The sequence below is a fragment of the Chryseobacterium sp. OSA05B genome, assembly GCF_019970065.1.
Classification (GTDB): domain Bacteria; phylum Bacteroidota; class Bacteroidia; order Flavobacteriales; family Weeksellaceae; genus Chryseobacterium.
The window spans coordinates 1,555,907-1,613,577 of the sequence record NZ_JAHXYH010000001.1; the positions used below are offsets into that span (position 1 = coordinate 1,555,907).

Annotated in this window: 49 protein-coding genes (2 of these 49 running past the window's edge); 28 read left to right on the plus strand and 21 right to left on the minus strand. The window is 38.6% G+C overall.

What is annotated here, in order from left to right; genetic code table 11:
- The 9 genes from LC419_RS07025 to LC419_RS07065 all read left to right on the plus strand — a co-directional run.
- Positions 1-1,442, plus strand: partial view of a T9SS type B sorting domain-containing protein gene (locus tag LC419_RS07025; protein WP_223606675.1) — the 3' end only. 1,909 nt of this gene lie to the left of the window's left edge; the window shows 1,442 of its 3,351 coding nt (coding positions 1,910-3,351); the start codon falls outside the window, past its left edge; the stop codon is at positions 1,440-1,442.
- Positions 1,443-1,519: 77 nt separating this feature from the next.
- Positions 1,520-4,381 carry a T9SS type B sorting domain-containing protein gene (locus LC419_RS07030; protein WP_223606676.1) on the plus strand — a complete coding sequence of 954 codons (2,862 nt, stop codon included), beginning with the start codon at positions 1,520-1,522 and terminating at the stop codon, positions 4,379-4,381.
- A 138-nt stretch (positions 4,382-4,519) separates the two neighbouring features.
- A complete protein-coding gene (locus LC419_RS07035) occupies positions 4,520-7,360 on the plus strand; it encodes a T9SS type B sorting domain-containing protein (RefSeq protein ID WP_223606677.1) in 2,841 nt (946 codons plus the stop codon).
- A 113-nt stretch (positions 7,361-7,473) separates the two neighbouring features.
- Positions 7,474-10,872 (plus strand): T9SS type B sorting domain-containing protein, encoded by a 3,399-nt coding sequence (locus LC419_RS07040; RefSeq protein ID WP_223606678.1) that lies wholly within the window; start codon positions 7,474-7,476, stop codon positions 10,870-10,872.
- A 320-nt stretch (positions 10,873-11,192) separates the two neighbouring features.
- Positions 11,193-11,981, plus strand: a complete 789-nt coding sequence (locus LC419_RS07045; protein ID WP_223606679.1) for a hypothetical protein — start codon at positions 11,193-11,195, stop codon at positions 11,979-11,981.
- Positions 11,982-12,183: 202 nt separating this feature from the next.
- On the plus strand, positions 12,184-12,957 hold the full coding sequence (locus LC419_RS07050) for a DUF6759 domain-containing protein (protein WP_223606680.1): 774 nt from the start codon (positions 12,184-12,186) through the stop codon (positions 12,955-12,957).
- 97 nt (positions 12,958-13,054) lie between these two features.
- Positions 13,055-13,732, plus strand: a complete 678-nt coding sequence (gene trmB, locus LC419_RS07055; protein WP_223606681.1) for a tRNA (guanosine(46)-N7)-methyltransferase TrmB — start codon at positions 13,055-13,057, stop codon at positions 13,730-13,732.
- Between the two features lie 20 nt (positions 13,733-13,752).
- On the plus strand, positions 13,753-14,445 hold the full coding sequence (locus LC419_RS07060; RefSeq protein WP_223606682.1) for a DUF6759 domain-containing protein: 693 nt from the start codon (positions 13,753-13,755) through the stop codon (positions 14,443-14,445).
- Between the two features lie 4 nt (positions 14,446-14,449).
- Positions 14,450-14,887, plus strand: coding sequence for a DUF6759 domain-containing protein (locus tag LC419_RS07065; protein WP_223606683.1), 438 nt, complete (start codon positions 14,450-14,452; stop codon positions 14,885-14,887).
- 169 nt (positions 14,888-15,056) lie between these two features.
- Here the strand turns inward: LC419_RS07065 and rpsB are convergent, their stop codons facing one another.
- From rpsB to rplM, 3 genes are all read right to left on the minus strand, one after another.
- Positions 15,057-15,818 (minus strand): 30S ribosomal protein S2, encoded by a 762-nt coding sequence (rpsB, locus tag LC419_RS07070; RefSeq protein WP_034723189.1) that lies wholly within the window; start codon positions 15,816-15,818, stop codon positions 15,057-15,059.
- Positions 15,819-16,025: 207 nt separating this feature from the next.
- Entirely contained in the window at positions 16,026-16,412 is a 387-nt protein-coding gene (rpsI, locus tag LC419_RS07075) for a 30S ribosomal protein S9 (protein WP_034706090.1), read from the minus strand.
- A gap of 6 nt (positions 16,413-16,418) precedes the next feature.
- Positions 16,419-16,874 carry a 50S ribosomal protein L13 gene (rplM, locus tag LC419_RS07080; RefSeq protein WP_034706094.1) on the minus strand — a complete coding sequence of 152 codons (456 nt, stop codon included), beginning with the start codon at positions 16,872-16,874 and terminating at the stop codon, positions 16,419-16,421.
- A 354-nt stretch (positions 16,875-17,228) separates the two neighbouring features.
- Between rplM and LC419_RS07085 the strand changes: the two genes are divergently transcribed.
- Positions 17,229-18,335 carry a DUF3667 domain-containing protein gene (locus tag LC419_RS07085; protein WP_223606684.1) on the plus strand — a complete coding sequence of 369 codons (1,107 nt, stop codon included), beginning with the start codon at positions 17,229-17,231 and terminating at the stop codon, positions 18,333-18,335.
- A gap of 62 nt (positions 18,336-18,397) precedes the next feature.
- Here the strand turns inward: LC419_RS07085 and LC419_RS07090 are convergent, their stop codons facing one another.
- Positions 18,398-18,730 (minus strand): hypothetical protein, encoded by a 333-nt coding sequence (locus LC419_RS07090; RefSeq protein ID WP_223606685.1) that lies wholly within the window; start codon positions 18,728-18,730, stop codon positions 18,398-18,400.
- A gap of 185 nt (positions 18,731-18,915) precedes the next feature.
- On the opposite strand from LC419_RS07090, the gene LC419_RS07095 reads away from it, so the two are divergent.
- The 3 genes from LC419_RS07095 to LC419_RS07105 all read left to right on the plus strand — a co-directional run bounded on the left by LC419_RS07095 (position 18,916) and on the right by LC419_RS07105 (position 24,025).
- Complete coding sequence (locus tag LC419_RS07095) at positions 18,916-22,263, plus strand: methylmalonyl-CoA mutase family protein (RefSeq protein ID WP_223606686.1); 3,348 nt, start codon at positions 18,916-18,918, stop codon at positions 22,261-22,263.
- Between the two features lie 85 nt (positions 22,264-22,348).
- Positions 22,349-23,227, plus strand: coding sequence for a hypothetical protein (locus LC419_RS07100; RefSeq protein WP_223606687.1), 879 nt, complete (start codon positions 22,349-22,351; stop codon positions 23,225-23,227).
- Between the two features lie 87 nt (positions 23,228-23,314).
- A complete protein-coding gene (locus LC419_RS07105; protein ID WP_223606688.1) occupies positions 23,315-24,025 on the plus strand; it encodes a diphthine--ammonia ligase in 711 nt (236 codons plus the stop codon).
- 29 nt (positions 24,026-24,054) lie between these two features.
- Here the strand turns inward: LC419_RS07105 and LC419_RS07110 are convergent, their stop codons facing one another.
- Positions 24,055-25,464 (minus strand): pyridoxal-dependent decarboxylase, encoded by a 1,410-nt coding sequence (locus LC419_RS07110; RefSeq protein ID WP_223606689.1) that lies wholly within the window; start codon positions 25,462-25,464, stop codon positions 24,055-24,057.
- A 164-nt stretch (positions 25,465-25,628) separates the two neighbouring features.
- On the opposite strand from LC419_RS07110, the gene LC419_RS07115 reads away from it, so the two are divergent.
- Positions 25,629-26,738, plus strand: coding sequence for a serine hydrolase domain-containing protein (locus tag LC419_RS07115; protein ID WP_223606690.1), 1,110 nt, complete (start codon positions 25,629-25,631; stop codon positions 26,736-26,738).
- On the opposite strand, the gene LC419_RS07120 is transcribed toward LC419_RS07115, so the two are convergent.
- From LC419_RS07120 to LC419_RS07130, 3 genes are read right to left on the minus strand one after another with little or no spacing between them, the layout of a single operon-like run.
- Positions 26,722-27,336, minus strand: a complete 615-nt coding sequence (locus LC419_RS07120; RefSeq protein WP_223606691.1) for a hypothetical protein — start codon at positions 27,334-27,336, stop codon at positions 26,722-26,724. The genes LC419_RS07115 and LC419_RS07120 overlap by 17 nt on opposite strands.
- 46 nt (positions 27,337-27,382) lie before the next feature.
- A complete protein-coding gene (locus LC419_RS07125; RefSeq protein ID WP_223606692.1) occupies positions 27,383-28,105 on the minus strand; it encodes a hypothetical protein in 723 nt (240 codons plus the stop codon).
- On the minus strand, positions 28,102-28,425 hold the full coding sequence (locus LC419_RS07130) for a PadR family transcriptional regulator (protein WP_223606693.1): 324 nt from the start codon (positions 28,423-28,425) through the stop codon (positions 28,102-28,104). The genes LC419_RS07125 and LC419_RS07130 overlap by 4 nt, the downstream gene beginning before the upstream one ends.
- An 82-nt stretch (positions 28,426-28,507) precedes the next feature.
- Here LC419_RS07130 and LC419_RS07135 point away from each other — a divergent pair, with 82 nt between their 5' ends.
- Entirely contained in the window at positions 28,508-29,047 is a 540-nt protein-coding gene (locus tag LC419_RS07135; RefSeq protein WP_223606694.1) for a 2'-5' RNA ligase family protein, read from the plus strand.
- A 199-nt stretch (positions 29,048-29,246) separates the two neighbouring features.
- Here the strand turns inward: LC419_RS07135 and LC419_RS07140 are convergent, their stop codons facing one another.
- Both LC419_RS07140 and LC419_RS07145 read right to left on the minus strand, forming a co-directional pair.
- The gene (locus tag LC419_RS07140; RefSeq protein ID WP_223606695.1) at positions 29,247-30,611 is read right to left on the minus strand and encodes a M64 family metallopeptidase; all 1,365 of its coding nucleotides are present in this window, start codon (positions 30,609-30,611) and stop codon (positions 29,247-29,249) included.
- A gap of 2 nt (positions 30,612-30,613) precedes the next feature.
- Positions 30,614-31,105 (minus strand): hypothetical protein, encoded by a 492-nt coding sequence (locus LC419_RS07145; protein WP_223606696.1) that lies wholly within the window; start codon positions 31,103-31,105, stop codon positions 30,614-30,616.
- Positions 31,106-31,417: 312 nt separating this feature from the next.
- Here LC419_RS07145 and ruvC point away from each other — a divergent pair, with 312 nt between their 5' ends.
- Positions 31,418-31,972, plus strand: a complete 555-nt coding sequence (gene ruvC / locus LC419_RS07150; RefSeq protein WP_047453055.1) for a crossover junction endodeoxyribonuclease RuvC — start codon at positions 31,418-31,420, stop codon at positions 31,970-31,972.
- Positions 31,973-32,026: 54 nt separating this feature from the next.
- Here ruvC and LC419_RS07155 read toward each other — a convergent pair whose 3' ends face one another.
- Positions 32,027-33,922, minus strand: coding sequence for a zinc-dependent metalloprotease (locus LC419_RS07155; RefSeq protein WP_223606697.1), 1,896 nt, complete (start codon positions 33,920-33,922; stop codon positions 32,027-32,029).
- Positions 33,923-34,145: 223 nt separating this feature from the next.
- Here LC419_RS07155 and LC419_RS07160 point away from each other — a divergent pair, with 223 nt between their 5' ends.
- The 5 genes from LC419_RS07160 (at position 34,146) to LC419_RS07180 (ending at position 38,809) form a co-directional block, all read left to right on the plus strand.
- Positions 34,146-35,216: a DUF4407 domain-containing protein gene (locus tag LC419_RS07160; protein ID WP_223606698.1), complete on the plus strand. Its 1,071-nt coding sequence runs from the start codon at positions 34,146-34,148 to the stop codon at positions 35,214-35,216.
- A 14-nt stretch (positions 35,217-35,230) separates the two neighbouring features.
- Positions 35,231-37,093 (plus strand): AAA family ATPase, encoded by a 1,863-nt coding sequence (locus LC419_RS07165; protein WP_223606699.1) that lies wholly within the window; start codon positions 35,231-35,233, stop codon positions 37,091-37,093.
- 132 nt (positions 37,094-37,225) lie between these two features.
- Positions 37,226-37,816, plus strand: a complete 591-nt coding sequence (locus LC419_RS07170) for a phage tail protein (RefSeq protein WP_223606700.1) — start codon at positions 37,226-37,228, stop codon at positions 37,814-37,816.
- A 6-nt stretch (positions 37,817-37,822) separates the two neighbouring features.
- Positions 37,823-38,512 (plus strand): T9SS type A sorting domain-containing protein, encoded by a 690-nt coding sequence (locus LC419_RS07175; RefSeq protein WP_223606701.1) that lies wholly within the window; start codon positions 37,823-37,825, stop codon positions 38,510-38,512.
- A 99-nt stretch (positions 38,513-38,611) separates the two neighbouring features.
- Positions 38,612-38,809 (plus strand): KTSC domain-containing protein, encoded by a 198-nt coding sequence (locus LC419_RS07180; protein WP_223606738.1) that lies wholly within the window; start codon positions 38,612-38,614, stop codon positions 38,807-38,809.
- A gap of 62 nt (positions 38,810-38,871) precedes the next feature.
- On the opposite strand, the gene LC419_RS07185 is transcribed toward LC419_RS07180, so the two are convergent.
- From LC419_RS07185 to LC419_RS07225, 9 genes are all read right to left on the minus strand, one after another.
- Positions 38,872-40,740, minus strand: a complete 1,869-nt coding sequence (locus LC419_RS07185) for a GEVED domain-containing protein (RefSeq protein WP_223606702.1) — start codon at positions 40,738-40,740, stop codon at positions 38,872-38,874.
- A gap of 357 nt (positions 40,741-41,097) precedes the next feature.
- Positions 41,098-42,558, minus strand: a complete 1,461-nt coding sequence (guaB, locus tag LC419_RS07190; RefSeq protein ID WP_223606703.1) for an IMP dehydrogenase — start codon at positions 42,556-42,558, stop codon at positions 41,098-41,100.
- Between the two features lie 187 nt (positions 42,559-42,745).
- Positions 42,746-43,450 (minus strand): hypothetical protein, encoded by a 705-nt coding sequence (locus tag LC419_RS07195; protein ID WP_223606704.1) that lies wholly within the window; start codon positions 43,448-43,450, stop codon positions 42,746-42,748.
- Positions 43,451-43,464: 14 nt separating this feature from the next.
- Entirely contained in the window at positions 43,465-43,965 is a 501-nt protein-coding gene (locus LC419_RS07200; RefSeq protein ID WP_223606705.1) for a DUF4252 domain-containing protein, read from the minus strand.
- A 12-nt stretch (positions 43,966-43,977) separates the two neighbouring features.
- Positions 43,978-45,264: a DUF4252 domain-containing protein gene (locus LC419_RS07205; RefSeq protein WP_223606706.1), complete on the minus strand. Its 1,287-nt coding sequence runs from the start codon at positions 45,262-45,264 to the stop codon at positions 43,978-43,980.
- 66 nt (positions 45,265-45,330) lie between these two features.
- The gene (locus tag LC419_RS07210; RefSeq protein WP_223606707.1) at positions 45,331-46,005 is read right to left on the minus strand and encodes a hypothetical protein; all 675 of its coding nucleotides are present in this window, start codon (positions 46,003-46,005) and stop codon (positions 45,331-45,333) included.
- Positions 45,980-46,489: an RNA polymerase sigma factor gene (locus LC419_RS07215; RefSeq protein WP_223606708.1), complete on the minus strand. Its 510-nt coding sequence runs from the start codon at positions 46,487-46,489 to the stop codon at positions 45,980-45,982. Before LC419_RS07215 ends, LC419_RS07210 begins: the two co-directional genes overlap by 26 nt.
- A gap of 623 nt (positions 46,490-47,112) precedes the next feature.
- On the minus strand, positions 47,113-48,273 hold the full coding sequence (locus tag LC419_RS07220) for a GlmU family protein (protein ID WP_223606709.1): 1,161 nt from the start codon (positions 48,271-48,273) through the stop codon (positions 47,113-47,115).
- Between the two features lie 342 nt (positions 48,274-48,615).
- Complete coding sequence (locus LC419_RS07225; RefSeq protein WP_034746430.1) at positions 48,616-48,867, minus strand: type B 50S ribosomal protein L31; 252 nt, start codon at positions 48,865-48,867, stop codon at positions 48,616-48,618.
- A gap of 180 nt (positions 48,868-49,047) precedes the next feature.
- Here LC419_RS07225 and LC419_RS07230 point away from each other — a divergent pair, with 180 nt between their 5' ends.
- From LC419_RS07230 to LC419_RS07250, 5 genes are all read left to right on the plus strand, one after another.
- Positions 49,048-50,457 (plus strand): hypothetical protein, encoded by a 1,410-nt coding sequence (locus tag LC419_RS07230; RefSeq protein WP_223606710.1) that lies wholly within the window; start codon positions 49,048-49,050, stop codon positions 50,455-50,457.
- On the plus strand, positions 50,457-50,783 hold the full coding sequence (locus LC419_RS07235) for a nucleotide pyrophosphohydrolase (RefSeq protein WP_040997695.1): 327 nt from the start codon (positions 50,457-50,459) through the stop codon (positions 50,781-50,783). The genes LC419_RS07230 and LC419_RS07235 overlap by 1 nt, the downstream gene beginning before the upstream one ends.
- An 88-nt stretch (positions 50,784-50,871) precedes the next feature.
- Entirely contained in the window at positions 50,872-52,095 is a 1,224-nt protein-coding gene (locus tag LC419_RS07240) for a 3-phosphoshikimate 1-carboxyvinyltransferase (protein ID WP_223606711.1), read from the plus strand.
- A 69-nt stretch (positions 52,096-52,164) separates the two neighbouring features.
- Positions 52,165-52,650 carry a hypothetical protein gene (locus tag LC419_RS07245; RefSeq protein WP_223606712.1) on the plus strand — a complete coding sequence of 162 codons (486 nt, stop codon included), beginning with the start codon at positions 52,165-52,167 and terminating at the stop codon, positions 52,648-52,650.
- 16 nt (positions 52,651-52,666) lie between these two features.
- Entirely contained in the window at positions 52,667-53,341 is a 675-nt protein-coding gene (locus LC419_RS07250) for a hypothetical protein (protein ID WP_223606713.1), read from the plus strand.
- Positions 53,342-53,443: 102 nt separating this feature from the next.
- On the opposite strand, the gene LC419_RS07255 is transcribed toward LC419_RS07250, so the two are convergent.
- Positions 53,444-55,273: an alkaline phosphatase gene (locus LC419_RS07255; RefSeq protein ID WP_223606714.1), complete on the minus strand. Its 1,830-nt coding sequence runs from the start codon at positions 55,271-55,273 to the stop codon at positions 53,444-53,446.
- 375 nt (positions 55,274-55,648) lie between these two features.
- Here LC419_RS07255 and LC419_RS07260 point away from each other — a divergent pair, with 375 nt between their 5' ends.
- Together LC419_RS07260 and LC419_RS07265 are read left to right on the plus strand one after the other, a co-directional pair.
- Entirely contained in the window at positions 55,649-56,437 is a 789-nt protein-coding gene (locus LC419_RS07260) for an SDR family oxidoreductase (RefSeq protein WP_223606715.1), read from the plus strand.
- 120 nt (positions 56,438-56,557) lie between these two features.
- A protein-coding gene (locus LC419_RS07265) for a hypothetical protein (protein ID WP_223606716.1) crosses the window boundary here: on the plus strand, positions 56,558-57,671 show its 5' portion. Its footprint extends 491 nt past the window's final position; only the first 1,114 of its 1,605 coding nucleotides appear in the window; its start codon is at positions 56,558-56,560; the stop codon falls past the right edge of the window.

A 57,671-nucleotide genomic window follows, 5' to 3' on the forward strand; every position in this document is an offset into this window, starting at 1 on the left:
GAAACGGAACTTTTGATCTCACGACTGCTGTTTTAAGTCCGGATACAGGTACAACGGCAACGTTTTATACCAATGCTAATTTAACGGGACAAATTGCCAGCCCTGCTACTTACTCAGGACCTGCCGGAACAATCTATGCTAACGTGACTTCTTCATTCGGATGTTCCAAACCTGCACAGGTCACCTTATCGCTGAATCCTTCACCAAATGTGAACACCGGCAATTTTAATGCAAGCTTCTGTGATGATGATTTCGACGGAATTATAAACGTGAATTTTGCTACGGTAACCCCACAAATCGTTACCAATTCTGCTAATTTCACTGTGAAATACTATCTTGTTCAGGCGGATGCTACAGCAGGAAACAACAATAATCTTCTGACTAACTGGACTTATACCGCCAATACAACGGTTTATGTAAGGGTCGCAGCCAATACCGGTGACTGTCCTCCCGTTTTTGGACAGATCAATTTTAAGATCGGAGCTAAAATCACACTGATTACGAATTCAGTTTCTGCGGATGTCTGCGATAATGATCTGGGTGGTTCCGAATCAGCCAATCTTAACGATTATAAAAATTTATTTACCACGGATCCAATGGTAATCCTTTCATTCTATACTTCACAGGCTGATGCTCAGGCGGGAATCAATACCATTTCACCAACTCAGAATATAACTTCGGTTCATACGTATTATGTAAGATTCCAGAGCAGTACAGGATGTCCCAATACAGGAATCCTGAAACTGACTTTAAAAACGCCTAAAAAATCTACCAGACTTCAAAACCAGGTTGTCTGTTCAGATGAAAAAGTAGTATTGGATGCAGGACCGGGATTCTCTTCCTATCTGTGGAGCAACGGAGCTACAACGCAAAGTATCACAGTGGGTGCAGGAAACTATTATGTAGATTTAGGCTTTAACGGATGTGTATACCGTCAGAGTGTAAGCGTAACAACCGCACAGGCACCTACGATTACGAGAGTGGATGTATCCGGTTCCAATGCCACGGTTTATGCAACAGGCGGAACTCCTCCTTATCAATATTCTCTTGATGGATTGAATTATCAGACCTCGAATGTTTTCATGGGTCTTTCAAGAGGAATACACAAAGTATTTGTTTTGGGATCAGACGGATGCCTTCCTGTGACTAAAGAATTCCTGGTATTGAATCTTGTGAATGCCATTACACCAAACGGCGACGGGCTTAATGACGTTCTTAATTATTCAGATTTAAGAATCAAGCAGAATGTAAGTATTGAAGTGGCTGACCGCTATGGAGCGCCGATTTACAAATCATCCGACAAGAATTATATCTGGGATGGAAAGGTCAACGGAAGAAATCTCCCTACAGGAACTTACTGGTATGTGATCACCTGGACAGAGCCTGATACAAAATTGCCAGTTTCGTATTCCGGATGGCTTTTAATTAAAAATCGTGATTAATTTTTAACTTTTGTCATATTTATTTAATACTATTTCAAATATTATTTTAAATTTGTAGAAATCCTAATTCCACACACATGAAAAGATTTCTACTCAGTTTAGTATTACTTCTTTTATCAGTTAATACTCTCTTTGCACAAAGGGATACGGAACACTGGTTTGCTCCTATGGCAGCAAAACCGGCTGCGTTATCAAGTCCCAAACAGGCCTTATATTTTTCTACAGATTCAGTGACACCGTTTCCTGTAGAGATATACAGTAATGGCGTACTGCTTGGAACAGTGACGATCATGAAGGGAGACCCTAAAACGTATGACATTACAACAGCTACGATGATCACATCGACACCAGCTGACATGTTTACCCCTATTGGTAAAGGAATTTACACTAAAGGAACAAAACCATACTACGTAAATTTCAGATTTAGTGTTAGCAGTCACGGGGAAATATTAACCTCCAAAGGAAAAGCGGGAATTGGAAAAAAATTCTATGCCGCTTCTACCCCAATGACCGGTCAGTCTATCACCTATACGAATTTTACGGCCGGAGTTTTAGCTACTGAAGACAATACAACAGTTACCGTTTCAGGATACAGCCCGGGACTGCAGTTTACAAACGGCAGTACGGGAACTACGACTCCAACTATGACATTTACCCTTAATAAAGGGCAAGCTTATATCATTGAGGGCAGGGACAATACCGGAACCAATGCCACAGGTTTTATTGGCGCTAAAATAGAAGCCAATAAACCGGTATCAGTTACAAACGGTAACTTTAACGGACAGTTTGCCCTTCCTCCTTCTGCAGGGTCTGCAGGGTCTGATATTGTAATGGACCAGTCCGTTCCTACAGACAGATTAGGAAATGAATTCGTTCTTGTAAAAGGTAATGGAGACAACAATGACGGAGACGAAGATGCATTGATTATCGCAACTGAAAATAATACAGAAGTGTATCTTAACGGATCTACCACTCCTATCCAAACCCTGAATGAAGGGCAATGGATGAGAGTAGGTGAAGGACCGAACAGCACGTACGTATTCCCATATATTGATCAGGGAAGTTCTCACTTTAATATGCACATCAAAACGTCTAAAAATGCATATGTGTATCAGCTTCTGGCTGGTCTTCCCAACAGTACGGCGACAGAAGGATTCAACTATATCCCGCCTTTGAACTGTTTCCTTCCAAGAAAGATCGACGAAATAGGATTGATCAGCGAGCTTCCTGAAACTTTTTCCAGTGGCACAAAAACCATCAAACTAAATATTCTTACTGAAACCGGAGCAGTGGTTAACGTTACCGTAAATGGAGCACCTCCAGCAACGGTACAGGGACCTTTCCCCGTACAAGGAACTGCAGCATGGGTATCCTATTCTGTTCCCAATGTGACAGGAAACGTTACAGTTGTTTCCTCAAAAGCTGTTACGGCAGGTATTTCTGCAGGAAGTGGAGCTGTAGGATACGGTGGATATTTTGCAGGTTTCTCTTCCATTCCGGTAATTGCAAAGAAAACAGGTGAATGTGCTCCGGGTATTGTGCTGGAAGTTGATGACGGTTATGAAACCTATCAGTGGTTCGTTAATGGAACCGCTATTCCGGGAGCGACTGCCAATACATTTTCACCAACAACTTCAGGAAACTATACGGTAAAAGTAACCATGGGTACATGTCCGCCGGTTACAACACCAATTTATAAAGTATTTACTTGTCTGAAACTTACAACTCAGACACTCAATGCATGTTCTACTAAAGTAATTACGGCTGCATTTACTTCTTCAACACAAACGGTAGTACCGGGAACACTGGTGATCATTACACCACCGGCACACGGTACAGCGGTAGTGAATCCTAACGGAACGATTACTTATACTCCTACAACCAACTATTATGGTGCAGATCAGATTGTTTATAAATTCTGTGGTAATGCTGCTGAGTTTATCGATTGTGAGCAGATCACATTAAATCTTACTGTAGTACCTTTCGTAGTGAGAGATGCATCTATCAAGGCATGTCAGTATGATGTGGATCCATATGCTTATTTTGATCTTACTAAAGCTAGCGTTACAGATTTTACTTTAGTGGTAAAAAAATATTACCCTACACTGGCAGATCTTAATGCAGGGACCAACGAAATCACTACTCCGGATAATTATCCGTCTGCAGGAGGATTCGTCTATGTAAAAGTAACAACAAGCGAAGGATGTACAGCGAATGCAAAAATTGAACTGATTGCTCTTCCAATTAAAAAATCACCAATTCTTGTGGATCAGTTTATCTGTGTAGACAGCAAAACGAATCTGGATGCAGGACCTGGATATGATTCTTATCTGTGGAGCACGGGAGCTACTACATCTTCTATTCAGAATGTAGGGGTAGGAGAATATTCTGTAATCCTTGGTAAGAACGGATGTTTACTGAAGCAGGTAGTAAGAGTAAGAAAAGCTGAAGATCCGGTAATCACTAAGATTGAAATTTCAAATACAACAGCAACAGTCATTGTAAACGGAGGAAAAGCCCCTTACAAATACGCTGTCGATACTCCGACAAACTGGCAGGATTCTAACGTATTTACAGGACTTACAAGAGGTCAGCATACATTCTATGTAAAAGACACTTACAATTGTGATCCTACAGCAGTGGAAGTAACTATTCCTAATCTTATCAATGCAATTACTCCTAACGGCGATACTAAAAATGACTTTATCGACTATAGCGAGCTGGCTTACAAAGAAAATCTGACTTTTGTAATTTATGACAGATACGGAAACATGATATTCACCGGAAACAAATTCAATAATTACAAGTGGGACGGGAAACATTATGACAAAAAACTTTTAACCGGAACCTACTGGTATCATATCAACTGGAATGAATCTAATAAAGACAAAACTCCGATTCATTACACAGGATGGATTTTAGTTAAAAACATTGAATAAGTCTTCATTTTAGTAAAATAGATAACCGCGATTTAGTATCGCGGTTTTTTTTTGACCCAAAATCAATATTTTTTAAATATTTTATAATTCCACATTAAATATTCTCCTATTTTTGCGACAATCCTAATTTCCAAATAAATGAAAATATTTTTACTCACTTTTATTTTGCTTTTTACAGCATTCAATCCGCTTTATGGCCAAAGAGACACCGAACACTGGTTTGCTCCTATGGCCGCACGAAGTGCCCAGATTTCTTCCCCACAGCAGGCATTGTATTTCTCAACAGATTCTACCACTCCTTTTCCTGTGGAAATCTATAGCAACAATACCCTGCTTGGAACAGTGACGGTTGCAAAGGGTGCGCCCCAGACATTCCAGATTCCTTTGGGATCCATTATTACCAGCAACACTTCTGAGATGTTTGCTCCGGTAAATAAAGGAATTTACACAAAGGGAACTAAACCTTATTTCGCTACCCTCAGATTTTCCGTGAGCAGTCATGGTGAGATCCTGACTTCTAAAGGTAAAGCCGGAATCGGTAAGAAGTTTTATGCCGTAGTTTCACCACTGGAAAACCCTCTGGTTTCCCTGAACTTTACGGCTGGCATTATGGCTACGGAAGATAATACCGTGGTCACCGTTTCAAATTATTCTGCCAACGTTATATTTACCAACGGCTGGACCGCTGTAACCAATCCTACCCTCACCTTTACCCTTAATAAGGGACAATCTTACATCATTGAGGGAACAGGTGATATGGCAGGAAACAAAGAAGGCTTCATTGGAGCCAAAATAGAAGCTGACAAACCGATTTCCGTCACCAATGGGAATTTCAACGGTCAGTTTGCCATCATTCCTCCGGGTTCCATCCACGATGGGTCTGATATCGTAATGGATCAATCTGTACCTACGGACCGATTGGGAAATGAATTCGTTCTTGTAAAAGGAAACGGAGACATCAGTGAAAGAATGGAAGATGCCCTGATCGTAGCCACCGAAGGTGGTACTCAGGTATACATTAATAATGCGACAACCCCTGCCGTGACCTTAAGTGAAGGAGAAAGCTACAGAGTCAACAAACTGAGCAATACGAATTACATCAACCAGGGGAACAACCATTATAATATGTACATTAAAACGACCAAAAATGTTTATGTGTATCAGCTACTGGCAGGGGTGGCAACAAGTAATGCGACGATCGGATTTAATTATATTCCACCGTTGAACTGTTATCTTCCAAGAAAAATTGACGAAATAGGAAATATTAATATTCTCCCTCCTACTACCAACAGTGTAAAATTAAATATCCTTACAGAAACTGGAGCCGGAGTTACAGTAAACGGAGCAACACCTCCTGCTACACAGGGACCTTTTCCGGTTTCAGGAACTACATCGTGGGTATCTTATTCTGTCCCGAATGTGACAGGAAACGTTACTATTACATCCACAAAAGCTGTAACGGCAGGGATTTCCGGAGGAAGTGGTGTGGTAGGTTACGGCGGATATTTCGCTGGATTCTCATCTATTCCGGTCATTGCCAAGCAGACCGGAGACTGTATTCCGGGACTTGTCCTTGAATTGGATGACAGCTTTGATTCTTATCAATGGTACAGAGACGGCAACCCTATTCCGGGTGCTGTAAGCAATTCTTTTACCCCTACACAATCCGGTGAATATACCGTAAAGATAACCGTAGGATCTTGTCCTCCGATTGTTACTCCTGTCTACAAAGTTTTCACCTGTCTTGCAGAAACTACATCAAACCAAACAGTGTGCGACGGGGTAAAACTGATTGTTCCTACATTTACCAATTCCACACAGTCTGTGGTACCCGGCTCTGTGACTATCATTACTCCTCCTACAAATGGTAATGCGGTGATTGACCCTGCTACAGGTGTGATCAGCTATGCACCTGCCTTTAATTACGTAGGACCTGATTCTTTTGTTTATAAATTCTGCGGAAACAATCCGAACTTTACAGATTGTGAGCAGGTTACCTTAAATTTAACTGTTTCAGAAAGCCCTACTGTTAACAATGCTGCTTTAAGGGCATGTTTCCTGGAAGCGAATCCTGCTACAGGCTTATTTAATCTTACCAATGCCCCTGTCACCGTACAGCCGGGAGTTACTAAAAAATATTACCCATCTCCTACGGATGCTGACAACAGTACGAACGAGATCCTGAATCCTACCACCTATATTGCCCCTACCGGAGTTGCTTATGTAAAAGTAATCAATGCGAATGGCTGTTACAGAATTGCACAGGTAACACTTACCGTTCTTGCTCCTGTAAAATCTGCCGTGCTTGTTGACAAAATTATTTGTGTTGAAGATAAAACAACACTGGATGCCGGTCCTGGTTTCGCAGGCTACGAATGGAGCACGGGTGCCACTACACAGGCAATCACCAATGCTGGAGTGGGGACTTATTGGGTAAAACTGAAAACAGGAGACTGTGTGACCCTTCAGACCGTAAAAGTATACGCTTCGGAGCAGCCAGTCGTTTCCAATGTTGAAGTTTCCAATACCACTGTTACTGTATCTGTCATAGGCGGAAACCCTCCTTATCAATATTCAATTGACAATATCCTGTGGCAGGATTCCAATATATTTACGGATGTGGCAAGAGGCATATCCACGGTATATGTGAAGGACAGCTACAACTGCGATCCTATCAAGGTAGAAATCACAATTCCTAATCTGATCAATGCCATTACACCAAACGGTGACGGCGTAAATGATGTTCTGGACTATTCATTGCTGTCAGGTAAAAAGAACCTTGAGTTTAGTATTTTCGACCGATACGGAAGCAAAATATTCCAGGGTGATAAAACCAACGGTTATAAATGGGACGGTACCATTGGAGGCAAAAGAGTTTCTACCGGGAATTACTGGTTTGAAATTCATTGGAATGAGCCTGCAGGCAAGCAAACTCCAGTAAAATATACAGGCTGGATTCTTGTGAAAGGCAGAGAATAATCTCCAAAAAATATAAGTTTCAAAACCGCGATATTACAATCGCGGTTTTTTTATTACTTTTTCAGGCGATGAATACATTTTATTATTAAATTTGTGTTAAACTCCCGCACTGAATGAAGAAAACTTTATCTTTTTTATTTATATTTTGTTTTTTCACCTTTACCTTTGCCCAACTGGACAGGGAACATTGGTTTGCTCCCATGATGGACAGAAGCGGAAGTCCTAATCCGTATCAGAAATTATACCTATCTACCAACAGAACAACATCTTTCCCGGTCAATATTTATAATAACAATGTGCTTATCGGCACAGTCAATATCAGTAAAAACAATCCCCAGAAATTTGATGTACTCAGAAACTATATTATCACCACCAATCAGGCGGATCTGTTTACGCCTACTTCGAAAGGATTATATCTAAAGGCCGAATTTCCTTTTTATGCCAATTTAAGATTCTCCGTATATAATCACGCTGAAATCATTACTTCGAAAGGAATACCTTCCACAGGAAAAAATTTTTACGCTGCGAACGCACCCATTACGGTCAGCAATTCTATCTTAAATTTTATGGCCAGCGTTCTTGCTACGGAAGACAATACAACAGTTACTGTAAGCGGATATAAACCTACTGCAGAATTTTCAAACGGAACTACAGGAGCCACGAATCCTACCATGACCTTTACCCTTAATAAAGGTCAGTCTTATATTATAGACGGTATAGGTTCTGCCCCCGGAAACACCGATCCGTTTATCGGAGCAAAGATCACTGCCAATAAACCGGTAAACGTCACCAACGGAAATTTCAACGGTCAGTATGCGGGAAACAACCCTACAAGCTCAGATATCTTAATGGATCAGGCCGTTCCGGTGGAAAGACTGGGCACCGAGTTTGCTCTCGTGAAAGGAAATGGCAGCATAGGCTCCAATATGGAGGGTGCTATCGTTATTGCGACTGAAGACAATACTCAGATCTTTGTTAACGATGAAATTCCTCCTCTGACTACTATAAATGCAGGTCAATATTTTATCATTCCTGATTTAAAATATATGAACCAGGGAGGAAACCATTATAATCTTTATTTAAGAACCACAAAAAACGCCTACGTCTATCAGGTTCTCGCAGGAGATTCCGCTTCAGGAAGTGAGGTAGCAACCGGAGGATTCAATTTTATTCCGGCTCTGAACTGCTATCTTCCGAAACAAATCAATGAACTGGGCTTTATTAACGAGAATTTTGTTCACTCCAATGCTAATCCGTCCGGAATTCTTAATATTCCGACAAAGCTGAACCTCATTACCCAACGGGGGGCCAATGTTTCCGTAAACGGAGCCACTCCCCTGGCATCAACCGGTCCGTTCAATATGACAGGAACCAACAACTGGGTAACTTATGGCATTCCCAATGTAACAGGGACCATTACGGTAGTTTCAGATAAAGCGATCACTGCAGGAATTAATGCAGGAAGTGATGCTGTAGGATACGGAGGTTTTTTTGCAGGCTTTCCTACTCAGCCTGTTATTTTAAGATCAGGCGGAACCTGTGTCCCGGGCATCGTCCTTACCGTAGACCCGATCATTTATGACACCTATCAGTGGTATGTGAACGGAAACCTTATTCCGGGAGCTACAGCAGCATCTATTACCCCTACACAATCCGGAAATTATATCTGCTCCGTAACCATGGGAAGCTGTGCACCGCTGGTTACAGAACAGTTCAAGGTACTTAACTGTACAAAGCTGAGCACATCGACGTATAACGTCTGTAATTCGCAGGTGATTACTCCGGCATTTACCAGCTCCACACAAACACCTATACCTTCCACAGTGGCTATTGTCACTGCTCCTACTTTGGGTACAGTAGTTATAAATCCTGTAACCGGTGCCATTACTTACAACGTTACTACGCCGGGAACTACAGGAACAGATACTTTTACCTATACATTTTGCGGAAATGATCCTGTTTTCACCGATTGTGAAACGGTAACCGTCACGGTCAATATCCTTGCTCTTACGGTGATGAATGTTACTTTGAATGCCTGTAACATTAACGGGCAGGGAACCTTTAATCTGACCAACGCGAATGTCACGAATAATTCACCCGTGACCATTACCTATTACCCTACCCTTCTGGATGCCCAAGCAGAAAATGCGGCAGCCCTTATCACTACAGCAAATGCTTATACGGCACCGGACGGCACCATTGTGTACGCCGTGGTAAAAAACAGTATGGGATGTAAAAGTATTGCCCAGATCACACTCTCCTTATACAATCTTGCGATTATACTGAATAATTACAACGGTATTTTCTGTGATGATAATCTGGATGGAACCGTGACCGTTATATTACCCAATGTCACAGGTATTGTCCTGAATAATCCGGCCTATTTTACCAACGTAAGATATTATGCTTCCCTGGCTGATGCCAATGCCGGAAATGCCAATACACTTCCTAACAACTGGAGCTATACAGCCACAACGATTATTTACATCAGAGTGGAATCTCCGGATGGCTGTGCTGCAGTGGTAAAACCTCTGCAATTCAGCATTGGTGCAAGAATTACCTTAATAACAACATCAGCGGCTACCAATATCTGTGACGATGATCTGGATGGAACAAAATCCGTCAATCTTGCGCAGTTTATTCCTCAGTTTACCCTGGACCCTAATGTCACGTATACCTTCCATGTAACGTTAGCTGATGCGCAGAATGACACCAGTCCGATATCAGGTCCTGTAAATATTACAGGTACCCAAACTTATTATATTCGATTCGAGAAAAACGGAGTATGTCCTGAGGTTGCATCCATCAGAATTACAGTTAAGACACCTAAGAAATCTGATATCCTAACAGACAAGATCATTTGCCCTAAAGCTACGACTACATTGGATGCCGGTCCGGGATTTGAAAAATATTTGTGGAGCACCGGAGCTACTTCTCCTTCCATTTCGAATGTAGCTGCTGGAACCTACTGGGTAGAACTTACCTTTAACGGCTGTGTTTACAGGCAAACCGTTACAGTGAGTGAATCTCCTTCACCAATGATCACTTCTCTTGAAATCAACGGCACGACGGTAACAGTTGGAGCAAGCGGCGGTACTCCTCCTTACGAATATTCTCTTGACGGAGTAAGCTGGCAGAGTTCAAATGTTTTCAACAATGTACCGAGAGGTCCCCACAAGGTCTTTGTACGCGACTCTAAACTATGTGAAGAAGTCACAAGACCATTTGCTATCATCAATCTGATCAATACCATCACTCCAAACGGCGACGGACACAATGAACAGATAGACTATTCTGCCCTGATGAGCCATACGAATCTGGAATTCAGAATATTCGACCGCTATGGAGCTGAAATCTTCAGAGGAACCCCGGACAACAGATTTACATGGGACGGAAGAATGGGCGGAAGACCTGTACCTACCGCTACCTACTGGTATTTCATCAGCTGGAGTGAGTTTGGAACTTCCACTACGGTAAAGTATTCGAGCTGGCTGCTGGTGAAACATAAATAGGAGGTTGAGGTCGAGACTAAGACTAAGGCTGAGGCTGAGGGTAAAGGATGGAAGCAGAATTATCATTGCTGTTCCTGATCTGAATAATTTCTTCTTTTGGCTTATATATCCATATTATGTTGGAAAACAGAGATTTTTTTCTGAATTCAGGGTAAATAATTTCGTGATATTGGTTAAAATTTCACCCTATCATTTTTATTTACACAACTTTATAACATTCATTAACAGTTTAGTCTTAAAGTTTAATATAACTTTAACCTGAGATCACTATCTTAATAGGTATAAATTGCTGTATTTCTACGTAATTTTGCCCTAATTATATGAAGAAGCTAATTACCCTTTTGATGCTGGTTTTTCTGGCAAAATTCAGTGCACAGATTTATTCCGGAGAGGTATTTTTAAGAGACAATTCTATCTTATATCTTAATCAGGTTTATGTCACCAATCTGAACACTCAGAAAACCGTACTTACCGATTATAACGGAACTTATAACTTACCCGCTGCTCCTGGCGATGTGGTTCGTTTTACATCTATCGTTACCGAACGTAAAGATGTGAAACTTACTCCCCAAATGATGCAACAGAAAAATTTAATCGAGTTAAAAATCGCCTATTACGAAATTCAGGAAATTGTGCTGACCCGTTTCAAGCCTACCGGAAACCTCAGGTATGATGTAAATTCTATCCGTAAAGTGGATAAAGGCCTGGCGCTTAAAAAAGTGATCGGCCTGCCTGAACCGAAAGGGGACGGTACTTCGCCTGAACTTCCTGTCGCCGGATTAAGGGACGGCGGACTTACTTTCAGCTTAGAGAGTATCTATGACATCCTATCGGGAGACAGAAAGAAAAAACAGCGTTATATGGCGTATGAAAGAATGAATAATTCTGTATCTCAGATCAAAAATTATCTGGGGAAAGATTATTTTGCCAAGTTCAAGATTCCGGAAAACCTTGTGGATAACTTCCTGCAGTTCGTTTATACCTCAGAAAATATAGAAGCCTATGTACTCGCCGGCAATTTTGAGGCGATCAAAATCCCGATCGAAAAATATCTTCCGATCTATCAGAAAAGGCTTAAAACATCGAATCTTCAGGAAGTCATTAAATAGCTTTTTGATATCAATAATGAAAAAGGAATGTATACTATTCAAAATTTATGGTATACATTCCTTTTTTGTTTAAAATTATGCTTAATTTCATATCACAATTAAGTGTTTAAAATAAAAACAAAAGAACATCGTTATTATTGAGAAAACTAATTGACCAAAACAAATTAAGAGAGCACACCAAACTTTTACTTAATATTTGTCAATGAAAAAATTACTTTTACTTTTTGTTTCTGTTCTATGCTTTAGTGTGTCTGCCCAGAAAAAGGGAAAAGACTACAGCAATGTTATAAAAAGCAAGAATATCTACGAGATCAATGCTTTCCTGAGAGATGCACACCCAGATGATCCGCGAAGGTCTGTACTGAAGCCCCGTGTCATGGAACTGATGACAGCCTACATTAAAGACGCACACCCCGCTGATCAGAAAGTAAAAGATATGCAGGAAATGCTTGCCCTTTTGAAGAGAAGACCGTCTACAAAGATCAGCTTCGATGAAATGAATGCCATCATCAAACAGAAACAGATCGCAAAATATAAAGCAGAACTTGCCGCTAAGAAATCTAACGTAGTGTATACTCCAAGCACTGTTCAGAATACATTTGTCGTTAATGCCGCTGCCAATACAGCCATTCCTAATGCGGAAGCTGAAGAATTTAATATGCTGATGGCTGTCAATCCGGTAGAACATCAAAACAAAACGGTAAAAATATTAAACTCACTATTCGACAACGATCCAAACAGCAAGGAAAGCATTGTTCTTATCCAAAATAAATCCGATTGTAATATCATTGTAAGAATGGAGGGTGTAGGAACCACCAAATACAGGCTCGCGGTTCCGGCTCATGACGAGAGCTCCATTGTCATAGATAAAGGTCAGTACCTCTTTACCAGCCTTGTCTGCGGCGCACAATATGCTTCTCAAAAAACAATCCAGAAAGCAATCATGGTAGCATTGGGGAGCTCGACAGCACCTTAGCCGCACTATGAATATACTCAGTATATGTCTTTTATAGGTAAAAGGCAAGGTAGTCTATTCAAAATTTGCTATTTTTGCGGGATTTTAAAATGACTCGATGGGCAAAAATAAACTAGCAAGATTCGCAGAAAACAAGATATTACCGAACGTTATCCAACCAACCAGAGAAGATGCGCTGAAAGGTTCTCCACTTAAAGGAACATGGAGAAAAGAATTCTTCAAGAACGACAATCCAATCGTATTGGAGCTGGGCTGCGGAAAAGGAGAATATTCTGTAGGACTTGCGAAAACATTTCCTGAAAAAAACTTCATCGGGATCGATATCAAAGGGGCAAGATTCTGGTTTGGAGCTAAAGAAGCAGTGGAAAGCGGCATGAACAATGTGGCGTTTCTCAGAACACAGATCGAGCTTGTAGATCATTTTTTTGCTGAAAATGAAGTTGACGAAATCTGGATCACGTTCCCGGATCCTCAGATCAAATACAGACGGACCAAGCACAGACTTACCCATCCTGACTTTTTAGAACGATACAAAAAATTCCTGAAACCGGGTGGAATCGTTCACTTAAAAACAGATTCAGAGTTTCTGCATGGCTATACTTTAGGATATCTGCAAGGTGCAGGACATGAAATCATCAGTGCTCACCATGACATCTATGGCGCTCCTGAATATGATCCTGATACAGAACATTTAAGAGATATAAAAACCTATTATGAAGAACTTTTCTCAGCAAAAGGAAAAACGATAACGTATATTAAATTCCGGATAAGCTGATGAAGTAATTACACCCATTGATGAAAAAAAATTTAACGACTCTCCTCCTCATTTTCCTGACCACGGGTTTTGTTTTTGCGCAGAAAAACAGCAAAGACATCCTTAAAAGCACAAATATCCGGGACATTGAAGAGTATTTAAAAAACGCACATCCCGAAGATCCTAAACGGAGTGTGCTGAAACCGAAACTTATTGCTCTGAAGAATGCTGAATGGACAAAAGGTGCAGCAAAGGCCAAACCTATGGAAGCCAGACCTGTTATGACGGATATTCCCAACAGATTCATGAGAAATTCCAATTCTGAAGATGCGGAGGAATTTAAAAAACTAATTACAGAAACCTCTGACCAGCATAAAGAAAAGACGGTGCAACTTCTGAACGCTATGTTTGATGAAGATATTACTCGTAAAGAGGCTGTGCTTCTGTTCAGAAATAATTCGGATTGCAATATTATTCTGAGAATTGAAGGAAAAAATTTCTATAACCTGGCTGTTCCTGCACACGGAGAAAATTTTATTGTTCTCAATAAGGGTTCTTATACCCTGAACAGCAATGTTTGTGACATCAGGTATACCTCTGCAAAAGACATAAAAAAAAGTATATTTGTAGTCATTGAAAATCCCGGCACCCTGAAATCTGAACCTGCTAAAAATCTGGCAGAAGATGAGAAAAAAGTAAAACCTGAAAAAGCTATAAAAAAGAAAAGATCATAATTGTATGAAAAAGCTGTTTTTTTTCTCCGGCATTTCGCTTATTATCCTCATCAGCTGTAGTGCAAACTATGGAAGCTACCCTACGAGAACTACCTATCCTACGGGTTCAGGAAGCACTACAGCCAGTACAGAGAGGGAATATTCAGAACTTATTAAAACGTACAAGCCTGAAACGGCAGATGTTTTAAATGATCTTTTGAATGCAGATTCTCCCTCTAATCTCAAAACATCGATTTCTGTAGAAAACCAGTCGCGATGCAATATGGTCCTTACCGTAAGCGGAAACGGTTTTTTTAAAAAGATTCCGATAGCTGCCGGCAAAGTGGGTTATACGATGGTTCCTAAAAACCAAAACTACAGACTGTCCGGTATGCTTTGTAATGCCTCTTACCAGTCTACGAAATTCATTTCAACATCATACGCTATAAAGATTAGCAATTAAAATAAAAACCCGCTGTATGAATCGGGTTTTCTTTTTATTAAATATAAATTTTATAGCTTGTTCATTACTATACCGTTTTAAAGCACAGTACAATACATTAGATGATAAACAACAAAAAAAACGCTGGATCTAGATCCAGCGTTTTTCCTATATTAAAGAAAATCTTTAATTATTCAGCATCGAAATCAGCATCTGTTTCAGCAGATACCTTTTCTCCTTCTTCTTTAGATTTTTCTTTATCAGCTTTTCTTTGAGACTGACCTTCTTTGATAGAATCAGAAACAATGTTTAAGATCATATCAATAGACTTAGAAGCATCATCGTTTCCTGGGATAACGAAGTCTACTTTTCTAGGATCAGAGTTTGTATCAACAATACCGAAAACTGGAATACCTAATTTCTTAGCTTCAGTTACAGCGATGTGTTCTCTCATGATATCTACAACGAAGATTGCAGAAGGAAGACGAACCATGTCAGAGATAGAACCTAAGTTTTTCTCTAAGTTAGCTCTCTGTCTGTCTACCTGTAATCTTTCTTTCTTAGATAAAGTTTCGAACGTACCGTCTTTTTTCATTTTGTCGATATGGTTCATTTTCTTTACCGCCTTTCTGATTGTAACGAAGTTCGTTAACATACCTCCAGGCCATCTTTCTGTAATATAAGGCATATTAAGTTCAGCAGCATGCTTTGCAACTACTTCTTTCGCTTGCTTCTTAGTAGCTACGAAAAGAACTTTTTTACCTGCAGAAGTTAATTTTTCTAAAGCGCTACAAGCTTCATCCAATTTAACTGCTGTTTTATGTAAGTCTACAATGTGAATACCGTTTTTCTCCATAAAAATGTATGGAGCCATATTTGGATTCCACTTTCTGGTCATGTGACCGAAGTGTACGCCAGCCTCTAGAAGGTCTTTTACATTTGCTTTTGCCATGTTTTCTGTTTTTGTTAGTTTACTTTCCGTTTCTTAAACAATCAACAACTTCTTTAGATGGGAGAAGTGTTTGGATGCTAAACGTAACGGGCAATTGGCGGTTTGCTATTTGCTTGTGGCAATTGGCTTTTCGCCGAGATTAAGTTTAAAAAAAATTTAATACATTTCTGTAGCCAACAGCCATAAGCCATTCGCCCACAAGAAATCTTAACGTTTTGAGAATTGGAATCTCTTTCTTGCTTTTTTCTGACCTGGCTTCTTTCTTTCCACCATTCTTGCGTCTCTTGTAAGTAAACCAGCAGGCTTCAATGCTAATCTGAACTCAGCGTTGATCTCGCATAAAGCTCTTGAAATACCTAATCTGATAGCCTCTGCCTGACCTGTATTACCACCACCGAAAACATTTACGGTAACGTCATACTGACCAACAGTCTCAGAAAGGATGAACGGTTGGTTTAATTTGTAAACCATCACGTCTGTAGAGAAATAAGTTGCAGCATCTTTACCGTTTACTGTAATCACACCAGAACCTGGCTTTACATAAACTCTAGCTACAGAAGTTTTTCTTCTTCCGATTTTGTGAACTATAGACATAATTAATTATTTAAATTCGTTAACATTAATTGTTTTAGGCTGTTGAGCTTCATGTTTGTGCTCAGTTCCTTCATATAGATAAAGGTTCTTTAATAAAGCAGATCCTAATCTGTTTTTAGGCAACATACCTTTTACAGACTTTTCTAATACTTTTAAAGAATCTTTCTTCTGAAGTTCAGCCGCAGTCATAGACTTCTGTCCACCAGGGTAACCTGTATGCCAGATGTAAGTCTTATCAGCCCACTTATTTCCGGAAAGCGTAATTTTCCCAGCATTCAAAACGATTACGTTATCACCACAATCTACGTGAGGTGTAAAGTTCGTTTTGTGCTTACCTCTCAAAATCTTTGCAACCGTAGAAGCTAGTCTTCCTAACGGCTGTCCTTCAGCGTCTACCACAACCCATTCTTTATTAGCAGTAGCTTTGTTCGCTGAAACAGTTTTGTAACTTAATGTATTCACACGTTTTAGTTAAAGATTAAACATAATTTTCCCCTAAAAGGGTGTGCAAAGGTACAAATAATTTTCGTAACCTGAAAACATATTTTATTTAATCTATCTCACCTCCGGATCTTCACCTTCCTTTAATAGATTTTAACAACTGTTTTGTTTTTGGCACAGAACTTGTAAAATGAATGACCGTTGAAAAAAAAAATTCGAAGATTCTAAAAACACACCTGATAAAGTAAAGAGTTTTGTCCCTCAACTCTTTCTTTATTAACTTTACTTTAAACATTTCCGTAAAAGCTTACCAATGTGATTATTTTATATCGCGAATTATTTATATTTGCGATCAAACCATATTCCTAATCATCCATGAGCCACGGAAAAATCAGAGAAGATAAAACATGCCAGAACTGCGGGCATCAGGTCGAAGAAAGATTCTGCCCAAACTGCGGACAGGAGAATATCGAAAGCCGCCATCCTTTTTACTTTCTCTTCACCCATTTTGTTGAAGACTTCACCCATTATGACGGCCAGTTTTGGGGGACCCTAAAAAATTTGCTCTTTAATCCAGGTAAACTTACCAACATTTATCTCGAAGGTAAAAGGCAAAAATTCGTTCCACCTGTAAAACTATACATTTTTGTCAGTTTTATAACTTTCTTCGTGTTTGCTCTTTTCCCATTGATCAATATCAACTTTGGCGACCAACCAGATAAAGGAGATAGCGCTAAAGCAGGCTTCTTTTATGGCATGAAATCTTCTGAGGTAAAAAAAGTCATCGACAGCATCAAAACCAAACCTATTCTGGATAAAGAAGATTCTCTATCCATCAAAGCTCTGACTGTACTTGCAGATTCTTCCAAAACAGATGCGATCAAAAACTCTCTGCAAATGGATAATAAAATAGATGCTGACTTTAGTTTTAATGGATATAATACCAGAAAATCCTACGACTCGGCGGCAGCGAAAAACCCATCATTTCTAGATTTTATTGAAATACCGGTGGCACATAAATTCTTTGAGCTCAGGGAAAAAGGAGCTACAAAAGAAGAGATTTTTAAAAACATTATGGAAAAGTCTTTCCACAATCTACCGAAAGCTCTTTTCATCTACCTTCCTATTTTTGCATTCTTCTTATGGATTTTCCACAAAAAGAAAAAATGGTGGTATTTTGATCATGGCATTTTCACTCTGCATTATTTTTCATTCCTTTTATTGAATATTCTGTTTGTATTTCTACTTGCCAAATTGGCAAGTCTCTCAGAATTTTGGCTGGTGAATTTTATTTTATACATAATCCTGTCAGTACTGACGATCTACATTATTGCATATTTCTTCATCGCCCACCGCAGGGTGTATCATTCACACGGTTTTGTGAGCTTTATTATCGGGGTCTTGTTATTCACCATTAACTATATTGCGTTCTTGTTTTTGGTTGTAGGTCTTGCTTTGGTAAGTTTCCTGATGATCCACTAAATAATAAGATGTAGCAATTCAATATAAAATGAGGCTGTTTTGTTTAACAGCCTCATTTCTTTTTATTTTCTTAATGACTTGCTGGCCCTGAAACTCGCTATCATATAATATGCTACAAAAACCGTTGAAAATTTAAGGATTGAAGGAATGGCCAGCTCCAGGCTGAACAAACCTGTTCCGATAAGCACCAAAACTCCCATCACCGCAAAAGAAATACCTAATTTCTGAGACAGTGTGAAATTGGGTGTATCCAGATAATAAGCAATTCCCCATGCAATCCCAAAGGCTAATGCATAATAGATATCAAGACCCATGTTTTCAGAACTGTAAAAAAAATAATTGATCAGGAAACTGACTGCCGTTCCCAACACAAAATACATCAAAGCCTTTTTCATATTCTATAGATAATGATGCAAAAATAGAGATTTTAATGATGATTTTTAAACGAATGATTGGTAAGCAGGTAAAAAATCAATCCACAACCAACAATCAACCTTCTTAAAATCAAATCATTAAACAAAACCAAAAGGTTCTTATTTTATTATTATATTTGAAAATTCAGAAATTTTCTAGTTTTTATATGGAAACCCAAAAATATACTCCAACCAATAAAGTGAGAATCGTAACCGCGGCGTCATTATTTGACGGACACGATGCTGCGATTAATATCATGCGACGTGTGATCCAGGGAACAGGATGTGAAGTGATCCACCTTGGCCACGATAAATCAGCAGAGGAAGTGGTGAACACAGCGATCCAGGAAGATGCCAACGCTATTGCCTTAACCTCATATCAGGGAGGTCACAACGAATATTTTAAATATATCTACGACCTTTTAAGAGAGAAAAACTCTCCACAGATCAAGATCTTCGGTGGCGGAGGCGGTGTTATTCTGCCTGAAGAAATTGAAGATATCATGTCTTACGGAATCGACAGGATTTATTCTCCGGATGACGGCCGTGAACTTGGTTTACAGGGAATGATTGATGATCTCGTTAAAAGATCAGATTTCGCAACAGGAAAAGATATCACAGCTGCTGATTTGGATTTAATTGATTTTGAAAACTCCACAAGCATTGCTAAAATTATTTCAGCCGTTGAAAACTTTTCAGACGAAAAGCCTGAATTGGTCAAGGCTATCGATGAAAAATCAAAAGACTTAAATATCCCGATTATCGGGATTACAGGTACAGGTGGAGCCGGAAAATCTTCTCTTACCGACGAATTGGTAAGACGTTTTATCCGTTCCAATCCTGATAAAAAAATTGCTATCATTTCTATTGACCCTTCCAAAAAGAAAACGGGAGGAGCCCTTTTAGGAGACAGAATCCGTATGAACGCGATCAATGATCCGAGAGTTTATATGCGTTCTATGGCAACAAGAGAAAATAACGTTTCCGTTTCGCCTTTCATCCATTCTGCATTGAATGTACTGAAGCTGGCTGCTCCTGATGTTATTATTCTTGAAACATCCGGTATCGGGCAGTCCGGTTCGGAAGTTTCAGACTTTGCTGATGTTTCAATGTATGTAATGACGCCTGAATATGGTGCTTCTACGCAGCTTGAAAAGATCGACATGCTAGACTATGCAGATCTTGTAGCATTGAATAAATCTGATAAACGAGGTGCTCTTGATGCGCTTCAGGCCGTAAGAAAACAGTTCCAGAGAAACCATTTACTGTGGGAAAGTCCATTGGACGATATGCCGGTTTATGCTACAAAGGCATCACAGTTTAATGATCACGGAACGACTGAACTTTACAACAGACTTGTTGAAAAAGTAAATGATAAATTTTCAGGATTAAATTTACAGGGCTTCGTGGAGCAGGAAATTACAGACGAAGTAACGATCATTCCGCCAAAAAGAGTACGTTATCTGTCTGAAATTGTTGAAAACAACAGAATTTATGATGCGAATGTTGAAAAACAGGCTGAGCTAGCCAGAAAAATGTATCATATCGAAGGCGTAAGAAGTTTCTTATCCAATGAAACATTAGACGCCGAATATCAGAAAGCAGAAAAGGACCTTCAGCAGGAAAACATCGACTTCCTGAGAACGTGGGACGATACGAAAAAAGCTTTCCATGAAGAGTTCTATTCTTATTTTGTACGTGGAAAAGAAATCAAGGTGGAAACGTCTACCGAATCTTTATCCCACTTAAGAATTCCAAAAATTTCATTACCGAAATATACAGATTGGGGTGACCTGATCAAATGGAAAGGCCAGGAAAATTTACCCGGCGGATTCCCTTATACAGCCGGAATTTATCCATTTAAAAGAACCGGTGAAGATCCGACAAGGATGTTTGCGGGAGAAGGAGGTCCGGAAAGAACCAACAGAAGATTCCATTATGTTTCTGCAGAAATGGATGCCAAACGTTTGTCTACAGCTTTTGACTCTGTAACGTTATACGGTCAGGATCCTGCATTACCACCGGATATTTACGGTAAGATAGGAAATGCGGGAGTTTCTATCGCGACACTGGATGATGCTAAAAAACTGTATTCAGGATTCGATCTGGTTAATGCAATGACTTCAGTTTCGATGACGATCAACGGTCCGGCTCCGATGTTGCTGGCTTTCTTTATGAATGCTGCGATTGATCAGAATGTTGAAAAATATATCGCTGAACATAAGCTTGAAGCCAAAGTTGAAGCTGTTTTAAAAGCAAAATTTGACGACAGAGGTCTAGAAAGACCTAAATATAACGGTGAACTTCCTCCTTCCAATAATGGTTTAGGTTTAAAACTATTGGGAATCACAGGAGATGAAGTAATCCCGGCTGAGGCTTATGCTGAAATTAAAGCTAAAACCATTGCAACGGTTCGTGGTACGGTTCAGGCCGATATCTTAAAAGAAGATCAGGCTCAGAATACTTGTATTTTCTCTACTGAATTTGCTTTAAGATTAATGGGTGACGTTCAGGAGTTCTTCATTACTGAAAAAGTAAGAAACTTCTATTCCGTATCCATCTCAGGATATCACATTGCTGAAGCTGGTGCGAATCCTGTTTCTCAGCTGGCATTTACACTGGCCAACGGTTTCACGTATGTGGAATATTACTTAAGCCGTGGAATGGATATCAATGATTTTGCGCCGAATTTATCTTTCTTCTTCTCCAACGGTATCGACCCTGAATATTCAGTGATCGGACGTGTAGCAAGAAGAATCTGGGCCAAAGCGATGAAAATAAAATACGGAGCAGACGAAAGAAGCCAGATGCTGAAATACCACATCCAGACTTCAGGACGTTCTCTTCACGCACAGGAAATTGATTTCAACGATATCAGAACGACGCTTCAGGCGCTTTATGCTATCTATGATAACTGTAACTCTCTTCACACCAATGCGTATGACGAGGCGATTACAACACCAACCGAGCAGTCCGTAAGAAGAGCTATGGCGATTCAGCTGATCATCAATAAAGAATTAGGTTTAGCTAAAAACGAAAATCCATTACAGGGTTCATTCATTATTGAAGAATTAACGGATCTTGTAGAGGAAGCGGTGTATACCGAATTCGACAGAATTACGGAAAGAGGCGGTGTTCTTGGCGCTATGGAAACCATGTACCAGCGTTCCAAGATCCAGGAAGAATCTATGCATTACGAATGGCTGAAGCATACGGGAGAATATCCGATCATCGGGGTGAATACTTTCCTTGGAAAAGATGGTTCACCAACGGTTCGTCCGGGAGAAGTGATCCGTTCTACAGAAGAGGAAAAACAGGTTCAGATCGAAACGCTTCATAATTTCCAGAAATCAAATGAGAACAAATGTGAGGAAGCTCTTAGAAAGCTGCAGTATGCCGCCATCAACCAGCAGAACTTATTTGCAGTGATGATGGATGCCGTGAAATACTGTTCTCTTGGACAAATTACCAATGCTTTGTTTGAAGTGGGTGGTAAGTACAGAAGAAATATGTAATCCAACCTGGATTCACTTATATAAATTAAACCTCAAGGAATTTTCTTTGAGGTTTTTTTGTATTTTTAATCTAAAGTTGACGATGATGAAAAAAGAATTTCAGATTTCAAATCCATGCAGTGAAAACTGGGACAAAATGCAGCAGGCTCCGGGAGGAAAATTTTGTGACCTATGCTCAAAAAAAGTGTATGATCTTACCGGCAAAACAGATGAAGAAATTCAGCTATTACTAAGTTCCAATCCATCTGTATGTGGAAAAATACAGAAGAGCAGATTATATATTGATGAAGAAAAAACAAAAATAAATTACCAGCTTTTTCAACTTCCATTTCGTAAAATTGCCAGCGGAATATTCATTGCCGCAATGTTCACGTCCAGTCTCAACGGACAATCCAAAACAAGAGATACTCTTAGAACATTAGAAATTGGTATGATCTTTTACGCCGCACCATCCGACTCGCAGGACGCTCCGGATAAGGACAGAGAATTTTACAGACCTAAAACAAAAACAGTGAAATTTAACATTTCAGGAAACAAAGAAATAGCACGGAAGTATAAAAAAACAAGTATTCTCACTCTTTCAAAAAAATATTCCACTTATTCCTATTTTTCCGGTGAAATCGGAATTTCTGAAGAAGACATCAGCTTCAAAAATATCTATGTTTTCGAGGATGAATCCAATAAAAGTAAGCTGTTTTTATCTGCCAACAGCAGACGTTCAAAAGAAGACAATTCATTAGATTTAAACATTGATAAAGCTAAAAAGATAGATTTTAACCCGGACAAAAGAAATACACTATACTTCTTAGATGGTGAAGAGATTTCTTATGAGGATTATGATAAAAATAAAAACGATTCCGATATAGAGTCTTATTTTTTATCAGAAGACTATGCTGAAGAACTTCTTGGGAAAACTTATAATCTTCAATACGGAGTTGTCTTATCATACCGCAGAAGAAATTAAGATCAGGAGCCGGAATCAGAGAAGAAGCCGCTACTCATTTATAATTTCTGACAGGTTTTTATCTTCAATATTTACTATGTTTGCGATATGAAACCCAAAGCCGTATTCAACTGGAGCAGCGGAAAAGATTCTGCTCTTGCCCTTTATAAAACCTTGCAGGAAAACCAAACTGAAGTCATTACGCTTCTCACGAGTGTCAATAAGGAATTTCAGCGAATTTCCATGCATGGCGTTCATGTTTCGCTATTGGAAAAACAGGCTGACAATCTAGGCTTACCTCTGATTAAAATGGAACTTCCCAAAGAACCATCCATGGAAGAATACCGGGAACTTATGAATAAGACGATGTCTGAAATTCAGGCAATGGGAATCACGCAATCTGTCTTTGGGGATATTTTTCTGGAAGACCTCCGGAAATACCGTGAAGACCAGCTAAAATCAATAGGTATGGAAGCTGTTTTTCCGCTTTGGAAACAAAACACGACAAATCTTATCCACGAGTTTCTGGATCTTGGTTTTAAAACGATCGTCACCTGCGTGAATGAAACGTACCTCGATAAAAGTTTCGCAGGAAGAATCATTGACCCTGATTTTATTCGTGACCTACCGAAAAATGTTGATCCCTGTGGAGAAAACGGAGAATTCCACACGTTTACTTTTGACGGACCGATCTTCAGAGAAGCCGTTCATTTTGAAATCGGGGAAACGGTAAAGAAAACCTATCCCAAACCTAAAGCCAGTCCTGAAGATGAGGACGGAGCCTATGTTTTCTGGTTCTGCGATCTGATTTTGAAATAAACGCTGCTCCAAAAGGATTTTCTGACCTTTTATGTCAACTCAGAAATAATGGTATTCATCACCTCAAATATCAGCTGAACATCTTTTTCAGTGGTTCTCCAATTGACAAAAGCAGCCCGGATTCCATTCTGATGATTATAGAAAGTAGGCGTCATGAAGACTTTTCCGGTATCGTTAAGCATTGCTAAAAACGCTCCTACCTCATCCTGCTTTCCGATATCTTTAAGGGTGAAGCAGACCGTATTTAATCTGACCGGAGCCAGGAGTTTAAAACCATCACTGTTTTCAATCATCTGCCCAAACTGTCTAGATAACTTGACGTTATTTTCTACAATACCCTGATATCCTTTTCTTCCGTAAGCTACCAACGAAAACCATGCGGGAAGAGCCTTTAATCTTCTCGAGTTTTCAGGAAGGAAGTTTAAATAGCCGAAACTCTCTAACGGATCTCCAAGGTAAGGCGCATTGGAGTTCTGAAAAGTTTCCACCTGTAAAATTCTGTATTGCTCTTTGACAAAGAACACGGCGCTTTCATATGGAACATTGAGCCATTTGTGACAGTCAACTGTAATACTGTCTGCATATTCCCAATCTTCTACAAGATGTTTATAAGTATCTGAACAGGCTGCAAAACCTCCAAAAGCCGCATCAATATGCCACCAGAATTTATATTTTTGTTTTAATGCATGAATTGCCTTAAAATCATCAAAGTCAACCGTATTCACCGTTCCTCCACTTGAAATCAGAATAAATGGTTCCCCGTTAAGCCTGATGATATGATCTTCCAGATCTTCTACAGAGATGGATTCACGATCTTCTCCCGCCGTTTTAATCTTTGTAATATGACCACTTCCGATTCCCAGAAGCGACAGAGATTTTATAGCGGAGGAATGAGGCGTTGCTGTTAATATGTTTATTGGCCCTGAAATTCCGTCTTTCGCGATGTCCCTTCCCTGCTCTTTTCCCACCCATTGGCGGGCAACTGCCAAACAGGTAAAATTTGACATGGTCGCACCGGTCACAAATCCTCCCAGGAAATTATCCGGCAGCCCAAGAAGATCCAGCAAAATTTTTATGGTTTCCAGTTCTATATTGGCTGAAATATCTCCGTGTCCTTTTGTTGACTGCGTATTCTGATCATAAATCGTAGCCAGCCAATCGCCGGCTACCGAAGCAGGAGTAGCACCTCCGGTTACAAATCCCAGATATCTCGGTCCTCCTGAACCCACCATGATCGGTTCAAACCTTTCATTGAATATTCTTAATGCTTCTTTAGTTCCAAACCCCTGTTCAGGCAGATTTTGCGTTTCAGATACCGGCATATTACTTACAGAAGTAGGTCTTTCTGCAATAGTATTGAGGTATTCTATCCCCTGGTTTTTTATAGTTTCCAGGATCTGATCTATTTGGTCAGAATCATTTTTCAAATATTCTTTCATGATGATGGATTGATAATCTATTCAAAAATAAAAATACTTATACACATAATCCCCTGTATTAGCATAAATTTTGCATCTCTTTGAGACTTCTAAGAATTTTCTTACATTTAAATAGGCATTATTCTTAATATCAATAACTTCAATCTTAATCTAAAAACGCACCTGTGATAAAAAAAATTACATTTCTGTTCCTTTTTTACTTTTTATGTTCATGTAAAACCGAAATTCCCAAAATAAAACCGGTTGACAAAAATGCCATCATTGATTCTACGATAGTGGCTTTCCAGAAAACCCTTTTGGAGCAGCAAATCGATTCTGTCTTTAAAAAATACAATTTCAACGGAAGCATTGCTGTCTTCAAAGATTCACTGCAGCTGTACAGGAAAGAAAACGGTTATTCCAATTTTAAAACGAAAACAAAGATAGACAGCAGTACTGTTTTTGCCATAGGCTCCGTAAGCAAGCAGTTCACCGCAGCTTTAGTTCTTCTTCAGATGGAACAGGGAAAACTGAATGTTACTGACAAGGCCTCCCAATATCTTAAGGAATTTCAGATCAAAGAGTATGAGAACATCACCATCCATCAGCTTCTGAATCATACTTCAGGCCTTAATACTTTTGGAGGCAAGCTGATGTTTAAAAGCGGTTCGGATTTCTTCTATTCCAATGACGGTTTTAATGCTTTGGGTAAAATCGTGGAAACGGTTTCCGGAAAATCATATAACGAAAATGCACATGAACTCTTCAGAAAAGCAGGAATGAAAAATTCTTCTACCGGAAATACGTTTGAAGGAAATCATTTCGCCAGTGCTTATCTGGGTAATGAAAAAAATACCCAGGAAGTTCCCAATATGCCGAAGCGACTGGGCAGTAAAGACATAGGCACTCCTGCCGGAGGTATTCTCTCTACCATAGAGGATCTTCACCTGTGGAATAATGTGCTTTATGGTGGAAAAATCCTCAAACCTGAAACGCTAAAGCAGTTCACATCCAAAAGTGCGGAAAGACATCATGCTATTCTTGGGAAAATGGGATATGGCTACGGGATCATGATGAATACAGGCAAGCCTGAAAGCTATTTTCACAGCGGCTATATAAAAGGCTCTCCTTCTCTGAACATTTATTATCCGCAAACCAAAACATCCGTTGTGATTCTATCGAATATTGCAGATGAAGAAAAGGGCAAGAGTTCTACCTTCAGGCCTCATGTTGAAGTTAAAAAGATAACGGATAACCTTGAGAATACGTTGTTACAGCTTAGATTAAAACATTAACCTTTTTTGCATTCCAGTATAAAAGCTGGATCTGAATCGCCGCTGCACACAAAAAGAAAGGCTTTATCATCACAGATAGCGCCGTATGAACATCTTGAAAAAAGAAACATGAAATGGCAATCAATGTGACTCCTGCAAAAAGATTTTTCAAAAGCAAAGGATGAAAGCTGATCTGAAAATATTCACTGAAATTCATCGTTTTCCGCATGAAATTATACACCGAAAGACCTGATACTATCACTAATAAGAGGATCTGTGCATCATTATACAAGTCGGGTTTTATAAAGAACAACCCTGAAAAAATCAATGAAAAAGCCAGTGCATAACCACTCATTTTTTTGAAACGGCTCTGAAGAATATCCTTTTCAATTCTGGTCATTCTTCTTGCCGATAAAAAATCTGCTCTTACCATTTCAAGTTCACTTTTCCAGTTCATTTTGGTTTGGAGAAAAGCTTCCTGGAAACTTTCATGGTGTTCTTCCATCAGGTCTGATATCTGAAGTATAAAATGATCCTTGATTTCCAGCAATAATTTCTGCTCCAGTTTTTTCGAAACAAGATACTGTATGATCTCAATTTCCTGTGCCGTATTTATCATGTTTAATAGGTATTAAATGGTAATTTTCAGTTGTTTATTCAATCTATCAGGCCGCAGTCTGAAGAAAATTCTGTAGTTTTTTAAGGGATTTTTTATGTTCAAAGAAATTGAATAATCCAAAAATCATAAATGTCTGCAGCGTAAAAATAAAAGCGAGAGAAATCAGGACACTGATGAATTCATCATGATGCTGAGTTTTAAAAAACAAGTAGATCGACTTTCCGTCTTTTGTAATAACCTGCGCCATCGACATAAGGCATATCACGAGTAAACCTATATTTTGCTGATACATGGTATAAAACAATTTTCCTTTATACTTAAAATCTGTTCTGATAAACTTCCGGATTTTGTAATGGAATGCCCAGACGATAACCGGAGCCAGAAAAAATATAGAATTCTGTACTTTAAAGAACACGGCATACTGTTCCTCGCTTTTAGAACTGTAAATCAGCAACAGATTGATGACAAAAGAGATTAAGGCAAGTAAAAATGACTTTTTAAGCATTTTATGATTGTTCCCTTTAATGATTTTCTTGACAATTACAGGAATCGGCTCTGAGTAAAAAACAGAATAGCTGGTCATTTTAAACTCATTCTCCCACAATCTTTTAGTCTTTACGAAAGCTTCTTCAAAATGTAGATTGTCTTTACGCTCAATATCTGAAATCTGCGACATCATATGGTCTTTTACTTCCAATAAAATATCCAGTGGAAGCTTTTGAAAGATAAGATAGTCCGTCACCTCATTTTCCTGTACCTCGGTCATCATATGTTAAAAATGGTATTTAGGTTTAACAAATAACTTTTCATTTCGTTCTCCTGAACAGCCTGATGCTTTTTTCCTTTTTCCGTCAAAAGATAATATTTCCGGTCTCTACCGTTGATTTTTTGAACTTCTGAAGTGATCATTCCATCATTCTCCAGTTTATGTAACAGCGGATACAGCGCACCCTCGGTCATTTCAAGCTCGCCTTCTGTAAGCTCTTTTGCCCGTTGCGTAATCTGATACCCATACATTTTTACCTCTTTTGAAAGAAGCTTTAAGATAATGTTCTGGAGTGTTCCTTTGTAAAGACTGTTCTTTTTCAAATGATCCTTTTTTTATACCTTTCAAATCTATGCATAATTTTCTTATGTATAAAGTTTTTCTCAAAAAAATGTAATTTGCTGTATGAAAAAAATGTATTTCATTGCGATCTATCCTCCACAGGAAATCATTGACGAGGTGAAGATTTTTAAAGAAGATCTTGCTTTGAACTATGATAATTCAAAAGCATTGAAAAATGATGCCCATATCACTTTATTTCCACCCTTCTCCAGAGAGCTGGAGTTGGAGAGTGACATTCATGCAGCTTTTCAAAAGATAGATACCGATCTGCCTCCCTTTGAAATACTACTAAACGGTTTCGGAAGTTTTCCAAATCCCAAAAATCCTGTCCTCTTTGTACAGCCTGAACCGAATGAAAATTTAAATATCCTTCATCAAAACGTAAAACAGCATTTCAATTTTATCAAATATTCTTTCCATTCCCATATGACCGTTGGTTACAGAAACCTCAGCTATGATAACTACCTGAAAGCATGGGAAGTATATAAAGAAAAAGAATACAAAACTAAATTCATAGTTGATAAAATATTGCTTCTCCGCCATGATCAGAATTGGGTTCCCATTGCAGAAAAGAAACTCACAGGAAACATTCATGAACAATAAATGCCGGCTTATACAACCGGCATTTATTGAGTCAGGAAGCTCCAAGATAGAAGAAGGAAGTTATTGAGGTCGGAAACAACACGTATTATTCTGTTCTTATTCAACTTTAAAATTAAACACAATTAATAGCTTGACCACTCCCAGAAATAAATATTCCTAACAGTGACTTCCATCTCCCCTCTTCCAGCCTTTACTACATCTACTCTTTCACAATTTTCTGCGAAATAATCATTCCCTCATTTTCATAAACATTCACAAGATACGTTCCGGCAGGAAGGTTTTTAATATCTACCAACAATGTTGAACGGTCCTTAAGATCTGATTTTATACGGATAAGCTTTCCGGATGTATCATACAGTTCAATTCTGGTATTTCCTGCGAATTCCTGCTTTCCTTTAATAAAAAATTCACCGTCTGAAGGATTGGGATATATGCTGTACCTTCTTTCTTCTGCTTTCACTTCTGTCATTTTTCGGGCAGCAGATTTACTCAATGTCCAGGTGACATTCGTAAAGTGAACCGTGCTGTGGTTATTCACTTTAAGCAATGGATTGTTATCATTCACTGAAAAGATCAGGGTATTATTTCCTACATTCAGCTGGGATGGAGAAACGGTGAGTGAGTTGGACGTGGAGGCAAGCAATGTTCCGTTCAGCTTCCAGGAATTCACCAGTGTATTAGGAATCGGAAGAATTTCATTTACGGTAAAAGTCACATTGGAATTGGCATTCACCGTTGATGTATTCGCTGGTGTATAAGAATCTACCGGAGATACCAATGAGTGAATTTTTTCAATAATGGCTTCTTTACAAACCGAGCAGAACTGCTGGTTAAGGTACCTCATCTCACAACTTTGGTGTGGACGGTACCACGAAGGACTTTCCGCATAAGAATATACTCCTACCCCGTTAAGTCCTACCCAATTTTTCCATTTAACAGTGGCCGGATTGGAAGTCTGGGTTTTGTTGGGAGATTCTCCTGATCCGGAAAACCAGTATTCATCGGCCAGTTTCCCAAATGAATGTCCTAATTCATGAACAACAATCTCGTTGGAAGATCCATTGAGAGACGCGAATGCATACGAACCGCCACACCCTCCATACTCTGTGGAATTACCCAACACATAAGTAATATCGTAATCCGGAACATTGGCAGCCAGAACCTGACCTACTTTATTTGTGGTATTGCTGTAAATACACCGGTGAACCCCGAAGTCAAAGGAAGAACCAAGATAATTATTCGGGTTGGAAACCGGAATGACAGGTTCAGTGACATCAGTCGCCGTTCCCGGATGTTTTACACCTGAAGCCGTAGAAACGACTTTCACGGCATAGGCATTAAAATAATTTTTATATTCTGTGTAAGGGCTTTTTGTAAAAAGATAATTAACGGTAGACTGCGCCGAAGAGACGAAGGAATTCTGCTGAGCCGTGGTAAAACCGTCACCCAATACCGCAATAATGATTCGTTTGTCATTCGATCCGTTCTGAAGAAGGGGAACCGTCTGGAATGTCTGTGCAGCACAACAGCTGCTGATGAAAAGGGCTAATAAAGTTTTTCTCATGGTTATAGTTTTTGGGTGAATAAAAGCTGAGTTCCTGATTCAGTTACTTTTTCGATTCTTACCGACTGAATGTGTTCAGAATAAGAATATCTCACACTGAATTCAGCATTTTCAAGAGGAATTTTCTTTCTGCTGACGCCTTCTTTTTCATAGACTTCCATTTCAGGATGCAGTGGATTTTTCACCAGCTGTTTCATGATTTCTTTTCCTCCCGCATCGGACAGAATAACAATAAAATCTCCTGTTTCCACTTCGCTTCTGTCAAAAGAAGGAGTGAATTTCAGCTTTCCTTCAGCTATTTTTTTTTCCTGAAGAACAATTTTTTCTTTTCCGGAAGCTTCTTTATCCATCCTGAAAAACAGATAAACAATCTTGCCTTCTTTCCGGATTTCAGCACCGGAGGCTTTATTCCCTGAATCACTTAACGTACTGTTTTTATGAAAACTGCACAGCAGAAGTACGGGAACAATAAAAAAATTAAATAAATTTTTCATAGCACATTTTATTTTAAAGTTATAAATATTTCCCGATACATTGAATATTTTTTTATTTGAATTGGGATTTTTAATAAGGTAAGGAAGATGGAAGCCTAGAGAGGGAAGTTATTGAATTCTATAACATTAACTGGAAGCCTTTTTAATATTTTTCTTAAAAACTCCTCATCAAATTTCAAAGGACTCCATAGTATCTTCCAACCTCCCGCTTCCAGCTTCCCAACCTTTTAACTATTTTTTCAACCCAAATTCCCATTATTTTAAATCATCTTTTCTCAGATAAAAAAGTTCAGAATATCCTATCTTTGACCCATGATTTCAGAGAAGATAATTTTAGGCATTGATCCGGGGACAGCGATTATGGGTTTCGGTATTATTTCCGTAAAAAAAGGCAAAATGGAGATGGTTTCTATTCATGAACTGATCCTGAAAAAATATCCGAATCACGAAACGAAGCTGAAATATATTTTCGACAAAACATTAGCCCTGATTGATGAATATCATCCTGATGAAGTAGCTCTGGAAGCTCCGTTTTTTGGGAAAAATGTACAGAGTATGCTTAAACTGGGGCGAGCCCAGGGAGTTGCCATGGCAGCCAGTCTTCACAGAAACATCCCAATTACAGAATACTCTCCGAAAAAGATCAAAATGGCAATCACCGGCAATGGAAACGCCAGCAAGGAACAGGTAGCCGGAATGCTTCAGAATCTTTTAAATCTGAAAGAATTTCCTACCAAATATCTGGATGCATCGGATGGTCTTGCGGTTGCGGTATGCCACCATTTCAATTCCGGAACGATAGCGGATACCAAATCATTCAGTGGGTGGGAAAGCTTCCTTAAACAGAATCCGGACCGGTTGAAATAATGATATAAAAAAAAAGCCCCTTAATCGGGGCTTTACTATTTGAATAATTCAGAATTAATTATTTAAAAACTTCTTCGATCCGTTTTTGTTCTTATCGGAGTAATTAATAATAAATGCTCCTTTTGGAAGAACTCTCTCGATTTGAATCTCATTGGTTTTGGCATTTCCTTTTTGGATAACCTTTCCACTCATATCAAAGATCTGATAATCTCCAAAATTGCCTTCACCAGACAGTTTCAGTTTATTTTCGGATTTCAGATATACAATTTTCGCTTCTCCCTTATTGCTTTTCACCTCAGAAGTTCCTAAAGCTCCGGTTATTCTTACTGCATAATCTTCCATCTGACCGTATTGAAGCTGTGAGCATGGAGTACCGTCAGCAAGTATTGTTCCGGTAAAGGTAGCTGCATCAACAGAAACTCTCATTCTTAAATAGGTATTCAAGACAGCATTGGCAGGAGGTGTAACTCCGACAGTAACAACCTTTCGTGCCCCAGAAGCCATAGTAGCAGACAAATCATTGGCTACCAATTCAGATTCTTCAAATATTCCGTTGTTGTTATAATCAATCCAGACTTTGGTTTTAAACTTATCAGTCTGGTTGAAACCGTTATCATACGTCACTTTCAGTTCAGTACTTGCATTGGAAGGAATATCCGTATAATAAGCCGGTCTGATACAAGTAGCTACAGAATAGTCCTCATAAAATTTCGGAGCAGGCTCATCAGAATCATATCCGTTGGTCGTGCTGCTTATCGTTCCAAACTGTACTCTTGAAGCACCAATACCAAAGTTATTATTCGCAGGATTTGCAATTCCTGATGGGTTACACTGTGCTGCCACCACTGCTACAGGGGATGGAATAACCACTGCGGGATCCTGCCCTGCTGTTGAAGTGATCAAGTTTTTTCTGTATTCCATCATCAGCATGATTGCTCTGTCTCTCTGACCTTCTGTGAATTTACGGTTAGAATTGGTATAATTCATTACATTATACTGGGTTCCGTCATAATTTTGAGTTGTACATGGATCCACACTAGTGTTGTTTGGAACGGCTACGCCATACATACTTCTTGAAGGAGATGTATCACAAACTCTGTCGCCGTCTGTTGCGCAGTTATTATTAACAGGACATGTTGTCTGGCTTGTATAATTAACTCCCTGAAAAGTATGATAAAGACCGAATGCATGGCCTAACTCATGAGTAAGGGTTGTATCATGCTGGTTTTTAAGAGTGGCTACCTTCATAAAGCTTTCATAGAAATAATCATAAGATTCCGGGAATCTTGCATATCCCATCAGCCCGCCTGCATTCTGCTGCTGGCCGTTGAAACCAATGACCACATAGATATTGAAATAAGAGCTTTCAGGCCAGTGCGGTGCCAGGGTTTTGATTTGGCTGTCGCTCGCTCCGTTTCCTGTAGATTCAGACTTTACACCTCTCGTATCATATAAAGGAATGGTACTTCCGTTGTATCTTACAATTCCGTTGGTCGGTTCACAGGTTGGCGATCTTTTAGCTAATACCAGTTTAAAGGGAATCACGTTTCCTCCCGCGGCACCTGCACCTTCCGGATAAAAACCGTTGCCGTAAGTGGTGGCATACATTTTATTAGCTCTGTCGATCCAGTTGATCACATCCTGATCTGTCAGAGCCAAATTTGAATTAGCAGCAGCACTAGACTCAATAACGTGCACTACAATTGGAATTTCAAAGGTTTGTCCCGTATACAGGCCATTCCAGGAAGTTGTACCACCCACTTTATTAAGAAAAGACTGTTTGTCCATATTTCTTAATCTGGCTTCCACCTCCTCCCTATTTTTCTTTAATTCTGGAAATCTTATGTCCATTTTTCTCATTTCTTCGTCAAAACCACAAAAATGTTCAACATTTTGAGAAAAAGCATTAAAAAACAACAAAAGCATTGAAAGAATACTTATTTTCTTCATTTTTAACTAATTTTTTGATTAATTCTACGCAAATATAATTATTTATTAACAAAATAATAAATCAAAAAATGCAAATTATAATACAAATTACATTTTTTCCATAAAAAACTAAAAAATTGATAGACAATCAATTAAATCAAAACAATCAATTACTTGGCAAAACATAATACTATCTTTTACATTGGTATGATTTTTAGTATTACATTTGTATAAATTTTCACTAATGAAAACAAACCAACAAACTATAAATCAAGCGAATCATAAAATAAACTGGTTCCAGAAGTTTCTGATGGTATGCTCCGGAGGAAACATTCATATCTTAAGAAAAACCCCCAGTGAATGGAATAAGTTTTCCGGGATCGGATGTATAGTATTATTCACCGCGGTATTTGCTACCCTGTCTGCCGGTTATGCCATGTATACGGTATTTGATAATGTATGGACTTCCGTAGGATTCGGGATCCTGTGGGGATTAATGATCTTTAATCTGGACCGATATATTGTTTCTTCCATCAAAAAAACAGGAACATGGTGGAATCAGATTCTGATGGCCATTCCCCGTCTGATTCTGGCTACTTTTCTGGGTATTATTATTTCCAAACCTCTGGAACTTAAAATTTTTGAAAAGGAAGTGAACAAACAGCTGAATACTATTATTCAAAGAAATAAAAAACAGCTTGAGGGCGAAATGAGCGGTAGAATTCTGAAGCAGAGCGGTCCTTTTGAAACGGAAAAAAATCAGATTGCTGAAAAAACCATTCAGTATCAAAAGGCTTATGACTCGGCAGCAGTAGAACTTGAAAAAGAAATCCTTGGAAAACAGTCCGGACTGACAAGTGGAAAAGAAGGTTATGGTCCCAATGCAAAACGTAAGCAGGAACTGAAAGAACAACGCCGCCTTGATCTGGAAAACTTCAAGAAGGAAAACGCACCGAGAGTAGAATATTTAGATAAAGAAATATCCAAAGTCTATACGAATCTGGAAACAGAAAGAAAATCTTCGGAAACCTTTGAAGATAAATTCAATGGGTTTGCAGCTAGATTGCAGGCATTGGATGAACTTGGGAAAAATTCAGCGATCATAGGGCTTGCGGCGGCTTTCATCATGGGGCTTTTTATCTGTCTTGAGATTTCTCCGGTTTTAGTCAAATTAATTTCTCATGTAGGACCCTATGATCATCTTTTAGAAAAAACGGAAAACGATTTCAGGCTTTATTCCAGGGAAAAAATAGAAAAGGGGAATGCGCTGACTGATTTCAGAATTGACGATTTTAAGGATAATTTAAAAAAATAGCGTATTTTTCACGCATGATTATTGATAAAGAAGAGATCCAGAAGAAAAAAAAGAAGCTGGACGACTGCAAAGCATTTCTGAAAAAAGAATTCATCGGAATTGATAAGATTATTGATGATTTAATGGAATACATCCAGATCTGGTACCTGATGCCGGAAATCCTGACGCGTCCCGTAGTGATCAATTTATGGGGAATGACAGGCGTTGGAAAGACAGACCTGGTGCGAAAAACCGTCCGTTTTCTTGAATTTCAAAACCGTTTTGTAGAAATAGAACTGAGCAACAGCGATGAAACCACCTGGAGCAAAAGTGTTTCAGATATTTTGCAGAGCAACCGCCTCAATGACGAAAAACCGAGTATTGTTCTCTTCGATGAGATCCAGCGTTTTAATACCATAGATCCTGACGGCACTCCGGTACCGCAGACCAAGTTCACGGATTTCTGGGAGCTTTTAAGTGACGGCAAGCTAAGCAAAAGAGAACGTGACGACCTTGAGCACTATCTGTTCTCTTATCTATTGCGTAAAAAAGAAAATGACCGACGCAAAAAGAACGGTGAAACAGAAATGGATGAAAATCCTTATCTGAATCTATGGGATGCCAAAGAACTGAAGAAATACCTCAGCATGGAAGATGATGTCATGAGCATCATTGACATGAAAGAGGAAGATATGATCAAGCTGATCCTTAAAAAGCAGAAAGAAAAAAAGATCTATGAGCCGGTAGACTACAGCAAAATGCTGATCATCATCAGCGGAAACCTGGATGAAGCTTTTCAGATGTCCCGCGAGACGAGCGAAGCAGACATCGATGCCAATATCTACCATGCCTTTACAAAGAAAATTACCGTCGTTGATATAAAAAATGCATTATCAAGGAAGTTCCGTCCTGAACAGGTAGCCAGGTTCGGAAATATCCATCTGATTTATTTTTCATTAAAGACGGAAGATTTTCAGCACCTGGTTCAGAGGGAAATCAACAATCTTAAGACGAAGACCAAATCAAAGTTCGGTATCAGTTTAAAAATCACAAAAAACATCAATGATCTGATTTACAGAAACGGCGTTTTTCCTGTTCAGGGCGTACGTCCGGTCTTCAGCAGTGTTGTAGACATTCTGGATACAAACCTCAGCAAATTTCTTTTTGAAGCAATCATTAACGACGATAAAACCATTGAAATTGACTATCAGGTTAAAGAGAAAAAGATTTCCGGGAAAGTAGGTGGACGCATCATCGATATTCCTTATACCGGGAGAATCGACAGTATCCGCCAGTCTAGTCAGCAGGATGCTGTGGCCAACATCAGCGTTCATGAATGCGGACATGCTGTTTGCTATATGCTGTACACCGGTTTTGCCCCGCTGCAGCTGAAGAGCAAGGTGGCCAGCAGCTATGCCGCAGGATTTACATTCCCCCATCAGATCCATGACACTAAGGAAAGTCTTCTGGACAGAATCAAAATTTATCTTGCAGGCGGGATAGCTGAAGAAATTATATTCGGCGAAAACAATGCAAGTATAGGACGCAGCCATGACAGAGAACAGGCAACCATCCTGGCCTCGGACTACATCAGAAAATATGGGTTTGACGAAGAATATCAGGCTGTCTACAGTTTTGAAGAATATCCTTATCGCATGCAGCAACATATCACCGATAAAAAGATCGAAAAACTGATGCAGGATCTGGCCAAAAAGACAAGAGAAGATCTGATTCTTCAATTGGATCTACTGAAAGACATGAGCATTGAGCTCAGCAAAAAAGGAAGCATGCTGCCTAAAGAAATCCATGAAACAGCCAGAAAACATCACCTTGAAGTAAGCATCAAAGAGGAAGGCTATCTTCATATTGCAGAGTATCATAAAATGCTGGAACAATAGAGGAAAAATCTAACATGCTACAAGTTTACATTAATATAATCTTACCTTTCAGTTAATTCTGAAAGGTTTTTTCTTTCCATAAACCTTTTATTGGAAATATTTTATAATTTTACATTAACAAAACTAATCATCATGAAAAACTTAATTCTAGTATGCATCCTGCTTGTAAGCAGTGCCTTCACACCTACTTTAAAAGCACAAATGGATCCTTATCTGGGACAAATTATTTTTGTTCCTTATAACAGAACTCCTAATGGATGGGCTGATTGCAACGGACAACTTTTGCCAATCGCACAAAACCAAGCTCTTTTTTCTTTATTAGGAACAACATTCGGAGGAAACGGAACTACAAATTTTGCCTTACCCGATATGAGAGGAAGAGTTCCTATTTCTTATGGAATGGGCCCGGGAAGCAGCAACAATTATGTTGTGGGTGAGACAGGAGGCAGCGAATCAGTTACGTTAACCCAGCAGCAGATGCCTATGCACAGTCATACCGTCAATGCTGTAACCGCTGAAGGAAATCAGAATACACCAACAGGAAACCTTCCTGCAGACACCAAACTTCTGGACAAAGAATATTCTGATGCGAACGCCAATACAACCATGAAGGCTACCATGGTCAATCCGACAGGAGGAAACCAGCCTCATGAAAACAGGTCTCCTTTCCTTACCTTAAGATGCATCATTGCAACACAGGGTGTTTATCCATCTTTTAATTAATAAGTTATGAAAACTCTATACTTATTTGCTATAGCTCTTGGAAGTTCATTGGCCGCACAGACCATCACTTTCAATGGATGTCATAATCTGTTTGACAACCAGAATTTTGTTTTTACAAAAACCGGAGTGGATGCCAACAACAAAAACATTTACATTACAACACCGGTGGATGGACAGCCTTGCGGCGGATTGGGAACGTGTGAATTTAAAATCAAATGGAATAATACCCTTACCAGATGGGAATTTCTTGCTGACGAAGGAAACGGAACCTTTACCACTCCTACGCTGATCTATTATAATTCTACAGGAAACAATACCAGCCCGAGACCTCCGAGTAATACCTTCGGAGCATGGATAGAAAACGCAGTACCAACCGGTACGAATGGACAGTGCGGAGGAAATCTTACGGGAATCAACTCTACAATGACAGGCGATGTACACAGCAGTCCGCTGGCAACAACGGATGTAACGAAAACCAAAATTCAGATCTTCCCGAATCCTGTTTCTGATTTAATCCATATCTCCGGAATTGATAATGGACAAACGATTCAGATTTATAATGTAGACGGAAGACTCGTGAAAACCGATGCATTTGATCAGAAGATTGAGGTTTCTTCTCTTTCTGCGGGAGTTTATGTTTTAAAAATTACCACTAAAAATTTCGAATCTCATGAATTTAAATTCGTGAAAAAGTAGAGATATAATGTTTTTATAGCATTAATTGATTATTGATATAGCCTTCAGAATTTCCTGAGGGCTATTTTTTTGAGGAATAATTTTTGTTGGTTAATGGATATGCCATCAAGTGTTGTCAACACCTATATTTATTTTCCGGAGACTGAAGTTTTGAGAATTATTTATCAGTCCGGAACTGTGTATGACTATTTGAAAGTGCCTTTATCCATTTCTGAAAAATTCAGGCAAGCAAGATCTAAAGGGCGTTTTTTAAACTCTGTAATCAAGCGGAGATTTAAATACATTAAGGTCAGCTGACATACATTGAATAAAAAATGCCTCCATTTTCGGAGGCATTCAAATTTTATATGATCTAAAAATTATTTAATGATCAGTTTAGATGTTTTACTTTCTTTTCCGTTGGAAATCTGAACTATATACACTCCTTTTTCAAGTTGCTGGTTTATTTTGTAAATTCCGTTTCCTTCTTCTTTTACAGAAGGGCTCGCAACAAATCTTCCTGACATATCAGAAATAGAAACTTTTAAATTCTTACCGTTTTTAGCTTTGATAAACACATTGTCACCTGTCGCAACCGGATTGGGATAGATCACAAGGTCATTGTTTTCAGCATTCACTTCACTGGTTCCCAAAACAGTAACAAATTTAACGGTATAATCTTCTGCCTGCCCGTATTGTAACTGTCCACAAGCTGTCATATTTGCATTCTCATCATCTACCATTACTCTCATTCTTAATGGCGTATTAAGCACTGTAGAAGCCGGAGCCGTAAAAGTTGCATTGAAAGTACCGATTAGAGTGATGGGATCTGCTGCAACATTATCTCCTGATGCTACCAATTCACCAGCTTCAAAAGTTCCGTTGTTGTTAAAATCAATCCAGGCTCTTACTTCATTCTCACTACCCGAAACATTAACCTGAAGGTTATGTGACTGGCTTACCAAAAGCTGTGTAGAAGTTGCTCTCAGACAGTTTGCGCCCGTATAATCCACATAATAGCTAGGCGCATTTTGCCAAACTCCTGTACTGGCATTATTAATACTTCCTAATTTAACCAAAGTAGGCCCAACAAAATAATTAGCGAGTGTAGTCAATCCAGTTGGAGAACACGCTGCGATTGGAGCTCCAACATTTGAAGCAGGCGCAGGTGCCGTTGCTCCAAGCGAAGTACTTAAAGAACCTCTAAACAAAAAGAAAGCAGTAGCTGCTTTGTCATGCTGCCCATTTGTAAATTTGAAGGCCGTTGGGTTTGTATAATTCATCATATTATACTGGACACCCTGATAATTTACCCCTGTACAAAGATTGATACTGTTATTGGTTGGAGCCGCATCATTAAGTAAGCTTCTGGATCTTTCCGTATCACAAACCTGATCATCATCTTTAGTACAGTCATTATTCGTCTGTGCAGGGCAATAAGCTACGTTATTGGTACCCTGTGGGGCATTACCATTTGCATTACCGAAAGTATGAAGCAATCCCATACTATGTCCAAATTCATGCGCCAAAGTAATATCATCCTGTAAAGTAACTACAAAAGACTTCATAAAAGATTCATATGAAGAATCTGGGTTTTGAGGCAATCCTGCCCATCCCATAATTCCATACTGGCCTCCACCATCTACTTTATTCATAATATAGATATTAAAGTAAGACGCTTCAGGCCAATGAGGAGCGATTGTTTTTACCTGTGCCGTAGTAACACCGTTTGTATTTTCACGGTTCACCCCATTGGCATCATATCCAATAAGAGTTCCACCATTGTATCGTACAATACCGGTGGTAGCATTACAATTCGGATCTCTTTTAGCCAAAACTAATTTTATAGGCATTGTAGCAGCCACTCCAAAATCAGCAGGAACTCCCTGAGCCCACTGGTAAGTACCGGCATACATTGCATTACAGCGATCCAGCCATGCCTGAATCTGTTCGTCACTCTTGTTATAAGCAGATCCGATAGCAGCTCCCGTAGGTGCAATTACGTGTACTACTACAGGAATTTCATAAACTCCATTCACTGTTTTAAAAGCATTGCCATTCTTAGCAGCGTTATTATTTTGGCTGGAGTTAACAATACGATTACGGATATTGCGAATCATTTCATCAATTTCCTGATTGTCTTTTTGATGCCCTCGCTGTTCAGTATCAAAGTCACACCAATCTTTTTTTTGTTGTGCTGATAATGAAACGGAAAGCAACATGGCCCCATAAAGGAAAGTTTTCTTCATTCTTCAAATATTTTAATTATAAATTTTATTAGGTATATTTATTAGTATCAATAAATAAACTACAAATACATTCCACATTAGTAGTAAAAATCTAATTTTGTTACAAATATTCGAGTATTTCATCCATATATTTTATAAAAAATAAAATATTTTAAACTAAAACTTGCAATATTAAACTGAAAACATGAATAAAAACAAACAATACACTGGATAAAATTCAACAAATAGTCAAAAACATAGAATTAATTCATATTTTAAGTTTAAAAAAATTTACTCTTCATATTAACCTCCAAACAAAACGTCAAATAAAAAATGCCGCACAGATCTGTGCGGCATTTTTATATCATTTTATATATTCTAAAAAGAATAATTCGGAGCTTCCTGAGTGATGATCACATCATGCGGGTGAGATTCTTTCAATCCGCTTCCGGTAATCATAACCATTTTGGTGTCTTTTTGTAAAGCTTCAATATCTTTAGCTCCACAGTATCCCATACCGGCTCTTAGTCCTCCGGTAAGCTGGAAGATCACATCTTCTAACTTCCCTTTATGTGGTACTCTACCTTCAATTCCTTCCGGAACGAATTTTTTAGCCTCACTCTGGAAATATCTTTCTTTTCCACCTCTTTTCATTGCGGAAAGGCTTCCCATTCCCTGATAAGATTTGAATTTTCTCCCCTGGAAGATAATTTCCTCTCCCGGAGCCTCATCTGTTCCTGCTAAAAGTGAACCCAGCATTACTGCTCCTGCTCCACTTGCAATCGCTTTTACGATATCTCCGGAAAGTTTGATGCCTCCGTCAGCAATTACCGCTACATTTTTAGAGGCTGCGTATTCGTAAACGTTATAAATCGCGGATAACTGAGGAACTCCTACTCCTGCCACTACTCTGGTAGTACAGATAGAACCTGGTCCCACTCCAACTTTAAGAACGTTGGCACCGGCTTCAATAAGGTCTTTCGCTGCTTCAGCTGTTACAATGTTTCCTCCTACGATATCTAAATCCGGGTAAGTTCTTCTGATTTCTGAGATTTTATCCAAAACTCCTTTAGAATGCCCGTGAGCTGAATCGATAGCCACAATATCAACACCGGCGTTCACCAATGCTGCAATTCTGTCCATGGTATCTTCTCCAACGCCAACGCCTGCTCCTACTATAAGACGGCCTTTGTGGTCTTTATTCGAATTCGGATATTCCAGCTGATTGTCTATATCCTTGATGGTAATTAATCCTACAAGTTTATTGTCTTTATCTACGATCGGAAGCTTTTCAACTCTGCTTTTAAGAAGAATTTCTTTTGCTTTTTCAAGGTTGGTGTTTTTATCGGAAGTGATCAGATTTTCTTTGGTCATGATCTCTTCTACCTTCATATCAAGGTTTTCCTGATATTTTACATCTCTGTTGGTAATGATCCCGATCAGTACATTATCTGCATCTACTACAGGAAGACCGGAGATTTTATACTTAGCCATTGTTTCTTTAGCTTCAGCCAAAGTGTGATCTTTTGAAAGGGTAACAGGATCAGAGATCATTCCGTTTTCTGAACGCTTTACACGGTTTACCTGTGCAGCCTGCTCAGCGATCGTCATGTTTTTGTGGATGAAACCTAAACCTCCTACTCTTGCCAGAGCAATGGCCAGATCTCCTTCAGTAACTGTGTCCATCGCAGCAGAAACTATCGGAACATTCAGCGTGATTTTGTCGGTAAGTCTTGATTTTAATGATACCTGATTAGGTAAAACTTCTGAATAAGAAGGGACTAGAAGAACGTCATCGAAAGTGATGGCTGTCTCTACAATTTTGTTATGAATAGACATCTTTACTTTCTTTGCAAAATTAGGTTATTTTGACGAGATATGAAAATCCTTTTCAATAGTTTAAATAAAAATTAATAATCAATAACTTAAATCAAAAAACCGCTCTTATTAAGAACGGTCTTTCTGTACAAAATAATTAGTATAGTATGAAACTACTTGTTATATCTTTTACGGAAGAATGATTTTGTTATGGAATCACGTTTCCGCTTTCATCTAATTTATCAATATGGGTCTGGTTATTTTTATCAATATAGACCCGAAGACGAACTTTTCCATGGGTATCTCTGATAAAAATTCCTACATCTCCGGCTGGTGTTTTCCCCGCAAAGAAACGCTCGCTGGTTAGTTTTCCTTCCTGCCTTAGTTTCGCGTATGCTTTTTTAGAAGCTACCGGATCATTGAGACGTTTTAAAGAGTCTTCAAATTTCATAATCTCTTCCATTGGAAAATTATCCGGCCTGTCCCAAAGTTTCAATCCATAGGTTCTGGATTTTTTATCACCTGCCTCTTCCAGATACTGAAGCTGCATAATCTGATCTGTATTTCGCTGGTCAAAAGAATACACCATCCCCGATTCTTTTTCATCGGCGCTATACACCAAACCTCCGCATTCATCGCCTAATTCATTAAAGAAAATCAATCCGGCTTCTCTTTCTCTTGGCTTTAGTTCTTTGTTGTTGAACATTCCCGGATGCTGACGTTTTTTATTACTGATCGTCATCTTCAGCGTTCCGTCTTTTTCAATGATATTGATGCGCTCCACATCTATTTCCTCAAAACGCTGGCGTGAAGTTTTATCTTTAAAAGCAAGAATAAAAAACAGGATACAAATTACCGTTAATGAGACTGCATATATTTTCAGCATGCGAACCTCTCTTATCAATTTTTCCATAGCAACAGGGATTTTCATTTATCTGTAGCAGCATTGATCACTTTTGAAATATCCTCTGCAGTAAAGCTCCCTCTCACATCCACAAAAACCAGTTCTTTATCTGAGTTTACGGTGATCATCATATTTTTAATGCTTTCTCCGTTCTGCTTCACACGTACATTGACGTTTTCTCCGTCATGCTTAATGGTCGCCCAGTCTTCAAAATCATTGTCATTTAAATATTTGGAGTAGTCGTTCAGCATCGCTTTGCTCCCGTTATCTACCGTCATTACTCTGATCTTCGATACTTTCTTGATCAGGGCAATCACTTCCTCACTTTCGCCATCTTCCCTTAATGCCTTCTTGATAAAAGGTTTGGCAAGAAATACAGGCACATTGAAGCTTGCAAATTTTGCCCCTTTATAATCATACCCCGACTGTTTAAAGAAATCGATATTGGGTCTGCCTGACACTATACATGACTGAAGCATAAGCATTGCGAAGATTCCTAAAAAAACGTTTATTAAAGTTTTCATGGCCGTTATTTTTTAGTCGATAGGTTTCAGAGTACCTCCGGATGTTTTGCTGATGTTAGCTTCTATTTCAGGTCTTCCTTTGTATTTTACCAATCCTCCTGAAGACGCTCTTACTTTCAGTCTGCTTGAAACATTTACAGACAGGTTTGCCCCGGATGTAGCTTCTGCCTCAAGACTGTCCAGTTTGAGCTCATCTGCTTTTACGAGTGCTCCGCTGCTGATATCTATAATTCCTGAATTCGCTTTTCCTTCAATGGCTGCGTTGGATCCGCTGGAAGCTTTTACCATAATGGTTCCGGCTGTAATTCCCGCTCTGATATTTGAACCTGAAGAAATCCCGATATCCACTGCATTTGAAATTTTAAAATCTCCCTTTACATTCGCTCCGGATGATGCATCAATGCTTAGATTATTTTCTTTTATCGAATTAACCACATTAAAGTTAGCACCTGAAGAGGCTTTGATATTATCCATTCTTGGGGAAGAAATATTAACGCTTAAATTTCTAAATCTTAAATTTTTAGTCCCTTTATTGTCAATATATACTTTTAAAACTCCGTTTTCTACTTTAGTGATCACGTATTGAAGTTTATCTGCATCAGCAATTACTTTTACATTGGTCGGGCTTTCCTGTTTGAAAACTACATTAACCCCTGTACTCACCTGAATTCCTGAGAATTCACCGACATTTCTTGCTTCCCCGTTAATATAAGAGGAATTACTTTCAGCGGTAAAGCTGCTTCTGGTAGTGGTTACAGAACTTGTTTTGGTTTTGGTCTCGCTGGAATTAATGATCTTATTCACATCATCCATGGAAAGTTTCCCATCCAGCATTACTAGGATATTTTCTCCTTTCCCTCCGTCGATGCTCAACAGCAGGTCATCCAGTATTCCGTCTTTTGCTTCGGCAGAAAGAAACTTAATCTTCGATCCGGAACTGTTCACAGACATGATTTCGCTGTAATTGAGGGTTTTTAAATAAGAGGCTACATCTTTATTCAACTGAGATAGATGGGTCTGCACCTGAATACCTTCCTTAGAATTGGCTTTCTCCGGATTTTCGGTAATAAGAATCTTTAATCCGTTAATTTTAGACAACAACGGCTTGATCTGATCCAGCTGCGAATCATCAATATTAAGACTGCTGAGCATCCCAAACATGGGTTTAGCAATTTTAATAGAAGTCACCCCTTCCACTTCCTGATATTTTTCAAAAAGCCTGTCGAACTTGTCACCCTGCCCATACACCGTAAAGAAGTGCGAAAAGGCAAGTGCGAATATTATGAATATTTTTTTCATGAGTCAATTTTTATTTCTTTTAAAGCTGATTATTTTTGCCTGATCAGGTGCATAATCTATTTTTTGTTAATAATCGTCGTCTACGACGGTAGGTTTTACTAACTTTTCACTAACGTTATTTGCCAATATCTGGAATGAATATTTAGTCACATTGATGGCTTCTTCTACATTATCGATTCTTTTACCGTTGACAATCACGTATGAATCTTTATAGCCCGTAGAATCTTTTAAAGCCTTATTGTTTTTAAAAGAGGCATTGTTTACAAATCTCGGCCTCGTTTCTTTTTTAAGCCTTCCTCTTTTTGGCAGAATCTCATCCAGTACATCTTTTTCCGCTACCGAATTCTCCTGAAATATAGAATCTTTCTTCGCCCCGGAAATAGAATCGGTGTGGTTCACCGCTACCTGCTCCTGATGGTCGTTATTCTCTTCTATAAATTTTGATTTCTGCTTTAAAACTTCATTTTTTACAAACTGTTCCTTTTCAAGAACACCTGTACGGTAATCATTAAAGAAAAAGCCTACGCTGAAAACAAGCACTATTCCTGCTGCCATCCAGAACCATTTCGGGAAAGAAGGTTTATTCTTCTGAAGTGGGATGATGGGAGTATCGTTTGTTTCCGTACCGGGAGCCCCTTCCTCTGTTTTCTGAAGAAAATCTTCAAAGCTCCAGTCCATTTTCTCTTCCTTTATCACCTGGAAGATCTCGTCGTATTTATTCTGAGATTGATCTTTGTTCATAGCTCATCAGTTGTGATATTTGTTCTTTTACTTTTTGTCTCGCCCGCATCAGATTGACTCTTACTGCGTTTTCTTCCATTTCCAGCATTTCGGAAATTTCGGAGACTTCATATTCTTCTACATCTTTCAGATGGATCACCATTTTCTGTTTTTCCGGGAGCTGGTTGATAAAACCGATAATATACTCCTTCAGATTGTTGATATCCATGCTGTATAGCTCTGAGCGGTGAAGCTGCAAATCTGCAAATCCCAACTTCACGTCGTGGTGCTTGAGCCGGTTCAGGCATTCATTCCGGACGGACTTTAAAGCATAGGATTTCAAATTTCCAAACTGCTCCAGTTCCTCCCTCTTCTGCCAGAACTTCATCATCAGGTCCTGCACCACATCCTCTGCTTCATCACTGCTCATAACAAATCTTTTCGCAAAACGATACATCTCGTCTTTGAGAATAAACACCGTATTCTTGAAAGTTTCTTGGGTCATGAGTTTTGTTTCTATTAGTAAGACAATTAAAATCTTAATTCTATTACATTACCCTGTAAAAAAAGTGATGTAGTTCGCATTTTATTTTTATTCCGTGCTCGTAAAACCCGTCTGTAAAAGAGTTTTAATGATTTTTATAAAAATACCTATTTTTTTTCTTTTCTGAAAGATAATTTGAAAATCTTAAGTTTTCTGCTATTTTTCGGTATAATAAATTTGAAAGTTCATAAAGAGATAGAAAACTTACACCCCATTGTTTTTCCTTACCATACCTTTAGAAATGCAATCATCTGTGGAATTTGTGGGATAAAAAAAAGAATTATTTTTAGTGGGGGTTTGAACGATAAAAAATTCCCGCAGGTCACACGAATCACCCAGATGATTGGGTTATGTGAATCTATTTATTTTGTGCAATCCGTTGTCAATAAATAATAACCACAAAGGCAAATTTTTTTTAACACTTTAGTTAATTGAAGTTGACCTTACAACTTCATAGAAGGGCACATAAGTTTTCCAAAAATCTAAAATTTTTATATGGACAAAGCGGTAGGAAATATTCTCAATTATCGGTGTTCTTGTATGACTTGTAGCAAAAAAAACCTCCGAAATGGAGGCTTTAAATATTAATAGGTATCAAAAATATGTTTTAAAATAGCTTTATCATCATCGGTTAATGGCACTTTCCTTCTCGCCATAGCTCTTTCCGCGACTTCATAAGCTTTATCCAGTTTAAATCTTTCATCATCTTTACATCCACCCCATGAAAAGTTCTCCACAAGATTGGGTGGAAAACCCGGTTTAAATATATTGGACGCAACTCCAATGACCGTTCCTGTATTTAATTGAGTATTAATCGCTGTTTTTGAATGATCTCCCATAATCAACCCCGCAAACTGAAGTCCTGTATCTTCAAAAGCTTTTGTTCTGTAATTCCAAAGCTTTACTTGGCTATAGTTATTTTTAAGATTGGAAGAATTCGTATCCGCCCCGAAATTACACCATTCACCTATCACAGAATTTCCTACAAAACCTTCATGCCCTTTACTTGAGTAGCCGAAGATAATAATGTTGTTCACCTCTCCTCCTACTTTACAATGTGGCCCCACAGTCGTTGCTCCGTAAATTTTGGAACCTAAATTAAATTTGGAATCATCTCCCAATGATATAGGTCCCCGAAGATTGCAGCCTTCCATCACCTCAGCATTTTTCCCGATATAAATTTTTCCGGTTTTTGTATTGATGGTAGAAAATTCTATCTGCGCTCCTTCTTCAATAAACAGGTCTTTTTTATCTCCTAAAAAACCATTGGTAGAAGACAGTTCCTGAGAAGTTCTTCCCTCAGTAATCAGGTTGAAATCAAAGTCGATTGCAATATGATTGTAAGTAAATAGGTCAGCCGGTTTTTTAAAGAAGGTTAGTTTCTCTTTAATATCCGTCATCTTTTCAATCTGATTCAGGGAAAAACCTTTCATATTAATCCTAGCAGCTACCAGTTCATCTTCATAAACCAAAGCTTCACCCTGCTTAAGATCTTTAATCTGCTGAATGACAGTTTCAGTCGGCAGGAAATTAGTGACTAAGAAAAGACTTTCTTTGTCCTCGGGATTTTTAAATTTATTCTGAAGGTAATTTTCGGTAAAATAAGAAACTTCGGTATTTCCCAGAATCTTTTGCCATCGCTCAGAGAAAGTAAGGATTCCGCATCGCATGGCGGCAACAGGACGGGTAAAGGTAAGCGGAAGAAAATCTTCCCAATACTGGGCATCTGAAAATACTAATTGCATTATTTTAGAAGTTAGAGATTAGAAGTTAGAGATTAGAGGCTGGAGATGCAAATATTCTGCTTCACAAATCATTTACAGCATCTGATTTCTGCTCAGAACAAAAATACGAAAATAGCGGGAATGGAGAAATTAGATATTAGAAGTTAGAAGTTAGAGATTAGTTTATGAAAGCCTTGGTAAGAATATGTGTCTTTCTGTTTGGAAAGAATATAATTTCAATTTATAGAAATAAAGTACAGAATACTGCTTAAAACTAACTTCTAACTTCTAATCTCTAACTTCTATTAACAAAAAAAGTCTCCCAATAGATTGGAAGACTTCAGTATGTGTGATAACAAAAAATTACTTAGCGAATTTTTTGTATTTGTTCATAAACTTATCAACTCTACCTGCAGTGTCAACTAACTTCACTTTACCAGTGTAGAAAGGGTGAGAAGTTGAAGAGATTTCCATTTTGATCAATGGGTACTCTTGTCCTTCGAATTCGATAGTATCTTTTGTTTCTGCAGTAGACTTACAAAGAAACACGTCGTCGTTACTCATATCTTTGAAAACAACAAGTCTATAATTTTCTGGGTGGATTCCTTTTTTCATAATACAATTTTTAAAAAATTAAAGTTTGCTTTCGAAATAGTAATGGTATTTCTCTGCTAATTTTAGGCTGCAAAAATACAACATTTTTTTAAATATCCAAATACTCCATCCAATTTTTTTTATTGATAAGAAATTCAAAGTATTTTCGTTAAATTTGGAATCTATTAAACTTTAATTTCGATGAAATTCAAACTATTACTGGCTTTTTCTTTCTGGATGCTTCTTGTAGCGGTATCATGTAATAAAGACGAGATTACCTTTGATGCGCCCTCGCAGCAGCTCCGTTTTTCAAAGGACACGGTATTCTGTGATACGGTTTATCATCAGGTCCGTTCTGAGACGTATTTAGTAAAGGTATATAATAATGAAGACAAGGATGTTCTTATCCCAAGAATCAATCTGGAAAAAGGAAGTGCATCATTATACAGAATCAATGTAGACGGAAAACCAGGCTATGATTTTAAAGATGTGCCTTTAAGAAAGAAAGACAGTATGTATATTTTCGTTGAGATTGCTCCTCAGGCAACCGGCCCTGAAGCTATTGCTGAAGACAAAATTCTATTCAGCAGCGGTGCAGGACAACAGCATGTTACTTTATTCTCAGTGGTACAGGATGCGGAATTCTTCATTCAAACCCCTACCAATCCTAACCAGATTGCTACCCATACCGTCTGGAACAAAAATAAAGCGAAGATTATTTATGGGGACCTTACCATCAATCCTAATATAACACTGGATATCCAGCCGGGAACCAAAGTGTATTTCCACACCAACAGCGGGATGAAAGTTTCCACAGGTGCTACTTTAAATATTAACGGAGCACTGAATGATGAAGTCATTCTCCGTGGAGACCGAAACGACCTGGATCATGATACACTTCCTAAAAACTGGAACTCCATCCGCATGGAAGCCAATTCTAATCTTAATATGAATTTTGCCAGACTTTTCGGAGGAACCAGAGGACTAGACATGAAACAGAACACTGCCAATATCAGCAATTCATTCATCCATACTTTCTTTGAATACGGTATTTATGCTGTTGGCTCAACAGTTACTGCTAAAAACTTAGTCATGAATAACTGTGGCGAGTCTTGCATCGGGATCTTCAGAGGAGGAAATCACAGCTATACACACGCTACCATTGCCAATTATTCCAAAACAATGGGATCATTCAACAGGAACGGAATTACGGCTGCCAATGAATGGAAGAATGCTGCAGGAACTACAGAACAGGGAGCTCTTCAGCGTCTTGATATTAAGAACAGCATCGTGTACTCAGACAGGGATAACTCTGTGAATTTTGAACAGACTCCGGGTCAGCAGTTTGAATTCCTGATCCAGAACTCTTTAATCAAATATTCAGGTGTACCTGAGGCAGGATTTAATTTTGACACCAGTCCTAATGTCATCCAGAGCATCAAGAATCAGGAACCCCAATTCCTTAACTATTTTGCAGCGAAGTTGAACTTAAGAGTAAAAACCACATCTCCGGCAAGAGGAAAAGGAAACTTAACTGTAGCAGGAACTGTCCCTCTTGACATTGTGAATGTATCAAGAACTACTAACCCTACACTAGGCGCTTATCAATAATGGAAATCACACAACTGCAGCAGCAGGTAGACGAATGGATCAAAACCATAGGCGTTCGCTATTTTAATGAACTGACCAATATGGCCATGCTGACCGAAGAAGTCGGCGAAGTAGCCAGAATCATAGCCAGACGATATGGCGAACAGAGCGAAAAAGAAAGCGATAAAAGCAAGGACCTTGGTGAAGAGCTGGCAGATGTACTGTTTGTAACATTATGTCTCGCCAACCAGACCGGAGTGAATCTGCAGGAAGCTTTCGACAAAAAAATGAAGATCAAAACTGACCGCGACAAAGATCGGCATCAGAATAATGAAAAGTTAAAATAAGATACTAGATATCAGATTTCAGATAATAGACTAATGATAGGTCCGATATCTGAAATCTGTCATCTGATGTCTCTAATTTGAAGAAACAATGAAGTTAGAAAAATCAAAATTATCAGCAGATAAAACAGTTCAGATCAGCGGTTCGAAAAGTATTTCGAATCGTTTGTTGATTTTGGAAAGTTTATTTAAAAATATACAGATCGGGAATTTATCCAATTCTCAGGATACGCAGCTGCTGAAAAAAGCACTGTCTGAAAATACGGAAACCGTGGATATCCACCACGCAGGAACCGCCATGCGTTTTCTGGCTTCCTATTATTCAATCTTTGAAGGAAAGACAACCATTCTTACCGGATCCAAAAGGATGAAGGAAAGACCGATCAAAAATCTGGTAAGTGCCCTGAAAGACTTAGGTGCCGACATCGAGTATTTGGAGAATGAAGGTTTTCCGCCTTTAAAAATCACAGGAAAAAAGATCACCCAAAAGCAGGTGAATGTTCCTGCTAATATATCCAGCCAGTTCATCACTTCCCTCCTTCTGATTGCCGGGAAACTGGAAAACGGACTGGAAATTAATCTGGTCGGGGAAGTCACTTCCAGATCATACATCGAAATGACACTGGACATTCTGACCAAATTCGGCATCAAAAACAGCTTTGAAGGAAATACCATTAAAGTAGAACCTTTCATCGCGAACAGTGAATGGTCAACAGTAAATTATGAAGTGGAAAGTGACTGGAGTTCGGCTTCGTACTTCTACTCGATCTGTGCGCTGGGAAGAGAAACCATCCACCTGAAAAGTTTTTATAAAGCATCTACCCAGGGAGATTCTGCCATTGCGAAAATCTATGAAGACTTTTTCGGAATTAAAACGATATTCACAGAAGATGAACATAAGCTTACGTTGATCCCGGAGCCGGATTTCTCTTTCTCTGAAAAAATTGTTCTGGATATGAACAACTGTCCGGATATTGCCCAAACACTTTGTGTAACGGCCGCAGCTTTAAAGATTCCGTTCGAAATTTCCGGACTGGGAACTTTAAGAGTAAAAGAAACCGACAGGCTTCAGGCTTTATATAATGAACTGAAAAAATTGGGAACTGAAACAGAAATCACGGACCTTACTATTAAATCAATACATTTTGGAGAACCGGAAGACAACATTTCCATCAAAACGTATCAGGATCATAGAATGGCGATGAGCTTTGCTCCGTTCTGTCTTATTAAAGAAATCAATATTGAAGAAGAAGATGTTGTGGAGAAATCTTACCCGATGTTCTGGAATGATCTTGATGATGTGATGATTCGATAATGGGGTGATGTGACGATTGGGTGATGTGTTGATATGATGATGGGGTAATTTAAAAAATATGATGATCTTATGAGAATTTTTTTTCTGCTTTTTGCTGTAATGATTCCGATGGTGTTTTCGGCGCAATATCTTTTACCTAATGAGGAAACTATTTTCTCATTCGATACCAAAAACGGAAAGAAAATGGCTTTGGTGAAAGATAACAATAACGGTTATATTCAGTATAGATTCGGAAGTAAAGATCTTGTAGAGATGGAATTCCCAACCACCAGAACAAAAGAAAGCTGGAAGCAATTTACCTACAATTCTTACCACAGAGGCGGCGGAAAACAGAATGCGGGTATGGATCTCAATTATCTGACCTTTACCAATAATAACTACAAATATGTATTGTTCAGAACGTACTATGCAGAAGATGAATCACTATCTACCGGCATTACGGTAACTGACAGCAAAGGCAAGGAAACTAATATTACAGGAATTTACAAATCCATTAAAGGCTGCATGTGCAATCTGGACGACACAGAGGTGAAGAAAGAAGATTTTGGATTATAATTTTAATATGACTCCAATGAAAAAGCTCTTTTGTCTCGCCGTTTCACTGTTAATCGCGGGTCTGCATGCCCAAAACCTGAAAGATTTCTCTGTTCCGAAAGGCTATCAAAAAATTGCCGAAGTGAAAGGAGATCTGGATAAAGACGGAAAAGACGAAACGGTAATAATTTTTAATACAGATAAAAAAGTCAATCTGGATGAGCGCGATGATTTTCTGAGATCATTCTATATCTTAAAAGACATAGACGGCCAACTGAAAATATGGAAGGAGAACAACTCAGTTCTTTTTTCCAGCGGAATGGGATTTTATCCGGAAGAAAATGCACCTCCTGAAATATCCATCAAAAATAACAGCCTTTCTATTACCCAAATATTCAATACAAATTCAAGACATACGCAGACTTATACACATACCTTCAGATTTCAGAACGGTGATTTTTACCTTATCGGTTCTCACGACAGATTTGAAGACACCTGTGATTTCAACTATCTGAACGAGATCAATTTCTCAACAGGAAAAGTGATTATTGATGAAGAACATGGTTCCTGCGATGAGGACGAAAAAGTGATCCCAAAAGATATTCACAAAGAACTGATCCATCCTTTTAAGACGCTGATCAAAATGAACAATTTCAGGATTGGGGAAAACAAATTTAAAATCCCGGGTTTAAAAAAGGAAATTTACTATTGATTATCAACAATATAAATGAGCAGAATGAAAATCCTGCTCATTTCTTTTTTACGTTGCCCACATACTTATCCACAGAGTTATCCACAATTTATGAATAACTTTTTACTTCCGGATTCCGTAGGCTTCCAGTATTTTATTAAAGATCTCTGTATTTTCAAACATCCCGGTAAATTCCTGAGAATGGGGTCCGTAAGCAAATACACCGGATGGAATTGAGGTATGATCATTCGTACTGAAATTCCCGAAAACCCAGCCTTCTTTAAGACTTCCATCCAAAAGTGTCAAGCCTCCGGTTTCATGATCTCCTACAACGATCACCAGCGTTTCTTTATTTTCATCAGCAAACTTCATCGCTTTTCCTACTACATGATCAAAATCCAGCAATTCGGTTACCAGCTGCTCCAGATTATTACTGTGTCCGCCGCTATCTGTCTGGGAAGCTTCGACCATCATAAAGAAACCTTTTTTGTTTTCCTTTAAATCATTTAACGTAAGGTCAAAAGCATCTGCCAGCCAGTTGCCTCTACCATTGCTCATTCTTTGTGAAGCCAAAGGATCAATCACCAGCGTACGATTATTTATTTTACCAACTGATTTCAGATCCTGATAAAAATCGATCTTAGCATCTTTTATCTTTTGCACATTCTCCCGGCTCAATCCGTTGGTAGGTCCTCCAATTAAAATTTTAGTTTTAGAATTGACAAAATCTTTCAGAATTGGTTCTGAGCTGTTTCTATTGTCTGAATGGGCATAGAAATCCGCCGGCGTGGCATCGGTAACATCTCCTGTAGAAATTAAGCCGGAAACCATTCCCTTAGCAGCAATAATATCGGGGATTTGCGCCAGAGCTTTCCCCTGATCATCTACTCCTACAAATGTATTTTTGGTTTTAATGCCGGTAGCAAATGCCGTGGATCCCGGTGCTGAATCTGTAATGTAAGCGTTCGAAGAATTGGTTTTGGATAATCCGGTGGATTTCATATTGAAAACATTCAGCTTTCCTTTATTGGCCGTAAAAGCAGCATAGTATTGCGGAAGAGAAGTTCCGTCCGGAATCAGGAGAATAACGTTTTTAACTTTTTTATCGGTTTTATCTGTTTTATACGTTGGCTGATAGACCTCATACTCCTTTGTATTTTTATAAAAATTCTTTGGAATAGTATTGATGAACTTTTTAAGATCGGGAATATGATCCGTATTGATATAATCTACATTAAGATCCATCAGATTTACCCAGGCATTGGTAAAATCAGGGGCTCCGTAGAATCGGACAGGCTTTTGCTGAGCATGGGCCTTTGCTACAGATTGTCTGATCTTTTCTGTTTCCTCGTCCCTTGGAATTCCTTTTCCGTTCCATTGAACAAGATTCTGGAAGTCTGCACTGAACAGACCGATTCTTTTCAACTGATCATCGGTATAATTTGTATCAAGATTCCCGTCAAAAGAGAGATAATTTGGATAGTTCTTAAAATCTCCCGGCTGTGGTCTTCCACCAGTGATTACAATTTTAATTCCCTGACAGCCGGTAATTTCAGGATATTTCTTCAAAACGCTCACCAAGGCACTGAGAGATGTTTTGTAATCCTGTTTGATATCGATAAGCAGTTGTAGCTTTTTATTACCATCAGAATAGACATTTCCTTTATTCAGTTTGATCTGTTTCGATATCGGATCAAGGTAAAGGTTTTCAAGTGTACGGTTTGGTAACAACTCTTTTTCTGTATGAGCAACCCATAATTTCCCTTTCACCAAAAAAACATCCGCTTCAACAGATCCAAATTTGGCGTTATAGGCCTGCCAGAAAGGAATCTCTTGCTGATAATCATTATGCGAATGGGCATTTCCTACGGTGTACTTCAGATAATTTTGTGCCTGGTTTTGGGTAAACAAACCAAAAGCGAGTACTGCTGCTGTTTTTTTTGATAATTTCATAATACGTTCGGGCAAAATTAGTAAAGCTCTTGGGTCCGTTCCATTAAGGTTTTCTTATCTTTTTATTAACAAACGGATATCGTCATATTAACCGACAAAAGGCAAATACAACAATTTAATTTTCAGACATATCAATTTTAAACTAATAATTTAGTTTAAATAAACCTCAACTTTATTATCCTTATTTTAAGATTCAGATTCATATGGCGGGATAATATACATCCTGAACCATTTTAAGCCATAAATAAATAACAGAGTTCACTTTTCTTTTTTTACATTTGCTGAAAATACGGTTACGCTGAGACAGTTGATAAAAAACGGTTCACCGGCATCCGGAACAAAAAGCAAAAAGTCTAAAAAATTATAAACAATTCAATGACGATCATCATCACTGGAACCTCATCAGGAATAGGTTTTGTACTGGCTGAATATTTTGGAAAGAAAGGGCATCAAGTATACGGTTTAAGCCGAAAACATACAGAAAGCCAATATTTCAGGTCTATCCCGACAGATGTGACCGATAACAGTGCCGTTCAGAATGCTATCGCTGAAGTTTTAAAAACAGAATCAAGGATTGATGTCCTGATCAACAATGCCGGAATGGGAATGGTGGGAGCTGTAGAAGATTCTACCAAAGAAGATATTTTAAAACTTTTCAACCTGAATCTTGTAGGTTCTGTCCAGATGATGAGCGCCGTTCTTCCGAAAATGCGTGAAAACAAATTCGGAAAGATCATCAATATTTCGAGTATCGGAAGTGAAATGGGACTTCCGTTCCGCGGTTTTTATTCTGCCTCAAAATCTGCTCTGGATAAAGTAACGGAAGCGATGAGGTATGAAGTCTATCCATGGAATATCGACGTTTGCTCGCTGCACCTTGGTGACATCAAAACGAATATTGCAGAGAACAGGGTAAGAACGGAAGTTTCTGCTCCTTATAAAAGTGTATTCAATAAAGTGTATGCTTTGATGAATTCCCACGTAGGCGACGGAACTGAACCTCTTGAGGTAGCTACCTACGTTGAAAATCTTCTGAATAAAAATAAATGGAAGGCCCATTATTATTTTGGTAAATTCGGGCAGAAGATCGGGGTTCCGTTGAAATGGATCCTTCCTCAGGGAACGTATGAAAATCTGATGAAGAAATATAATAAACTGGACTAAATTCAGTTATTTAAAAAAAATTATTTAATACTGGTTTGAACCATTAAGATCTATTAGAAGTTAAGAATGAGCTTGAATTAATTCTTACAATATCCATTAATGGTTTAGATAAATTGAGCATTGAAGTTATTTCTAAAAATATTTTTTATCCTGTTCTGCGTTTTTGTACAAGCGCAGAAGAAACAGTATTGGCTCATCGACACGGAAACGAAGGTCAGAAAAAAAGTAAAAGATTCTGTTTCTGCAGTCAAATTTCTGGATTCTCTATCCCAGAGCAATTATTTCTTCACTAAACTGAAAGATGTCAAAGTGAAAGGTGACAGTACAGAAATTTTTTACGACAAAGGAAAAAACTTCAACGAAACCTATGTAGAAATTTCTGATTCTATTGCACAAAGGTTAAAGATCCAGAAAGTTTTTTTCACCAAAAATTTAGATTCAACAAAGAAAAGTATTAACAAAAAGTACATTGATGACGGTTATTCTTTCAGCCGCCTGAAATCTAAATACAAAGGTCAGAAAAACGGTTATCCCATCATAGAACTTGACATCAACAAGAATGATAAGCGAACGATTAACGGTTTTGTCGTCAAAGGTTATGAGAGGGTTCCCAAAAGGTTTATGAAAAACCTGGAAAAAGAATTCAAAGGAAAAACCTACGATGACAAAAATCTTGTGGCCATCAGTAAAAATTTCCAGAATCATGCTTTTGTTACCCTTGAAAGACCTCCTCAAACTTTATTCACCAAAGATTCCACAAGCATTTATCTGTTTATGGAAAAGAAAAAAACGAATACTTTCGATGGAGTGATCGGTTTCGGAAATGACAAAACGGAGAAATTCACCCTGAACGGAACCCTGAACGTGAATTTCAGGAATATGTTCAACAGTTTTGAGACCGTGAATCTTTACTGGCAGAGAAACCCGGATAAAGGGCAGACGTTTGACCTTCAGACTGATATTCCGTATCTGTTTAAATCCAATGTGGGGATGAACCTGAAAGTTAATATTTTCAGACAGGATTCTACTTTTGCGAACGTCAAGTTCCTTCCGGCTTTCTACTATCACATCAACAACCGTAATAAAATCGGACTTCGTGGGACATTGGAAACATCGAGTATCATTGATGCCTTATATGTTCAGGGTAAAGATTACAATAAAAAAGGACTCGGGATCTGGTTTGAAATGACAGAACCTACGGATATTGATCTTTTCCTGTACAAAACAAGAATCA

Bases quoted from the DNA above. Each gene is read 5' to 3' on its own strand.
- LC419_RS07110 (WP_223606689.1), bottom strand. From the start codon at position 25,464: ATGAAAGAATATTTGAAAAATGATTCTGACCAAATAGATCAGATCCTG.
- LC419_RS07250 (WP_223606713.1), top strand. From the start codon at position 52,667: ATGAAAAAGCTCTTTTGTCTCGCCGTTTCACTGTTAATCGCGGGTCTG.
- LC419_RS07030 (WP_223606676.1), top strand. From the start codon at position 1,520: ATGAAAAGATTTCTACTCAGTTTAGTATTACTTCTTTTATCAGTTAAT.
- LC419_RS07245 (WP_223606712.1), top strand. From the start codon at position 52,165: ATGAGAATTTTTTTTCTGCTTTTTGCTGTAATGATTCCGATGGTGTTT.
- LC419_RS07100 (WP_223606687.1), top strand. From the start codon at position 22,349: ATGAAAAAAGAATTTCAGATTTCAAATCCATGCAGTGAAAACTGGGAC.
- LC419_RS07095 (WP_223606686.1), top strand. From the start codon at position 18,916: ATGGAAACCCAAAAATATACTCCAACCAATAAAGTGAGAATCGTAACC.
- LC419_RS07140 (WP_223606695.1), bottom strand. From the start codon at position 30,611: ATGAGAAAAACTTTATTAGCCCTTTTCATCAGCAGCTGTTGTGCTGCA.
- guaB (WP_223606703.1), bottom strand. From the start codon at position 42,558: ATGTCTATTCATAACAAAATTGTAGAGACAGCCATCACTTTCGATGAC.
- LC419_RS07120 (WP_223606691.1), bottom strand. From the start codon at position 27,336: ATGATAAATACGGCACAGGAAATTGAGATCATACAGTATCTTGTTTCG.
- LC419_RS07255 (WP_223606714.1), bottom strand. From the start codon at position 55,273: ATGAAATTATCAAAAAAAACAGCAGCAGTACTCGCTTTTGGTTTGTTT.
- LC419_RS07135 (WP_223606694.1), top strand. From the start codon at position 28,508: ATGAAAAAAATGTATTTCATTGCGATCTATCCTCCACAGGAAATCATT.
- LC419_RS07050 (WP_223606680.1), top strand. From the start codon at position 12,184: ATGAAAAAATTACTTTTACTTTTTGTTTCTGTTCTATGCTTTAGTGTG.
- LC419_RS07235 (WP_040997695.1), top strand. From the start codon at position 50,457: ATGGAAATCACACAACTGCAGCAGCAGGTAGACGAATGGATCAAAACC.
- LC419_RS07060 (WP_223606682.1), top strand. From the start codon at position 13,753: ATGAAAAAAAATTTAACGACTCTCCTCCTCATTTTCCTGACCACGGGT.
- LC419_RS07040 (WP_223606678.1), top strand. From the start codon at position 7,474: ATGAAGAAAACTTTATCTTTTTTATTTATATTTTGTTTTTTCACCTTT.
- LC419_RS07185 (WP_223606702.1), bottom strand. From the start codon at position 40,740: ATGAAGAAAACTTTCCTTTATGGGGCCATGTTGCTTTCCGTTTCATTA.
- LC419_RS07215 (WP_223606708.1), bottom strand. From the start codon at position 46,489: ATGACCCAAGAAACTTTCAAGAATACGGTGTTTATTCTCAAAGACGAG.
- LC419_RS07155 (WP_223606697.1), bottom strand. From the start codon at position 33,922: ATGAAGAAAATAAGTATTCTTTCAATGCTTTTGTTGTTTTTTAATGCT.
- LC419_RS07170 (WP_223606700.1), top strand. From the start codon at position 37,226: ATGAAAAACTTAATTCTAGTATGCATCCTGCTTGTAAGCAGTGCCTTC.
- LC419_RS07145 (WP_223606696.1), bottom strand. From the start codon at position 31,105: ATGAAAAATTTATTTAATTTTTTTATTGTTCCCGTACTTCTGCTGTGC.
- LC419_RS07045 (WP_223606679.1), top strand. From the start codon at position 11,193: ATGAAGAAGCTAATTACCCTTTTGATGCTGGTTTTTCTGGCAAAATTC.
- LC419_RS07220 (WP_223606709.1), bottom strand. From the start codon at position 48,273: ATGCAATTAGTATTTTCAGATGCCCAGTATTGGGAAGATTTTCTTCCG.
- rpsB (WP_034723189.1), bottom strand. From the start codon at position 15,818: ATGGCAAAAGCAAATGTAAAAGACCTTCTAGAGGCTGGCGTACACTTC.
- LC419_RS07205 (WP_223606706.1), bottom strand. From the start codon at position 45,264: ATGAAAAAAATATTCATAATATTCGCACTTGCCTTTTCGCACTTCTTT.
- rpsI (WP_034706090.1), bottom strand. From the start codon at position 16,412: ATGTCTATAGTTCACAAAATCGGAAGAAGAAAAACTTCTGTAGCTAGA.
- LC419_RS07085 (WP_223606684.1), top strand. From the start codon at position 17,229: ATGAGCCACGGAAAAATCAGAGAAGATAAAACATGCCAGAACTGCGGG.
- LC419_RS07225 (WP_034746430.1), bottom strand. From the start codon at position 48,867: ATGAAAAAAGGAATCCACCCAGAAAATTATAGACTTGTTGTTTTCAAA.
- LC419_RS07195 (WP_223606704.1), bottom strand. From the start codon at position 43,450: ATGGAAAAATTGATAAGAGAGGTTCGCATGCTGAAAATATATGCAGTC.
- LC419_RS07230 (WP_223606710.1), top strand. From the start codon at position 49,048: ATGAAATTCAAACTATTACTGGCTTTTTCTTTCTGGATGCTTCTTGTA.
- LC419_RS07105 (WP_223606688.1), top strand. From the start codon at position 23,315: ATGAAACCCAAAGCCGTATTCAACTGGAGCAGCGGAAAAGATTCTGCT.
- LC419_RS07125 (WP_223606692.1), bottom strand. From the start codon at position 28,105: ATGATGACCGAGGTACAGGAAAATGAGGTGACGGACTATCTTATCTTT.
- LC419_RS07165 (WP_223606699.1), top strand. From the start codon at position 35,231: ATGATTATTGATAAAGAAGAGATCCAGAAGAAAAAAAAGAAGCTGGAC.
- LC419_RS07240 (WP_223606711.1), top strand. From the start codon at position 50,872: ATGAAGTTAGAAAAATCAAAATTATCAGCAGATAAAACAGTTCAGATC.
- trmB (WP_223606681.1), top strand. From the start codon at position 13,055: ATGGGCAAAAATAAACTAGCAAGATTCGCAGAAAACAAGATATTACCG.
- LC419_RS07180 (WP_223606738.1), top strand. From the start codon at position 38,612: ATGCCATCAAGTGTTGTCAACACCTATATTTATTTTCCGGAGACTGAA.
- LC419_RS07260 (WP_223606715.1), top strand. From the start codon at position 55,649: ATGACGATCATCATCACTGGAACCTCATCAGGAATAGGTTTTGTACTG.
- LC419_RS07090 (WP_223606685.1), bottom strand. From the start codon at position 18,730: ATGAAAAAGGCTTTGATGTATTTTGTGTTGGGAACGGCAGTCAGTTTC.
- LC419_RS07210 (WP_223606707.1), bottom strand. From the start codon at position 46,005: ATGAACAAAGATCAATCTCAGAATAAATACGACGAGATCTTCCAGGTG.
- LC419_RS07065 (WP_223606683.1), top strand. From the start codon at position 14,450: ATGAAAAAGCTGTTTTTTTTCTCCGGCATTTCGCTTATTATCCTCATC.
- LC419_RS07160 (WP_223606698.1), top strand. From the start codon at position 34,146: ATGAAAACAAACCAACAAACTATAAATCAAGCGAATCATAAAATAAAC.
- LC419_RS07200 (WP_223606705.1), bottom strand. From the start codon at position 43,965: ATGAAAACTTTAATAAACGTTTTTTTAGGAATCTTCGCAATGCTTATG.
- LC419_RS07035 (WP_223606677.1), top strand. From the start codon at position 4,520: ATGAAAATATTTTTACTCACTTTTATTTTGCTTTTTACAGCATTCAAT.
- ruvC (WP_047453055.1), top strand. From the start codon at position 31,418: ATGATTTCAGAGAAGATAATTTTAGGCATTGATCCGGGGACAGCGATT.
- LC419_RS07175 (WP_223606701.1), top strand. From the start codon at position 37,823: ATGAAAACTCTATACTTATTTGCTATAGCTCTTGGAAGTTCATTGGCC.